The organism is Afipia birgiae 34632 (assembly GCF_000308295.2).
Classification (GTDB): domain Bacteria; phylum Pseudomonadota; class Alphaproteobacteria; order Rhizobiales; family Xanthobacteraceae; genus Afipia; species Afipia birgiae.
Genome location: NZ_HG326653.1, coordinates 1 through 56,900, shown reverse-complemented (window position 1 = coordinate 56,900; position 56,900 = coordinate 1). Strand labels below are relative to the sequence as shown.

Genomic DNA, 56,900 nt, shown 5'->3' with positions numbered 1-56,900 from the left:
CACCAGCACCGCATATTCCGGCACTTCGCCGATGAACGTCTCGCCAGTCTCTCGGTCGACGATCTTGGTCGATGCGCCGAGGAACACGCCCATCGCCAGCACCGCGCCCTTGCGCACGATAACGCCTTCGGCGACTTCCGAGCGCGCGCCGATGAAGCAGTCATCCTCGATGATGACCGGACCGGCCTGCAATGGTTCGAGCACGCCGCCGATGCCGACGCCGCCCGAGATATGGACGCGCTTGCCGATCTGGGCGCAGGAGCCGACCGTGGACCAGGTGTCGATCATGGTGGCTTCGTCGACATAGGCGCCGAGATTGACGAACGACGGCATCAGCACGACGTTCTTGGCGATATAGGCCGAGCGGCGCACGATAGCGCCGGGCACGGCGCGGAAGCCGGCGTCGCGGAAACGGTTCTCGCCCCAGTCTTCGAACTTCGACGGCACCTTGTCCCACCACTGCGCGCCGCCGGGACCGCCGGTGATCGGCGCCATGTCATTGAGCCGGAAGGACAGCAGCACAGCCTTCTTCAGCCACTGATTAACGTGCCATTTCCCGTCGGCCTGCCGCTCCGCCACCCGCGCCTCGCCCTTGTCGAGCAGGTTGAGCGCCAGCTCCACGGCGTCGCGCACCTCGCCTTTGGTGTTGGCGTTGACGGTGTCGCGGGCCTCGAAGGCGGCATTCAGCGTGGTTTCAAGCGCGGAGAGAGACATCGGTGTTCCTTGGGGAGTGCGGTCGGATTTGTTGATTGTCGGTATGTATGTTGACAATCTGCATACGTCTTTTGTCGGTTTTGCGGGTATCGAGTCAAGCTGAGCTGGCGCGCCTTACGCATAGGATATGTGCGGGAATTTACCCCCACCCCGGCGCCTTGCGCCGACCCTCCCCACAAGGGGGAGGGAGAAGGAAGATATGATGCTGCCCTTGGTTATCCCTCCCCTTGATGGGGAGGGTGGCCGGCCGAAGGCCGGTCGGGTGGGGTGATGTCTATCGAGCCCCTATCGCCGCCAAAAAACCCGTCAGATCGTCGGTGATGTGATCGACATAGGCGGCGTCACGGCCTTCCAGCTCCCAGTCCTCACGGACCACGTTCTTGGTGCCGTCGGGCACCACAAGGACCGTGGTCATGCCGAGATCGTGCGGCGTCACCAGATTGCGCGCCAAGTCCTCGAACATTGCTGCTTTCGCGGGGTCGACGCCGTGCAGCTTGAGAAACTTCATGTAGGTCTGCCGCGCCGGTTTCGGCTCCAGTTCCGCGGCGACGATGTCGAACACGTCCTCGAAATGGCTGCCGATACCGAGGCGCTCCAGAACTGCGCCGGCATGGGCGCGCGAGCCGTTGGTGAGAATCAGTTTTCGGCCGGGAAGTTTTTCGATCGCAGCGCCCATCGTGGGGTTGGGCTCGAGCGGCGAGTGATCGATTTCATGAACGTAGGCAAGAAAATCGTCTGCACGCAGGCCGTGCTCGGTCATCATGCCGCGCATGGTGGTGCCGTAGCGTCGGTAATAGTCCTTCTGAATCTTGAACGCTTCTTCCTTGGGGACATTCAGATACTGCGCGACGAAATCACGAATCCGCACATCGACCTGCTGCCACAGATTGACGTGATGCGGATAAAGCGTGTTGTCGAGATCGAACACCCAGGTCTCGACATGGGCGAAGGTGCGGTTTTGTTTCTGGGTCATGTTCTTTTGGGTCATGGCATTCCGAACCGGATGGTTTTTCCCGTGCCTGCGGTCATCTCAATGCGCTCATAACCATTCGCATTCAGCCCGCGCGGACCGCAATCGCCCTGTTCGGTGAATTCGAACTGCGCCTCGCGGGTGCAGAGCGTGGTCGTGCCGCCCCAGTTCAGCGGCCGGCTGTTGATCTTGATGGTGCGGCCGGTGCCGTCGACCGCTTCGGCGAAACTGAAAATCCGGCGCGGTTGTCCGCTCACGTCGGGATGTAAGCACTTGCCCGGCTCGATGCGATACCAGCCTCGGCTGGTGACGGCCTTGCCGTCGTCCGTCGCGATGGAGGCCATCACGCGATACTGCGTGTCGTTGCACCAGGTAAGGCCGGTCGCAGACGGGGCTTCCACTGCTGCGATCATGGTTTCGAAGAAATTGGGCGCCTGTGCGGCATTGGCGCCGAGACCTCGCGCCTTCAGGAACGCGGCCAGCGCGTTTTGCGTCTTCGGTCCATCGACGCCGTCGATCGGCGCCGCGTCATAGCCCGCGATCACCAGTAGCCGCTGGATCGCGGCGAGCCGCGCCTGCTCGTCGTCATACTCCGCGCCCTCGGCCAGATATGCCACCTGATGGCCGTCCTCGCCGGTGCTCGGTTTGATCTCGGTAAAGGCCACTGCGGTCTGGCCGCCGCGGCATTGCCGTCCGGCAATCACGAAATCCTTCGGCGCGATGCAGAGATTATCGGTGCCGTTCTGCGGCGCTGGCGATGCGCCGTAAACCGGCAGCGATCGCGCGTGGAGAAGAATGCGCTCCGCTGTGATGCTTCCCTGCGCCACCACGCGACAAGCTGCCGGATCGATCCGGAACCAGCCGCGTGTCGCGGTGGCGGATTTGTCATCGATGCCGATGGCGGCCTCGACCACGTAGCTCATACGGTTGCAGATTTTCAGGTCGGCGCGGGCTTCGCTTGCGAGTGCGACGCACGATGTCAGCAGCGCCGCTGCAAGCGAGGCCTTGCTCCGAAGACCGAAGCGACCGGCGAATGCAGCGTGTCGCGAGCGTCGCATCACTTGTGGATCAGCGTTCCCGTGCCCTGATTGGTGAACAGTTCGAGCAGCACCGCGTGCGGCGTCTTGCCGTCGATGATGACCACGCCTTCGACGCCGGCTTCCAGCGAGTAGATGCAGGTCTCGACCTTCGGGATCATACCGCCCGAAATGGTGCCGTCGGCGATCAGCTTGCGCGCGTCCTTGATCGACAGTTCCGGAATGAGCTTCTTCGATTTGTCGAGCACGCCGGGAACGTCGGTCAACAACAAGAGACGTTTAGCCTTCAGCGCGCCGGCGACGGCCCCTGCAAAGGTGTCGGCGTTGACGTTGAAAGTCTGGCCATTGGCGGATGATGCCAGCGGCGCCAGCACCGGGATCAGTTCATAGCCGATGAGCTGGTTCAGCAGCGTGAGATCGACCTTGTCAGGCTCGCCGACGAAGCCGAGATCCACCACCTTCTCGATGTTGGAGCCGGGATCGACCATGGTGCGGGTCGCCTTGGTGGCGGTGACCATGTTGCCGTCCTTGCCGCACAGGCCCACGGCCTTGCCGCCGGCTTCGTTGATGTGGCTGACGATCTGCTTGTTGATCGACCCCGCCAGCACCATCTCGACGATCTCGATGGTCGCCGCGTCAGTGATGCGCAGGCCGGAGGCGAATTCCGACTTGATGCCGAGCCGGGTCAGCATCGCCGCGATTTGCGGTCCGCCGCCGTGCACGACCACCGGATTGATCGCGGTCTGCTCCAAAAGAACGATGTCGCGGGCGAACTGCCGGGCAAGGTTTTCCTCGCCCATGGCATGACCGCCGTATTTGATGACGATGGTTTCTTCATCGTACTGCTGCATGTGCGGCAGTGCTTCCGACAGGATGCGGGCCTGATCCTGCGGGCTGATATTCGTCGGCAGATCCATCATGGGGGAAATCTCGTTCACGCGCGGGTGGCAGGGGTTTAACCGATTGGCGCGAGGCGTGCAAAGCTCCCGCGCAGCGGATCAGCCTGCGCGGCGCGGCCACGCTGTGGCAGCCGCCAGTACCAGCCAGCTCAGGATCAGCAGCGTGCCGCCGGTCGGCGCGGCCATTGTGAACAATCCGTGACCGGCATACTGGCGCATCGCCAGATCGCCCGCGAACAGCGCAGCGCCGGCAACAAAGCCAAAGGTCGCGGTGAGGCCGAGGGGGCGCTGGGCGATGCCGTGCCCGGTCAGCAGTGCCGCGCCGATGACTGCGCTGGCGTGGAACAGCAGCATCGATGAGGCGGAAGCCAGCCGCGATGCATCGGGCTGGTGCGCGGAAGCTGCCGCCAGCGCAACACCGGCCGCGCCCATCAGCCCGGCGAGGATCCCTGCGATACGGAGCGCGCCATTTTGAGTCATCAAATTCGCTCCCTGAGCAGACGGATCATGGCGGCGCGCAATTCGGGCATGCCGCCGCCGGTCCGTGACGATGTCACCAGCACCTCCGGAAACGCCGCCGGATGCTTCGAGAGCGCGGCGATGGTTGCCGCGAGCGTTTCTTCAAGCTCGGCTTTTTTCACCTGATCGGATTTGGTCAGCACCACCTGATAGCTCACCGCAGATCTGTCGAGCGTCTTCAGCACGTCGTGGTCGGCGTCCTTGAAGCCGTGGCGCGAGTCGATCAGCACATAGACGCGGGCGAGATTGGCGCGGCCCTGCAGGAATTTATGAATCAGGGTGGTCCACGAGGCGACCTTGGTTTTCGGGGCGGAGGCGTAGCCGTAGCCCGGCATATCCACCAGCCGAAGCCCTGCGTCCTTGCCGTCCGCAGGCGTCGGGCCTTCGAAGAAGATCAGTTCCTGGGTGCGCCCCGGCGTGTGCGAGGTGCGCGCCAGCCCGTTGCGGCCCGTCAGTGCGTTGATGAGGCTGGATTTGCCGACGTTGGAACGGCCCGCGAACGCGACCTCGACGCCCTTCATCGGCGGCAGCGCTTCGATCGATGGCGACGCCCAGAAGAATTGCCAGTCGCCGGCGAAGATCTTTCGCCCGGCTTCGATCAGCTCCGCATCGGTTTTATCGGTCATGCGAAGGCACTCGGATGTAGAAACGCCCGGCGGTCCGCCGGGCGCAGGAGTTGCAGAGACTTCAGGTGGTTTTCTTCGAGCCGGCGAAGACGGCCTTCACGTTGTCGAACAGCTCCACCTTCGCGCCGTTCTTGCGCATGATGTAGCTCTGCTGCAGCACCGACAGCAGGTTGTTCCAGGCCCAGTAGATCACGAGACCGGCCGGGAAGCCCGCCAGCATGAAGGTGAAGATCAGCGGCATCCAGTCGAAGATCATTTTTTGCGTCGGATCCGGCGGCGTCGGATTCAGCTTCATCTGGAACCACATCGTGATGCCCATGATGATCGGCCAGATGCCGAGATGCAGGTAATAGCCGAGAACCGGAAGCTGCGTCGGATCGAACGCCAGCAGGCCGAACAGGTTGAACAGGTTGGTCGGATCGGGCGCCGACAGGTCCTTGATCCATCCGAAGAACGGCGCATGCCGCATTTCGATGGTGACGAACAGAACCTTGTAGAGCGAGAAGAACACCGGAATCTGGATCAGAATCGGAAGACAGCCCGCGATCGGGTTGATCTTCTCCTTCTTGTAGATCTCCATCATCTCCTGCTGCTGCTTCACCTTGTCGTCAGGATACTTGTCCTTGAGCGCGGCGAGCTGCGGCTGCACGGCCTTCATCTTTGCCATCGAGGCGTAGGACTTGCTGGCGAGCGGGAAGAAGACCAGCTTGACCAGCACGGTCACCAGCAGGATCGCGACGCCGAAGTTGCCGACGATGTGGAAGAACCAGTCGATCAGGAAGAACATCGGCTTGGTGATGAAGTAGAACCAGCCCCAGTCGATCAGACGGTCGAACTTGTTGAGACCGAGTTGCCTGTCGTAGGTATCGACCACGGCGTTTTCCTTGGCGCCGGCAAACAGGTGGGTCGTGGTCGTGGCAGTGCCGCCGATCGCAACCGTCATCGGGTCGAGCAGGTAATCGGTCTGATAGGTGCGCAGCGTGCCGACCAGGTTCGACGAGAACCGCGCCTGCACGTTGGCCGTCGGGCTCGGCAGCAGTGTGCCTGCCCAGTACTTGTCGGTGATGCCGAGCCACGCATTGGTGACCTTGAATTCGACCGCCTTGGCTTCGTCGATGGCCTTGTAGCCGTACTCCTGCAGGCCCTTTTCGCCGAGAACGCCGATCAGGCCTTCATGCAGAATGTAGTAGCCCGACACCGGCGGAGCGCCGTGACGCGAAATCAGGCCGAACGGATACAGCGTGACCGGTGTGTCGCCGACGTTCGAAACGTCGTCCTTGATCGTGAACAGATACTTGTCGTCGATCGAGATGGTGCGCTTGAAGGTGAGACCCTGACCGTTGTTCCAGGTCAGGGTGACCGGCTTCGCCGGTGTCAGCGCGCCCGTGCCTTCCTGTGCCCAGACGGTATCCTTGGTCGGCATCTTGATTGTCGAGCCTGCCGACGGCACGAAACCGAACTCGGCGTAGAACGGCTCCTTGGTGCCCGAAGGCGAGAACAGTTCGATGGCAGGCGACTTCGGGTCGACGGTTTCCCGGAATTTCACCAGCGCGACGTCGTCGATGCGAGCGCCGGTCAGCGCGATGCTGCCGCTGATGCTGGGCGTTTCGATCTTCACGCGCGGCGAGGCTGCGATGACGGTGGGGCGGGGCTGCACAGGCGCGGCCGCCGCCGGTGTCGCCGGTGCGCCGGTCTGCTGCGCGGGAGCCGCTGGCGTGGTTCCGGCGGGCTGGTTCGCGCCCGGCGTTGTTGTCGCTGGATTGGCAGCCTGCTTCTGCGCCAGTTCAGCCTGCTGCGCCGCGCGCTGCTTTTCCATGGTGGGGATATTGTAGAAATATTGCCACGCGATCAGCACAAGGCCCGACAGGATGACGGCGAGGATGGTGTTGCGATTGTCAGTCATTATCTAGGGCTCGCATCGTTCAGGTCGCGTCATTCGACCGTGCGGGTTCGGGGATCGGCATGTGGCTTTAGGTCGCTGGGCTGTCTTGGCGTCTGGCGCTCGAGGCGGCTGAGCGCCGAGCGCAGATCGTTGAACATGGTTTCAAAGCCGCGGTCCAGCGCGGCTCGACGGCCCACTATCACATAATCATGGTGCGGTCGCATGGATATGACATCCAGCCGCTTCACCAATTCGCGAAGCCGGCGGCGGACGCGGTTGCGCTCCGTGGCGGTGCCGACCTTTTTCGTAACGGTAAAACCGACACGCACCGGGCCATTGTCGTTGCGCGGGCGGCTTTGCACCACAAAGGCGGGGCTGGCCATGCGCGGTCCACTGGCCGCGGCGACAAAGTCCGCGCGCTGCCTTAACCGGTCCATGATCTCAACCGGCGCATGGGAAGGGGTCTCGGGTGAGGTCCGCTCAGGCGCTCAGACGCTTGCGGCCACGCGCGCGGCGGGCGGCGAGAACCTTGCGGCCGCCGGCGGTCGCGAGACGGGCACGGAAGCCGTGACGGCGCTTGCGCACCAGTTTGCTGGGTTGATAGGTCCGCTTCACGGTCGTTCTCCGCTGCCGAAAAGCTCATCCGACGGGCTCGTCGAAGGCAATTCGCCGATAAATGAGATGAAATCCTGCGATGTCGGCCCTGAAGTGGACCTATTTCGGTCCAAAATGAACCGGCCCGGTCGAGCCGGGCCATCGAGGACAGTTGGCGCGGCTTATACGGGAGTGGTCTGTTTTCGTCAATCTTGGGGTTTGGTTTGGCGCTTCAGCCGCACGGCGCCGCTGCGGGCTTAAACCATAACAGTTCCGGGGGTTTGACCCCGGTCGCTGGCGGGCGCATCCTGCGGCGGCAAATCACTATAACGGGCAGGCGATCAATTGATGGCGGTATCCGGCCAGGAACCTGATCGGACGATGGCAAAGCCCCGGCCCGGGCTGCGGTTCGGGCTGTCCGGAAAGCTGTTGTTGCTGACGATTCCGCTGATCCTGATCGTCGAAGTCCTGATTTACGTTCCCTCCATCGCCAATTTCAGGGTGAATCGCCTCAACGACCGCCTGGCGGCTGCGAGTACTGCGGCCCTGGTGCTGGATGCCGCGCCGAGCGGCATGGTTCCGGACGCGCTGGCACGGCAGATTCTCGCCAGCATCGGGGCGCGGGCCGTCGCCATCAAGAGCGGTCAGCAGCGAAGGTTGCTGGCGGCGGCGGACATGCCAAAGAAAATCGACCATGACGTTGATATGCGCGAGATCGGCGTCGGATCGGCCATCTTCGATGCTTTCCGGGTGATGCTCGACAGCGGCGACGAGGTCATGCGCATTCTTGGTCCGGCGCCCGGCAGCGGTCAGTTCATCGAGGTGGTGGCCGACGAGAAGCCGCTGCGCGACGCGATGTTCCGCTTCTCGCGCAACGTGTTGCTGTTGTCGCTGGTCATGACGAGCATTACCGCAGGCCTGATCTATTATGCCCTGCATCACCTGTTCGTGCGGCCGATGCGGCGGGTCACCGCCAATCTCGTCGCCTTCCACGAGAATCCGGAAAGCACCGCGCGCATCATCGAGCCGTCGAAGCGTGCCGACGAGATCGGCGTTGCAGAGCGCGAACTCTCGGACATGCAGCGCGATCTGGTGTCGATGCTGCATCAGAAAAGCCATCTTGCAGCGCTTGGCCTCGCGGTCTCGAAAATCAACCACGATCTGCGCAATCTGCTGGCGTCGTCGCAACTTCTGTCCGACCAGCTCGCCAGTGTGCCCGATCCGCGCGTGCAGCGGTTTGCGCCGAAGCTGATGCGCTCGCTGGAGCGCGCCATCGCGTTCTGCCAGTCGACTCTTTCCTATGGCAAGGCGCAGGAAGCCGCGCCCGACCGGCGCATGGTCCTGATCGAACCGGTGGTGAACGAGGTGCGCGAATCGGCCGGACTTGCATCCGACACCTCGATCGAATGGATCAACGCCATCGAGCGCGGGCTTACCGTTGATGCTGATCCGGATCAGTTGTTCCGGGTGCTGCTCAATCTGGTCCGCAACGCCGCGCAGGCGCTCGAGAGCGAGAAATCCGGCGCCGGGGTTGCGCGGCAGATCCGTGTCACCGGACGGCGCGAGGGCGCAGTAACGATTCTGGAAATCTCCGATACGGGGCCCGGCATCCCGGAAAAGGCAAAGGCGCATCTGTTCGAGGCTTTTCAGGGCTCATCGCGGGACGGCGGTACCGGGCTCGGCCTTGCCATCGCCGCGGAACTGGTGCGGGCCCACGGCGGCGAACTGAATCTGGTGGACGGCACTCTCGGCGCCACCTTCCGAATCATGATTCCGGATCGCGCCGTGGAGCTTCACCGGGTGCGGGATGCACGGGTCCGGGCCTGAAAAACTGCCATTTTGGCCTGAAATCGATGTCGCATCGATCTTGCAAAGCCGTTCCGGAGCCGGTAGCTATGGCGCTCTTTCGCGGCATGGCCTCCGGCCTTTATATGTCTCGCGAAACGCGCGCCCGTAGCTCAGCTGGATAGAGCACCAGACTACGAATCTGGGGGTCAGGAGTTCGAATCTCTTCGGGCGCGCCACTCAGTACTCATCTGCGAACCCGGATTGGACCCATTCCGGCTGGCCAAGACCGCTCTTTCGAGCACGTCCTTGCTGCCTTTGATCCGAACTTGGGCATCGTCGACCTCGACCACGTCGATGAGGGACTGCAGATAGGCCTTGCGGAACGGAATCGATCCGGAGGTGATGTTCTCACGCATGCTGCGACCGAACTGTTCCAGCAACGCTGGGTCGATCCGGATGGCATGTGATGATTGCGATTTGGCGCGTTCAAGCGCGGCCTTGGCGCGATCCCGATCGGCCTTCAGGGAGTTGAGGCGATCCTTCAGGACGTCGTCCATTTCGGTCATGCCGTCCTCGACCAGTCGATAGAGCCGCTTGAGCTTGTCGTCGGCGTCGGTGGCCTCTCGCTGCAAAGCGATCACGCGGGCATTCACGGCGTCGGCCTTTTCCGAGCGCCGTGACGAGAGCGAGGACAAGATCATGGCCAGACGTTCCGGCTGAAACAGCCGTTCGGTCATGTGGGCGGTGACGAGATTGTCGAGCTTGTCCATCGGTATCGACCGGCCCTTGCAGACTGTCTTGCCCTTTCGGGCGCAGGTCGAGCACGTATAATACCGATGGACGGCGCCGGTCTTCGAGGTGCCGGTCCGCAGCGTCATTCCGCCGTTGCAGGTTGCGCATACGGCGAGACCGGTGAGCAGGATAGGTCCCGTCGTCACGCGCGGCGCAGCGACCTTGGGACTGCGGGCATGAAGCTGGCGTTGGACCTGTTCAAACAGGTGAGGTTCGATGATCGCCGGAACTGCTGACGTGACGACCTCTTCATCAGGCTTCCATTTGCCGGTGCGGGACGACATCCGGTTGAATTTCCACTCACCCTTATAGGTCGTGTTGGTGAGGATCTTGTAGATGGTACCGACGCCAAACGTTTTGCCCTTGCGCGTGCGATAGCCGCGGCTGTTGAGCCATTTGACGACTTCTTTGACGCCAAGCGCCCCCGACGTGCCGTCACCATGGAGATAGAGCTTGAAGATGAGCTGCACGGTTTCGGCATCGACGGGGTCGATGGCCAGGGTTTTCTTGATCTTGGTGCCGCGCTTCTCGACCTCGACAAGCACATAGCCAAGAGGGACGGGGGAACCGTTCCAGAAGCCCTGCTGGGCGTTCAGCTTCATGTTGCGTAGAACGTGTTTTGCATTCTCTTTGGACTGATATTCATCGAACAGCGCAATGACTTTGCGCATCATCGCCTGCGCCGGATCATCGTCGTCGCCAAGCGGTTGAGTGATCGAGACGAGCTTGACGCCCTGTTTGGCCAGTTTACGAAGATAGAATTCCTGGCCGAACGCGTCGCGAAAGAAACGGCTATAGCTGTGCACGGCGATGACATCGAATGCATGGTCGCCATCGCAAGCCCGTTCGATCATTTGCTGGAATACCGGTCGCTTGTCGTCAGTCCCTGTCGCTCCTCCTTCGACAAACTCCGTCACGGTCTGATGGCCTTGGGTTTCGCACCAAGACAAAATTTGCGTCCTCTGATCCGGGATCGACAAATCGTGCTGCCGCTGTCGATCCGTTGAGACGCGCAGATACAGAGCCACGCGGGTCCTATTGGTCCCAACGACGGGTTTTGCTTGACGCTTACGGTTGCTCATACGCTTTCCAGTTTGAAAGAATTGGGACGAGTCTTGCAGGTCAGGAAGCCGCCGCAAAGCCTTATTTTCCGGGTAGTTCACTGCTTTTCGTTGTCGCTTGAGGATTTTTCCTGAGCGTTGCTACGCGCACCTCCGCCCCGAATAGACGTCACCGTTTCAGCGCAGCGCTACGGGGCGTTCTCGACGTGACGGACTTTGCGAATCCTGAGCAAGAGCCGGGCCAGCCATGCGCAGAGGCTGCGCTGAGTGGCGGCGTTGCGACCAAAAAACACAAATTCCGGATTGGCGGCTGCCAATTCTATGGCCTCTCGCACGCGGCTAGTCGTAGTCGCCCTATCTACCAGTTCGGCAATGGCCGGATCAGTGATAACGAGTCTCGCGGCGTTCAGCGAATTTGGTGTTGCCGGTCGCTGCTGGATAAGGTCGACTATTTCGTGGAGCTCGGGGCGAGCGGCAACGCCGACGATCAGGGCGGGCAAGTCCTCGTTAGCCAGCAGCAATTCGAGAGCCTGGTGCGACACCTCGTCTTTGATCGCGATTGCCGCGCCCCGCATGGTGGCGCGCGAACGGTCATTATTGGGAACGTCGAGGTTAATTTGACGTGTGCCGTTGGCGTGCTGCTTTTTTCGCTGCTTTTCCTTCCGAAGTGCCTCCTTCGACCGTTTTGTTCGAATGAAGGCCACAATGCGATCCATGCCGCCGACCTGCAGCTCCTCGTCCGTCAGTGGGCCCACGACGTTATTCTTCTCTTGGGCAGCGTTAGTGCTGTTGCCAGCTCCCTCGCTGGCGTCACACTCGTCGGGTTCTTCGTTTGCGCGGTCAGGCGGGCACATGGCGTGACTAGTCGCGATCTAGGGCGGGGAACCCAGTGGAGGTAGAAGCGTCGGAGGCGGCGTCCAGAAGAAACTGGTCGATGAGGTTGCCGAGGTAGGTTTCGATGACATCCAACTCTGGCCCGGTAACTGGAATCAACTCGGGCAGATCGTCGAGCACGCTCGGTTCATCGATTGTGCCGCCCGTGATCGGGCCGTACTCGGGCTGAGCCAGGTCGGGCGCGCAAGGCTTGCGTCGCTGGTGGGTGCTTTTTGCCCTGGCCACGGCCAAGCTCTGTTGAGCTGACCCGGTGCGCTGACGCCGTGACGATGGTAAAGCGGATCTCACAGCCCAACCTCCGCCTCGGCTTGGAGGCCGCGTGCGCGTCGGCTGGTGAACGCTCGTTCGTCTTGAAGGTGCTCCTTGCTCTCCAAGGCAGAGCAATCGGATACAAAGTCGAGCGTCGAAGTTTTCGTGCGCCAACGTGACATCTGCCGCACCAGATGCTCGCGCCGTTCTTCGACCGTGATTTCGTCTGCGGACCGATCGAAACCGGTTTCCGCGCGGATAGCAAAATTCAGGGCGCGCGAATCGACGCAAAGGGTCGATTGCTGTTTTGCCCGGCTGAGGGCTACATAGATGTCTCTACGGTCGAAAGCGGCGTCGGTGACGATGGTCGCGGAATGGCTGGTAAGTCCTTGGGACGACCAGATGGTGCTGGCGTAATCGGTCGCGAGGCGGACTCGCCCGCGGTCATCCACAATTTCGCGCGACGAGAAAAGCAGTTCGTGTCCATCGACGTCTGCCGCGATCAGCGCGTGGCCGTCCTCCTCCGCGACGATATCGCTGATCTTTCCGATAGTGCCGTTGATCACACGATGATCGGAGATGTCGCAACGGATGCCGAAACGGATTCGGTCACCTTTGGCGAGCGACAGGCGGTAGGCCCGTCCGGAGGGGGTTACGGCATCAATTCTAACGTCTTCTCCGGTTAAGAGGCCTTCGGCGCGCAGGCGACGGCGAACCTCGGAGTCGAGTGCTAGACGCGTGGCGTTGGATTTGCAGATCAACAGGTGCGATTTTTCAGGGGCGGCGGCACGCTGTGCGAAGAGATTGTCGACCGCTGTTTTGACGGTCGCAGCCTGACCGTCTGCCTCGATGATGCAGTCGCGGTCGGCCATCGTTTCCAACGCGGTGACGACATCACCCCTCGCCAGCTGTTCGACTACCAGGCGCAGTTGCGGGTCGCTCTGGCGAACGACTTTCGAGATTTCCGCAGCCTCAACGGTGCGGGCGACAAGCTCGATGCCTGACCCGGCCGACACAGCTAATGTTTGAGCGCGGTCGCCCAAAAATAAAGCGCAAGCTCCCGAGCGTTCGACCTCGGTCAGCAGGTTGTGCATGGCGCGAACGCCAATCTGCGAACTTTCGTCCACCAGGAGGAGCGTGCGTCCATCGCAGAAGTGGCCGCCGGCTTTGTCTAACGCCAGCCAGGAATCGAGAGCCCTGGCCTCAACATGTGAACGTGGGTCAGGACCGGACAGTTCATCTTCAAGCATGCGCGCCGTGCGCCAACTTACCCCCGTTGCGATAATTCGGAAATTTTTCTCAAGTGCGCGGCATAGTGGCTGCAGGGTTGTGGTCTTGCCGGTCCCGGCTCGGCCTTCGATGAAGTCGATCGAACGGCGGTTGGCGACGCCGAGCACGGCCGCCGTCTGCTCGTCCGAAAGGTTTGCCGACAAACAGAAATCCATCAGACGATTGCGATCGATGGGATGCCATGGTTTTTCCGCAAGGCGGGCGGACGCCTTGACCACTTCCCGCTCCAAGCGGATCATCTCCTGCGTGGAGAAGATGCGTTCTCGTTCGGTCCGTCCGATCTCAACAATCGCACCGCTCTCGGAGAGTTTCGCGATTTCTTCGTCGAGCCGTGAGACTCCCACACCGGTGCCGACCAGCACGGATGCCACCTCGCGAACCAAATCGTGATGGTCAAAGGTAGTCTCAAACTCGGTGAGGCGGGCTGGGAGCCCGACCATCCGCGAAGCGATCTCCGCGTCGCGGATTTCCGGCGTCGGCATCTCGAAGCCGAGGCGATTATCGATATAATGCTCGATGTCGATCCCGAGCGCGACAGCTTCATTACGCCAGCGCGCGAAAGCATCTTCCGAGGTTGCGATCTTGGCTCTACGCGTGGCGACTGCAACCTTGGCAGCGAGTGCGGGCGCCTCACCAGTTGTCAGGCCCGTTTCACGAAGTTTCTCGACAATTTCAGCCCTACGTGAACTCCAGTGCTCTCGCAGTCGCCGATCTGCCTCCTGCTCATGAGCTGGCGGAAGCACCTCGAACGTACCGTTTTTGCCGATCTCACCGATGTGATAGCCAAGCTTTTGCAGCTCAGACGAGAATGCCAGATGCTGCACAGCCCCCCAGCTTTTGGCGCCGTGATACAACGGCTGGCCGTCCAGCGAGCGAGTGAGATAGCGCAGCGGAATCTCACCCGATGTGCTCTGAGCGTATGGCGCGCGATTTCGCTCCGATAGGGTCAGTTCGCGGGGCTGAATTGCAACCAGATTTGGAATTACCAAATGTGCATGCAGCTGGGGCTGTATTCCCACGGTGCCGTTGGGTTGCAAAACGGGGCGCGTGTCCGGTTGAATGAAGCACGAGATATTTGGCTGAACCGACAGGAAGACGTTCCCGTTGGCTCCAAGCCGCGTAAACGCGTTGCGCTCGACGTGGTGGGCCACAGCTTCGAGAGATTTAGCAAAAGCTCGCTCGATCGCTTTACGGTCTTGCGGGGATGCCAACGCCCACGCCGCCGAGACCGACTTGCTCACGCCGACCGATAGTTCGTAGGCGCTTACGCGCTTCTTGAGACCAGTGTTCTGCAGCAGCAGTGACTGACCGTTTTCGTCCCGGCCTTCGAACAGCCGTTCGAAATGAGCAGGATCGAGTGCGGCGCCTGCTTGCACACCAAACCGCGCATCGCCCGTCAGCCAGAAGGCACTGACGTTGGAATCCGCCAGAAAATACCGCGCGGACTCCAGCTCCTGGGTAAAGTACGTCGCGGAGAAGACCTTGTTCGGGCGCGTGACCATGAAAACCTCGGTGATGAGGCCTTCCAACTACGCCCGAACTGACTTGCAAATTTCAGGAATGAAGATTTTTGCCGGAACACCCCGCGAATGTCTCCGTTTATCTGCCTTGAGGCTTGCCGATTGTAAGATTACGGCGGCGCGGCCAGATGGTCAGGGGCCATTCGACTTCGACGGGGTCTTCCATGCCTGCGATAATCGCCCTTACCCGGTCGCCGTGCACTCCGAGATCGTAGGCAAGGCGTTCTCCGCGAATGCTCGGAACTTCCTTGTTGGTTTCGTTGCGGGTGACCGCGGTCGTCGTAACGCCTTTGACTGTCGTGGTGGATTTTGTTTCGGTCGTCTCGATGATGGTTCGCTTGCCGATATGAGCCATCGAAAAGTCGTCAGTGTCTGCATCCAGGACCTGCTGACAGACGATTTTCGTTCGGAAGCGTTTGAGGATGGTCTTCGCTTCCTCGTTACCGTAGTGAATCGTGAGCTGCTCCGGTTCTTGAACGGATGCGAATACGCCAATGCCTTTGTTTCTGCCGGTGTCCAGCAAGGTGCTGAGATTTTTCAATTTGCCGAGCGTCGCAAGTTCCTCAAGAGCGAGGAAAACGCGCCGATCTTGTGAGTTCGGGAAGGAGGCGTCATTGACGTGCCCCGCGATGGTGTCGACGACGGCACCAATCCAGGCGGCCGACATTTGCGGATATTTTCCCGCACGCTGTAGCACAACCACCGCGGGATACGCCGCATTGGAGCCCTCCAGCCATTCAATGAAGGAGAACTGTCTTTCGAGTGGAATGTCTCGCCAGTTTTCGGCAAGTGGCCGCAGGTAGCGCAAAACCGCCGCTCGAAACGTGAGCAAGAACGACACCGTCGTTTTCGACAGTGCGCCGGTGGCCGGATCGATTTCGATCAGCGAGGCGGCGACCGGGTAAATCTTTTCATACAGTGGTTTCAGCGTAATCGGGTCTTCCAACAGATTGTCGTAGAATTCCGCTATTCCCCAGGACGTGCTGTGCTCGTATTGGCATTTGACTTGCGCGGCAGCCAGAAAGATCGAAGCGCCGGCGCCCCACATGTCGCTGGTTTTCGGCGCCATCGCATCTGCCACTGACTCGGCATCAGAAGCAGTCAAGACATCACGGCCGATCGCCCAGGCCCAACCGCCGGGGCGTGCGCCATGCATGGCCGCGAATTGGTTGTCTTCAAGCGGCAATCCGTCCAGTAACTCGCCTGTGGTGTCGTGGACCAACAGGCGAATTCGCCGCTCAGGCTTAGTCTTGATCGCATCGAGAATACGATCCAAAATATAAAGGAGGATGCGGGTTTTGCCGCTGCCGATCGCACCCAAAATCAACGTGCCGCGAATCTCGCGCAGCTTCGCCAACGGAATGTTCGGCGCGATCTCAAGTCCCGCTGGCTGCCCGGCGGTTTCCCTTGCCATGACAGCGCGCAGATGACCAAGACCCTCTTTGCCCCGTAATAGACGCAGGCCGTCGACATGCTCTCTGATATCGATGATCGGTGCGCCTGCGATCATCATGGCGTAGGAAATCGATGCGGCGGTGACAACAGCCATCAGCACAAGCGCTATCGTTCGCCCCAGGGCCATCATCACGGCGCCATTCCAGATCCATTCAGCCGTGGCTACAAGCGATGCGACAAAGGTCGAGCTCATCGTGGCGACAACGTCGTCAGACCTCAACACCGCCCTGAAGGCGATCTCGAAGTGATGCTGCCATGCTTGCGTCAACCAGGCTGCAGTCACGAACTGCGCATGGTCGTCGACCCAGATCACAAGAGGAGAGAGTTCCAGCGCGACAATGCACGCGATCGTTCCGACTAGGATGCTCACCAACAGCGAGATACGCGTTGCCGCGTGGGTCGAACGCTGTTCATATTTTGCCAGGTTCATTGAATGCGTTCCCCCTGCAGCGGAAATCGCTCGCGCCAGACAATCAGGTCGGATTCGGCGGGAATAGATTGCGATGGAATATGGTGGTTCAGCTTTCGCAAATAGCTCTCGGGAAGCGCGAGATCGTGGGCGGCGTCGCTCCAATCCAGGCCTTTGACAACGCGATAGACGCAGCCGTCTGTCCATCTCGTTAGGCTCGGACAACGCGGCCATCCTGCGATTGAGGCCGCGCGGACCAGCGGCTTGCCATACGACAACCATTCAAACGTTGGCCCTGCGCCGACACCAGCGATCAGAACCAGAAGACCCGCCACGATTGCAAGGCTCGCTGCAATCACCGGCCGTGGGATCCAATTGCTGAACAAATTGCGTTTCGTGCCTGGTCGGCTGGAGCGGGTCAGCGCCGGCTCCCGTTTTAGGGTGACGGTAGGCGCAATCGAGTGAACGATCTCCTGATATTGCCGGCCGGAGAGATTGTTCAGGAGTGACCGTGGCAGGCGAGCAAAATCTTCCGCCGAGAGTGTCTTCAGTTTCCCGACCATTTCAGCGTCGGCGGCGTTCGCCTTGGCCGTCGCGCTTTCGACATCCTTCAAGAATTCATCGAGCTTACTCATCGCGGTCATTGCCTCCCAGGAACGGCAGCAGGCCGACGAGTTCGGCACGCACACTTTCCGACCATGCCGCGATGTCTTTGACCAGTCGCTTGGCTTCAAGCAGTGGCCGGCCCGTCCGGGCGATGGCCTCACGATAGTGGTCGCGGTGCCAGGCGATGATGGCCGACGGCGGTAGTCCCAACTTTTCATAAATCCGGCGCGACTTCAGGCGCAGCCTGGGCATGCGGATCGAGGGATAGAGCTTAAGTGCCTGCTCCAGAGCTTTGCGCAAATCCGCCGGTAGTTCCTTGGCCTCGGTAGCTGGACAGCCATCTCGCTCGTTACGGACGATGACGAGTTTTGCCGAAGGCAATGTGCGGCGCAGCTCTTTGATCTGGCCCAGGACCTGGCGCGCCGATTCCTCGCTCGCGATCAGCACCAGAAAAACAACGAGGGGGATGGCCACGGCCACCAGATCTTCCTCAAGATCGGCCTCGCGAATAAAACTGTTCCAGACACCGGTCAATGCGCCCCCGACCTCCAGCAGTGCAGAGCGCTTGGTGGTGGACATGGCAATGAGGGCACGATGAAGCGGCGCGAAGACCGGCACCAAGTCGCGTTCACCGTCCGCATCGGCATTAAGAATCGCGCCATGAAGACTGACGACATTGTCATTCCCTAAGAAGCGCGCGAGCTTGCCCTGCTCATCGAGCTCGAAAACGTCGAGTTCCACATCGACAAGCGCACAGCACATGGCGATGAGGGTGGCGAGAGTCGACTTTCCGACCCCGCCAACGTCACCATCGACCACCATCAAGAGCGGAGCGTGCGAAACAGAAGCTAGAGGAACAGGTTTTGCCATACTGAACTCCTTTGATCCCGACAGTGCATCTGTCGGGATTGCTGCGGAGCCGTCTCAATAAGCCGAAGGTGCCCTGAAAATTTCAGGAACGAAGATTTATTCGTGCGGGGCCGTCGTTACAGCGCTTTGGTTACCCACGGCGACCCGCCGTCATTCGCCGCAAATAACTCATCCCATCCCGCCTGCAGCTTCACGCGCAACGCCTGCTCTCGCAGGACCCTTGCCGCTTGAACTTCCGCATTGGCATTGGCTCGTTCGCCGGTGGCTTCGCCCAATGCCATGAACCGCTTGAGCCTCGCAATCTGCTCCGGCTCAAATGTCGCGCCGATGCCGCGCTCCGCACACCCAAGCAACATAGCGCAATCGAATTCGCTTGTGTAAGCACGCACGTTCAGGAAAACCCATGCCGGATTGAAGTTCATACCATTCGCGGCACGCATCAACTGGATAAGCGAAGGGCTGCGCTGCTCGTCATGTGCGAGCGTCTGGTGCTGGGCTGGGCCCTTCTCGCGCAGCAGTCCGGCCATCATGACGTGCTGCTCCTCGCCCGTAGCATTCTTAAACTCGGCGCTTTCTTCCAGTTCGCGCAGCATGTCCGACATTTCATGTTGAGCAGCGAGGAAGGCAAGCGTTTTGCTATAGATAGAGCCCGCAGTGCGAACGAGGTCGACCTGCTCGTCTTCGATATCGACAAGATTCACCCGTCCCAATTTGGCGCCCGGCAAGGTTGCGACGCTCATATAGGCCGATTTCATCGTTCGGTACGACGTCTTGCCGGGATACCATTTCTTGATGAGTTCCTGGCCCTCGCGAAAAGTGTTGATCGCCGTGAACCCAGCTAAATATGGTTCGAGGCGCGTAAAAATCTCACCACGACGCGTCTCTGTGTTAAGTTTGCGATGCTCCCGTAAATCAAGGCACGCTCGTAGCCTCTCCGTCGCCAACGTCATGGTCACCCACAGGCCATCGCGGGCGCGCTCCTCCAAGTCCCCGACGGTCTGGCCGCCGTGCGCGCGTTCCTGGATTTTATGCAGCACGTCGGCAAAGACCAGGACAAATTCACCTGCGAGAAACTGCTCTCGATGGCGTCCGAGGGGTATCCCGACGCCGTGGAGCCCTCCCAGAGTTGTCGGCACCACGAGGAGGTCGCCGGTAAATCCGTCGGGCAGCATTGCAAATATCTGAGATGGAAATTCGATATATTCAGTGGTGTGGCATCCGGTGTTGACGACAACGAAGGGGCGAGGGTGCTCGTTAACATCCTCGATCGCGCATTGCAGGGTAACCAGTCTGATGGTCGGGAAATTGCTCATGAAGGGCCTCGCATTTCATCCACGCATGGTGGCCTAAGGTCCCCGTTGAAATTTCAGGAACGAAGAATTTCTGTAAAAGACGGAAAGACAAATGGCCTATCGAGGCGCGTTCACCTCGGCCAAGGTTGGAGCGGCGATCTCAATGAGATGCGACTCCAGCAGAAATTTTGCGGCGACGTCGCCCTCCGCATCTTTCTGCTGAAGAAACTCCGGGCTACGCCCGAGCCGGATCAGGATATCTGCGGGCTGGTTGATGGTGGCAAGGTTCTGTTCGATCTGGCGATGGGCAGGAATCTCGATCTGGTTCAATATCCAGTTCGCACCGTAGAGCGCTACGATTTCCTCGGCGTGATAGGCGAGTTCGTTTGTCGGCTGTGGGGTTTGCGGATGGCGTCCGAGCAGGTTGACCGTTGCGTGAATCGCTTCATGCGCGACGGTGTCGACAAGCTCCATCGAATCTGAATGCTTCAATAGGTTAAGCCAGATCAGCGGCGGTCGCCCAGGAATAACCAGCGTCAGCCCGAATCTAGGGAGAGCTTGCGCAGCGTCGGCTGGCAAAAGCGCATCAGCACCGACGATAATATTCAGATCGTCAAGCCGCTCTAGCAACTCTCGGAAGCCAGCATTATCAATAGTGGAAAGCTGAATGCGTGCACCCCTGACATCCAGGTGCTGCTGGATGTGATTGTATCGCCTCTGAAGCTCCCGCTGGCCGAGGAAGTTTTGAAAAGCTAATTCTACCGCGTCAATTAAATGTTCAAACACCGAATTTTCCTTCGTAGTGGTTGTTGATTGCATCCGTATGACGACAGTCGTTGTTTCTCTTTCTCGAAATATTGGCTTGGACACCCCCCACTATCGTTAAGTATTGGCTTACACGTCCGGCCGGCGACGTTCCGCCGTGATTTTCGTGACAAGCCTGTCAGCCTGTTCTCCGCCGTCGTGCGCCGTCTGATCCCGCGGACCTTCGTTATTCGCCGCTAGACTAGTCTGGACTTGTCCGCAAACTTCTTCTTGCAACATAGGGTTCGTCTCGATGCCGTTCGTGACTGAGGTTGAGAGGAGTTGGCCAGCGGCACAGTGGCCAACTCCCGCCTCGCTTAGCGATCGTTATTCGCGAAGCGCTGGTTGAGCGCGCGATCCAAGTATGCCGCCGTCTCCAAGGCGTCCTTGACCTCGATGGGGGCACCATCGAACTCTGTTACCCAGCCGTAAGTCTTCACGCTGCCGTTGGCGAGGCGGCGGACGACGTAGCGAGTGCGGTGGATGATGACATCGTGAGCGTCGTCATCCCGCAGACGGCTTGTGACCGCATCCAGGATCGTGGGCGCCACCTCGGCAAAAGCAGCGTCGCCGAGGGCATGGCCGATGGCCACGCTGGAGATCGGGAAGCCGCCGACTTCGGCCTCGCCCCAAGTGGCCGGGACGAACTTCACGTACGGACCGAAGAGGCCCAGCGCTGCATCCCGCGCCTCACTGGAGGCATAGGCTTCGGGAAAGCCGGGGGCGACACCGCAGATGCGTTCGTGCAGCTGGTCCTCCTCATCGGAGAGGACGGCCGAGTTGGCCAATTTGGCCATCAGCGAGTCGGGAACGTGCGGGACAGAGCGGGCAAAGGCGAAGTGGTCCATGGGAGGTCTATCCTTCTGGGAGCCAAGGAGCGGAATGCTGCCTGGGGTGCTGCTATGCACAGGCGGATAGTGCCTCGCTGACGGCCGAATCGAGGTTTCATTCGCTGAAGTATTTTTGAAACCTGCAGTGTCGGATACGGACGAGTCGTTGATTCTGTGCCACTCCTGACGAAGTCAGGTCATCCCAATCTTTGTCCGCGGTCACGCAGAATTGCCGTTGAGCCGAAAATAACGAGCGCGCGTGTTCTAAGAGGAGAGCTCATGCTTCAGCGCCAGTCGAGGTCGATCTGCTGGCTTCTGGGAATGTCAAATATGCCCGATGTAAAGTTGCGATAGTATCGAGCCTTGTTAATGACGATCATGATCATGCCTGGATCATTGAAAAGCGTCTCGAACGGAAGATCCAGATAAGTCATCTCATCGCCTGCGTTGAAAATGGATTGCAGAGCCAGGCAAAGATGCAAAACGGGCTTGCTTGGCGTCCAGCATCGTTCTGTAATATTTCCCTTATTTGCAGTGGTATCTTTCTTGCGGAGCCTATCCAGATCCATCGAAACCTCCGCTATCCACTCAGCGCTGGTTGGCGCAAAATACCCGTACTCTGCAAGCTTGCCGCCAGCACCTCGGCTGTCTCGTCCCTTTTCAAACGCGAAGAAGCAGCAATCCGTTGGTGCTGCCATCTTCGCGGCGATCATCCGGGAGTATCGAATGAGTCGGATTCCGCGTTTGTATTCGGTCTCGGCCATCTTTCTGTCCAATAGGAGGTAGTCCGGCCGAAGCCATTGGTTGGAATTCTTCCACCCCGGATGTTTTGACAAGTGTTCGATGATCTTGAAATACGCCGCGTGCTCGAACCTGGTGCGCGCTTTCTTGTCGTCAGGATAGGCCAGGACAGCGAGCAATTTGGCAGCTGCCTCATAGCTGGTGATATCTAGTACTGGAATGCGGACAAATTCCGCGCATTCGTCGCCGACGTTAGGACGTTGATCAATTTGCATCGTCAAGCGGTTACGCCTTTTAGTTTATGGGTAATTGCCGATGAGCAGGTGCTCTCAATTCTGTTAAGGACTTCCGCTCACGATAATTCGAAAACTGATTGCAATATTAAGGGTTGATTGATCAGGAAAGGTTTCAAAAATTTCTCTATATTTGAAACCCGGAGATAAGAGGTCGAGACGTATATTGCATGAGATCTGAGCCGCGGACCATTCCGGAGCGCACGGCCCCTTAAGTGATCACAGAGGAGATGACATGGAGAAGAAGGACGAGACAAAGGAACATGCCAAGCCGAAGTTTCGAATTGGTGAGCCGGATGAGTTGCTCGCTTTGTTGTGGGCGCGAGGCGACGATCCAGAGGATATCGCGAAGAAATTCAAATTGAGCCTGACCGAGGTTGAAGAAGCCATCCGACGACACGGGCACAACTACAAGAGGTGACGACCGCGCCGTCCCCATCGCGTCTAGCCGTATCATCGAGACCTCGCGACGCAGCACATTTGATTTTTTGAATTCGCTTGACTGGAGATATTAGCCTTCGCCTGAAAGGCGCTCTCTTTGTCTTTTTGTCACGGAGGGCGAGGGCCTTCCCAACGATTTCTGATGCCGCGCGAACGGGGTCACTGCCTCGCACGACGATTGCGAAGGCGTGGCTTATCTTCGCCGTTAGGCGGAGGCATGGGTTCAGAACGTGGGCAAGCTGGTGCAAAATCATTCGGTGTCCCTCGCCGGAGGCACTCGGTCCCGGGTCCCGCCGCCGTTGGCACGCCGGCGGCGCTATGCTGACCCTCCTGCGGGTGCCTTTTTGACCGGTCTCGCAACTGCCGACTGACCTTCGCTTCGTTACGGCACAGGCGGCATTCTCTGTTTGAGAGCTAATGGCTCCGCCCTCGCGCGGGCAAGGGTGAAGCCCGGAAGATCCGGGACCGACCGGGGCGGTCTCCCCGACCTTCCGCGCGGACCCGCTGCGAAAATTCTCACGACCCAAATCGCTTGTGCAGGCCGGGTGATCCCCCTCCGCCCCGGCCGCCCTTGCCCTTGCTACCCCGGTCTCGCCGACGGGCAGGGCGCAGGCGCGAGGTGCGCTCTGCGCCCATAATGTCTATACGCCAAAGCGCTAATTATACGCAGGTGAGGCCCGACCGGCCCTTCGAGTTTTGATGGCCGCCGGGGAGGCCGGCGACGCGGCAGCCGGCCGCTTGCGCCATACGGTTGACGAGAGGTGGAGGCGCACTTGACGCACATTTCAGTGGAACGCAACTAGACGTTTCAACTGGTGCTGGCCAACTAAGCGATTGAACAGCTTCCTTATGGACTAAGTTAGACCCGATCACTGTAACCGGTTTATTCTGGAGGGCCCCGATCGTGCATTCGCCGATCTGTGTTGGGCGGATTTAGTCGTCGCTTTAGTGCATCAGTTTCTATTGCAGTCAGTTGCCAGATTTCAATCAGGAACAGATCTACGTTATCGAGCGGTGACGCAGTGAACACTCTTGGATCGTCAGGGCTGAAAACTAACGCGTCCCTTTGCGCGAGAGTGACGATATGTTTCTCAGCCTGGATGTTGATACCGTTTCCGATGGCGACGACGATGCCTGCATCTCCCTGCCATTCGAGTTGGGTCGGCGAGGCAAGCGGGTATCGCAAGACGCGATGCCTGTAGCGGTGCCGGCGGGTCATGACATTGAGATCATGGATTGGCCCATCAACGAGTGTGCTTTCGACCTTTAGATCGCCTGAAAATTCGAATGGTTCAGATTGCCGATTGATAGATATGAGCTCTTCACCATGAAGCGTGAGCGAAAGGCCATGTCCATCGATCACACTCAAGGTGCGATCGATGTTCGGGAATAGCGAGAAAGGCCCTGGCTCGCCGACATAGGCCATGCTGACGCGCCAGTCGAACGTGTCGAAGGACGCGCCTGCGGGCGAAACCATCATTTCGATGGTCTCGCCGCCGCCATTCTTCCACGGCATTCGCCGATAGTTGGCCTCGCGCTGTGTGCGCATCGATTACGCCACGCTTGGAAGCTTTAGGTTGTTGTCCTTGGCGCATTGGATCGCGATGTCGTAGCCGGCATCCGCATGGCGCATGACGCCGGATGCAGGATCGTTCCAGAGAACGCGCTCCAGCCGCTTGGCTGCCTCGGGGGTGCCGTCGGCGACGATCACCATGCCGGCGTGCTGGGAATAGCCGATGCCGACGCCGCCGCCGTGGTGAAGCGAGACCCATGTCGCGCCGCTGGCGCAATTGATCAGCGCGTTGAGGAGCGGCCAGTCCGAAACGGCGTCCGAGCCGTCCTTCATTGCTTCGGTTTCGCGGTTCGGACTCGCGACGCTTCCCGAGTCGAGATGATCGCGCCCGATGACGATCGGCGCCTTCAATTCTCCGCGCGCTACCATTTCGTTGAAGGCAACGCCGATACGGTGGCGGTCGCCGAGCCCGACCCAGCAGATCCGCGCCGGCAGTCCCTGAAACTGAATGCGCTCGCGTGCCATGTCCAACCAGTTGTGCAAATGCGTGTTGTCGGGCAGCAGTTCCTTCACTTTCGCATCGGTCTTGTAAATATCTTCCGGATCGCCGGAGAGTGCAGCCCAGCGGAACGGGCCAATGCCGCGGCAGAACAGCGGACGGATATAGGCCGGCACGAATCCGGGAAAATCGAAGGCGTTGTGCAGGCCCTCTTCCTTGGCCATCTGGCGGATGTTGTTTCCGTAATCGAGCGTGGGTACGCCCATCTTGTGAAAATCGAGCATCGCGCGCACGTGGTCGACCATGGAGCGCTTTGCGGCGCCCTCGACGACCTTCGGATCGGATTCACGCTTCGATTCCCAGTCCGAGAGGCTCCAGCCTTTCGGCAAGTAGCCGTTGACGGGATCGTGTGCTGATGTCTGGTCGGTGACCACGTCAGGCCGCACGCCCAGGCGAACCAGCTCCGGAAAGATGTCGGCGGCGTTGCCAAGCAGACCCACGGAAACCGGCTTCTTCTCCTTGCAGGACGTCTCGATGATCTTGAGCGCGTCCTTGATGTCCTTCGCCTGAACATCGAGATAGCCCGTGCGCAGCCGCATCTCGATGCGGCTCGGCTGGCATTCGACGGCGAGGCACGAAGCGCCGGCCATGGTCGCGGCCAGTGGCTGAGCGCCGCCCATGCCACCGAGTCCGGCGGTCAGGATCCATTTTCCTGCAAGGCTGCCTCCGTAATGCTGGCGGCCAATTTCCACGAAGGTCTCGTAAGTTCCTTGCACGATCCCTTGAGAGCCGATGTAAATCCACGAACCGGCCGTCATTTGGCCGTACATCATCAGGCCTTTGCGATCGAGCTCATGGAAATGATCCCAGTTGCCCCAGTGCGGCACGAGGTTTGAGTTCGCGATAAGTACGCGCGGCGCGTCCGCATGCGTGCGGAAAACACCGACCGGCTTTCCGGATTGCACGATCAGCGTTTCGTCATCGCCGAGCTCGCGTAGCGCCGCGACAATGCGGTCGAAGCTTTCCCAGTTGCGCGCCGCGCGGCCGATGCCGCCATACACCACAAGTTCGCTAGGCTTTTCGGCGACATCCGGATCAAGATTGTTCATCAGCATGCGCAGCGGCGCCTCAGTCAGCCAGCTCTTGGCGGAGATTTCGGATCCGCGCGGCGAACGGATGACGCGGGTGTTGTCGATACGGGTCATAAGATATTCCTCGATTACGCCGACGGACTGGCGAAGCTTAGGCAGGATTTCAGGATGCGGATGAGCGCGTCGCGCATCGGCAGGGCATAGGCGGGGTCATAGGGGGCCGGCCACGTGTGATCGGTCACGGGTCCGGGCTGTTCATGCATGTAACCGCGGCAGGCAAGCTCCATCTGGATGGCATGCAGACCGTTGCGCGGATTGCCGAGCCGGCGCGTTATCCAGCCGCCGGTAAAGCGACCGTTGGTGGTGCGCGTGAAAGCAGTCTCTGCGCAAATTGCTTCCACCGCCGCCGTCAGGGACGGATCGCAACTTATGCCGGAATTGGTCCCGATGTTGAAGTTCGGAAGCTCACCTTCGAACAGGCGGGGTATCACCGTGCGGATCGAATGACAGTCGTAGAGAACCACCGTGGGATGGGTCTTGCGAAGATGCGCGATCTCGTCATCCAGCGCGGCATGGTAGGGATCGAAAAATTGCGCGCGCCGACCTGGAATCTCCTCGGCCATCAGCTCCGAACCGTTCTTGTAAAGAGGCTCGCCGTCGAATGTGGTGGTCGGACAAAGTCCTGTGGTTTGCTGGCCGGGATAAAGCGTCACTCCGGATGGATCGCGATTGACGTCGATCACCGTGCGCGAAATCGCGGTGTGAACCACTGTCGCTCCGAGATCCGAGGCGAAGTCGTAAAGTTTGTCGATCCACCAGTCGGCATCCTTGCGGGCCATCCATGGCGAAACCAGACGGTCTTCGAACTCCGCCGGAATATGGGTGCCGGTGTGAGGAAAGGAAACGACCAGCGGCGCGTTCCCCCGGTGAACCGTCAGCCAAGACGTCATGCTCCCCTCCAAACGCGCTGAAACAGCGGGTTGAACCCGATGCGATAGACCAGTTCGGCGGGGCGCTCGACATCCCAGATGGCGAGATCACACCACTTGCCCGTTTCTAGCGTTCCGACCTCGTGCAAGCGACCGAGGGCGCGTGCAGCTTCCCGCGTGACGCCTGCGATCAACTCGTCCACAGTCAGCCGAAACAGCGTGGCTCCCATATTCATGGTCAGCAACAGCGAGGTCAGCGGCGACGTGCCCGGATTGCAATCGGTTGCGACCGCGATTTTCACGCCATGTCGGCGAAAGGCGTCCAGCGGCGGCATCTGCTTTTCGCGCAGCATGTAAAATGCGCCCGGCAGCAGCACGGCGGTGGTTCCGGCCTTCGCCATGGCGATAGCGCCATCCTCATCGGTGTATTCGAGATGATCCGCGGACAACGCGCCGTATTCCGCCGCCAGCCGCGCGCCGTGCAGGTTCGACAATTGATCCGCATGCAACTTGACCGCGAGCCCGGCCGTCTTCGCGGCTTTAAACACCCGCGCCGTTTGTTCGGGCGAGAAAGCGATCCCTTCGCAAAACGCATCTACTGCATCGGCCAGATGATCGCGCGCGATGGCGGGGATCATGTCGCAGACGTAGTCGATGTAGCGATCACGATCGGCATATTCCGGAGGCAGCGCGTGCGCACCAAGGAACGTCGTCGCGACCTCGATCGGGCGCTCGCGTGCCAGTCGTCGTGCGGCCCGGAGCACGCGAAATTCGCTGTCGCGATCAAGGCCGTAGCCGGATTTGATCTCGATCGTGGTGACGCCTTCAGCGATCAAATGATCGAGTCTTGGCAGCGAGGCGTTGACCAAGTCGTCCTCGCTGGCCGCTCGCGTCGCCTTGACTGTTGACAGGATGCCGCCGCCAGATCGCGCGATCTCTTCATAGCTTGCACCGGCGAGGCGCAATTCAAACTCGTGGGCCCGGTTGCCGCCGTAGACGAGATGCGTATGGCAATCGACCAATCCGGGAGTCACCCAGCGACCGTCGAGCCGCACCGTTTCCCGCGCGCTCCAGTTTCCCGGTAATTCAGATAACAGGCCTGCAAAGGCGATCCGGCCATCCTTTGTGGCGATGGCACCATTTTCGATGATGCCGAGCCCAGTCTCTGCTGGCTTGAGGGTCACCAGTCGCGCGTCGAGCCAAATTTTATCGAACTGCATCGTCTCTCCGCAGGATATCGATCCTGCTTCCCCGGCATGGCGATTAATTGTCTATACATAATTGCCTGCAAGCTTTCAATTGTCTATACAAAAGAAATCGGAGCGGAGACAGGTTCGAATGACATCGCGAATCCCCGGCGCAACGGATGCGAAGCGAGAGATGGGCGTGAGCTCTCTGTTTTTTGATCATGCGTTTCTGCCCGACGGCTGGGCGCGCGATGTCAGACTCTCGATCGAGGGTGGTGTCATCGCGCAGGTCGAGGTCGGAGTTAGCTGTGGCGGCAGCGGGCATGTGAAGGGCATCGCACTGCCGGGCCTTCCCAATCTTCACTGTCATACGTTTCAGCGCGGAATGGCCGGACTCGCCGAGCGTCGCGGAGTGGGCGACGACAGCTTCTGGACCTGGCGCGATGTGATGTATCGCTTTCTCGGTCGTCTTTCGCCTGACGATGTGGAGGCGATCGCGGCTTTTGCCTACGCCGAAATGCTTGAGCGCGGTTTCACCTCGGTCGGCGAGTTTCATTATCTACATCATGATGCAAACGGCTCACCCTATGACGATCTGGGCGAGATGGCGGCGCGTATCGTGGCGGCAGCTGCCGAGAGCGAGATCGGATTGACGCTGCTTCCTGCGTTGTATGTGAACGGCGGTTTTGGGGGCGCGGCGCCGGGCGCTGCTCAACGTCGTTTTCTGAACGATCCCGAACGCTTCCTGAAGCTTGTTGAGCGGACTCGCGCCGTGACGGCTTCGCTGCCTTCAGCGCAGGTTGGAATAGCGCCACATTCGCTGCGTGCAGTCACGCCTGAATCGCTGCGTATGGTGATAGGTCAGGCGGGAGCAGGGCCTGTCCACATTCATGTCGCCGAGCAGGTCAAGGAGGTCGCCGATTGCATCGCGTGGTCGGCGCGCAGGCCGGTGCAATGGCTGCTAGACAATGTGATCGTCGATGAGCGCTGGTGTCTCATTCACGCCACCCATATGACGTCCGACGAGGCGCGCCGGGTTGCCGTATCGGGCGCAGTGGTGGGGCTTTGTCCCATCACTGAGGCATCGCTGGGCGACGGCATCTTTAACGGCCCGGACTTTCTGATTGCCGGCGGACGCTACGGCGTGGGGTCGGACTCCAACGTCGAGATCGATGCGGCGGGCGAGCTCAGGCTTCTTGAATACAGTCAGCGTCTCGGCCAGCGCGCTCGCAATGTGATGACCACGGAGCCGGGGGAGTCGACCGGTCAGCGGCTTTTCACGTCCGCTCTTGCCGGTGGCGCGCAGGCGCTGGCGCGGCCGGTGGGCGCCATCGCAGTCGGTCGCCGCGCGGATATCGTGGTGCTCGATGCCGAGCATACGAGTTTTGCAACGACCGACAGCCGTCATTGGCTGGATGCGTGGATTTTTGTTCCGGGGTGTCCGGCCATACAGTCGGTGTTCGTCGGCGGCGCGAAGGTCGTGGATGAGGGACGTCATATCCGGCGTGATAAGATTGCCGCGCGATATCGCTCCGTTCTCAGGAGGTTGGTCGATGTCTGAACTTCGGGTGTCCCAGCGCACGGGGCCGACGGGAGTTGCGCGCTACGCCGAGATCCAGCGCGCGCTTGAGGCGGCGATCTTTTCCGGCGACTGGCCGCCGGGCGCTCGTGTGCCTTCCGAGCAGGAACTGTTGAAGCGCTATGCATGCTCGCGCATGACGGTCAACAAGGCGTTGAGCGCGCTCGCGGCCTCGGGGCTGATCGTGCGCCGCCGGCGTTCGGGCAGCTTTGTCGCCAAGCCCGAAGCCGAGAAGAACGTCCTTCAGATCCATGACACCGAGGAAGAAATTCGCCGCGAGGGCAAATCCTATCGCATCAAGGTGCTGTCCAGGACGGAACGTAACGCTACGAAACACGATGCAGCTCGCCTGAATATGCCGCTGCCGACGCGGGTGCTTGCGGTGAAATGCGTGCATTTCGCGGACGAGGAACCGGTGGTGGCGGAGGATCGCCTGATCAATCTCGATGCCGTGCCTTCGGTAACGCAAGTTGATTTCAACGTGACGTCGCCGGGAAGCTGGCTGCTAAGGAAAGTGCCGTGGAGCCAGGCCGAGCATCACATCCGGGCGGCGAACGCGAATAAGGACGTCGCGGCGCAGCTCAAGATTATTGAGGGCGATGCCTGCCTGGTCGTAGAGCGGCGAACGCAATACGCGGGTCAGGCCATCACTCACGTCACGCTCTCGTACCCTGGCAACGGATACAAACTCGTTGCCCGCTTTAGCCCATCGCCAACGTGAAGATCCGGTCAACTGGCAGTGACATGCGCAGCACTTGATGCGTACGCAGCAAAATCATTTCGCGATCTCGTTCAGAGGCAAGAAAGTATGACCATTTACTCCGGTCCAGTCTTCGATATGTGCAAACGGCAGTTCGATATCACCGCCGACTATCTGTCGATTCCCGAGGATGAACGTCGCCGCCTTCTTTATCCCAAAAGGGCAATTGCGGTCTCCTGTCCTATTCATAGGGATGACGGATCGATCGCGGTATTCGAAGGCTATCGGGTCCAGCATCATTTGACGCTGGGCCCGACGAAGGGTGGCACGCGCTTCTCGCAGCATGTCGATATTGGTGAAGTCGCAGCCCTTGCGGTGTGGATGAGCTGGAAGTGCGCGCTTGCAGGCCTGCCTTATGGCGGGGCAAAGGGAGGCGTCACTGTGGATGCTGCATCGCTTTCGGCGCGTGAGCTCGAAGCTCTGTCGCGCCGGTACATGGTCGAGATGATTCCGTTTGTCGGACCGCGAACGGACATCATGGCGCCGGATATGGGTACGAATGAACAGGTCATGGCCTGGTTCATGGATACATATTCGATGTACCAGGGCCATACGGTCAACGAGATTGTGACCGGCAAGCCGGTTGCGTCCGGTGGGACTGAAGGGCGCCGGGAGGCAACGGGTCTCGGCGTCGCGCATCTCGTTGGTCGCGCGCTTGATCGGCTGGGGATCGCCGCGAGCGGCTCGACCGCCATCATTCAAGGCTTTGGCAACGTTGGCTCCGTTGCGGCGGTGGCCTTGTGCGAGCGTGGCCTGAAGATCATCGGAATCGGCGATCACTCGGCGGCCTATTTCGATCCTCGCGGTCTCGATATCGCGTCGGCGCTGAAACACGCCGTGCAGCATGGCCGGCTATCGGGCTTCTCGAGCGAACTGGAGATCGCGCCCGATCAGCTTCTTCTCCAGACCTGTGACGTGCTCGTTCCCGCCGCACTCGAGCGCGTGATTACAGAGAACAATGTCGCAAAACTCAAATGCCGGATTCTCGCCGAGGGTGCGAATGGTCCGACCACGCCCGAAGCGGACGCGCTGCTCGATCTGCGCCGCGACGAGGTGTTCGTCATACCCGACATTCTCTGCAATTCAGGTGGCGTCATCGTGAGTTATTTCGAGTGGCTCCAGGGCCAGCAGCAATTCCTCTGGGGCAAGGAGCAAGTTTTGCAACAGCTTTACGACATTCTCGATCGCACATTCTCCCGCGTCGTCACGCGCGCGGCTTCAGAGAAAATCTCGTTTCGCGCTGCGGCGCTGGCGATCGGGGTGGAGAAGGTGCGGTCGGCCAAGCTGACGCGAGGGTTGTTCCCTTGAAAGAGCCGAGCCGCCGCAGCGTCGACCGTCAAATAAGTCCCGGGCCGCGTGTTGACCTGAATACCATATACTAATAGAAATCGAGAGAGAGACCCAAATGTTACCGAGCGGAAGTTCGCCTGTGTGCAAAGCGGCGCAAGAGTTCTTCGCGGCAACGAGGCCATTATGCTTGTTCAGGTTCTAGTCTCCGGAATCGCGATCGGCTGCGTCTATGGATTGATCGCGCTGGCGCTCGTGCTCATCAACAAGTCGACCGATGTTGTCAATTTCGCGCAAGGCGAAATGGCGATGTTCGGCGCTTTCGTGGCTCTCGCGCTGAATCGTGATCTCGGGCTTCCGATGATCGTTGTTCTGGCGCTTGCCTTTCCCATCGGAGGACTGATCGGCGCAGTCACTGAACGAATTGCGATACGTCCGCTTGCGGGTGGCGCTCCGATCAACGCGCTGATCGCGACGATCGGTCTGTGGATGGTCTTTCACTATGGCGCGGGCTGGATCTGGGGCTTCGATCCGTTCCGCTTTCCGTCGCTTGTTAGCGACGTGCCGATCGATATCGCGGGCATTCGCGTCGCGCCGTACAGCATCGTGATCGCGCTGGTGGCCGGCGCACTGCTAGTCGGCTTCTATCTCTTCTTCGAATTTTCCCGCGAAGGCATTGCCATGCGCGCAGCGAGCATGAATGCGCGCGCCGCCCGCTTGATGGGAATTCGCACCGGGCGCGTGTCGGCATGGGCGTGGGGCTTGGGAGGCGGAATCAGCATGGTTGCCGGAATCCTGGTCGCGCCGATGACCTTCGTCGACGTCGACATGATGTTTCTCGTGCTTCTGAAGGCCATCGCAGGCGCGGTCCTCGGAGGGTTCACGTCCTTGCCGGGCGCTATCGTCGGCGGCATCCTCGTCGGCGTCACGGAAACTCTCGGAGGATACTACATTTCGTCGGAGTTCAAGGATGTCTTTGCGTTCCTGATTATCGTGGCGGTCTTGATGGTGCGGCCGGAAGGTCTCTTCGGGATGCCGGCGATCAAGAAGGTTTGAGATCATGCGCAACACGTTCCTTGCAGCTTTCGTTTTCATCGTCTGCGCGGCGCTCGTTCCCTTCCTCGGGCAGGGATATCTTTGGTTCTTGCTGTGTAGCGCTGCGGTGTATTTCATCGTGGCGCTTTCGCTCAATATCCTGATCGGGATTGCCGGCCAGATTTCGATCGGGCACGCCGCATTCTGGGCATTGGGGGCCTATAGCTCGGCTGTGGTCGTCACCAAGCTTGGCCTGCCGTTCCTGGCCGGGATCCCGGTCGCTGGAATCGTCGCGGGGCTCGTTGGTTTGCTGGTCGCGTTGCCCGCTCTGCGAATACAGGGACACTATCTGGCGATCGCCACGCTGGCCTTTGCGCTGTTCGTGCAGCAGGTGCTTCACGAATGGGAAAGCCTGACCGGAGGCCGCGCGGGGATTTTCGTGCCGCGTCCGCAGATCCTGGGCTTTGAGATTAGTGATGATCGTCAGTATTTCTATCTGCTGCTGGCGATATGTGTCGGGCTTGCGTGGATCACCTGGAATCTTGCGCGGTCACGAACCGGGCGCGCGCTGATGGCCCTGCGCATGAGCCCGACCGCCGCGCAGTGCTGCGGTGTCGATCGCCGCACCAGCATCGTAATTGCGTTTGGGTTGAGCGCCGCGTTGACCGGCGTCTCGGGCGGCCTTTATGCGCATCTCGTCGGTTATCTCAGCGTATCGAGCTTTTCGCTTGGAACCTCGCTGTCCTTCCTGACGATGGTCGTGATCGGTGGAACGTCGCGCATCGCCGGGGCCGTGCTCGGGGCGTTGTTCCTGACGTTGGCGCCCGAAATTCTAAGAGGACTCGGTGACGGCCAGATGGTGATCTACGGGGTCATTCTGATTTTGGTTGTGATGTTCTTGCCTTCGGGCCTTGTCGGCGTGCCGGCTCAACTGGGTCGCCTTCTGCGCCGCTCGAAGAAGCTGCCCTCCTCGGAGGTCTCGTCATGAGCGTGTTGAGCATTCAGGGGCTAACTCGGCGCTTTGGCGGTCTTGTGGCGCTGAATGACATTGATCTGACGGTGCCGGAACGATCCATCGTTGGGCTGATCGGACCCAATGGAGCTGGCAAGAGCACGCTTCTCAATTGTCTTTCAGGAATCTATCGGCCTAGCGCCGGCAAGATTTCCTTTGGAGGTCTAGATCTCGTCCAGACTCCTACCCATCGGCTTGCCTCGCTGGGCGTGGCGCGAACATTTCAGAATCTCGAACTGTTTGGCGATGCGACAGTTCGCGAGAATGTCCTGGTCGGATGTGACTACCGCTTTCGCTCCAGCTTGCTGTCCGATCTCTTCGCCGGTCCTTCGGCGCGACGGGCCGCGCGGGAAGCGAACAAGGAAGTCGACCGCGAACTGGCCGCTCTAGGCTTGCTGGATGTGGCGGACACCGTGGTGAAAGACCTGTCATACGGCCTTCAGAAGCGCACCGAACTGGCGCGGGCACTGGTGGGCAAGCCCAAGCTGATGCTACTCGACGAGCCTGCTGCCGGCGCGAACCCGACGGAAAGCCACGAGCTTGGCGAACTGATCCGCCGTTTGCGCGACGAGCGCGGCGTCTCGGTTCTGCTTATTGAGCATGACATGCCATTGGTGATGGGAATCTGCGATCACGTCGTGGTTCTTGATCATGGCGCAAAAATTTGTGAAGGCGAACCGGCGGCGGTCGCCAACGATCCGCGCGTTGTTGAAGCGTATCTCGGCGAGGAGGGTGGCGATGCTCTCCATTGAGCGCATGACGGCACGGTACGGTGGCGTGGTCGCGCTCGCTGACGTGAGTCTTACAATCGAGCGTGGCAGTGTCGCTTGCCTTTTGGGAGCCAATGGCGCCGGGAAATCGACGCTTCTCAACGCGCTTATGGGGCAGGTCGCGGATGTCGAAGGTCGGATCAGCTTCGACGGGCGCGAAACTCTTGGGCTTCCCACCGATCAGATTGTTTCAGCAGGCATGGTTCTCTCCCCGGAAGGTCGTCAACTTTTTGGCGACCTCACCGTCGAGGAAAACCTCCGGATAGGAGCGTACCTCCGTCGCGACGACTGGAGCAAAGACCTCGTCGAAATCCTCGCGCTGTTCCCGCGGCTCGCCGAACGCCGCCGCCAGCTTGCGAAGACATTGTCGGGGGGCGAACAACAGATGGTAGCCATTGGCCGGGCATTGATGTCGCGACCGAAGCTGCTCCTGCTCGACGAGCCTTCGCTCGGCCTCGCGCCGATCTTTGTGCGAGAGGTCATGAAGCTGATCTCGACGATTCATGCCAGTGGCACGACGATATTCCTGGTCGAGCAGAACGCCAGACAGGCGCTACGGATTGCGACGCAGGCCTTCGTTCTCGAGAAGGGGCGCCTGACGACGGCGGGCCCAGCCGCCACGCTTATCGATGATCCAAAAATAACGGCCGCCTATCTGGGCGGTTCGGGGAAACCAACCAACCAAGGGGAGAAATAGATGACCATGCTGAGGAATATCGCTATTGCCTGCGGACTGGCTGTTGCCATGTCCGGGACAGCACTTTATGCGCAGGATTCGGGCGTCACGAAAACCGAGGTTCTGATTGGCGCGTTTCTGCCGCTCCAGAGCGGGCTGGCGGGGGGCGCTGCCCAGGTGAGGGACGGCGCGCTGGCGTATGTCCAGCACATCAACGAAAATGGCGGCGTCAACGGCCGCAAGCTGCGCTGGCTCTTTGAGAACGATTCATACAACCCGCAGCAGGCCGTCGCGGTTACCAAGAAGCTGGTTGAGCGCGACGGGATCTTCGCGATTGTCTCCCCGCTCGGCACGGCGACGGGACTTGCCGTTCTACCGTATGTTGCACAGAAGAAAATTCCGATGATCGGCCCCGTTGCCGGCAGTCCCAGGCTTCTTGAGCCGAAAGAGCGGGAAGTGTTCGGGGTGTTGCCGAGCGGCATTCGCCGGGGCCAGGCTGTCGCGAAGCATGCCGTGGAAGGAATGGCCGGCAAGAAGATCGCGGTCTTCTTTCAGAATGATGATTTTGGAAAAGACCTTCGCGACGGCGTCAAGGAGCAGTTGAAAGCCGTTGGCCAGTCCATCGTCGGCGAAACGTCCTATGAGCCGAACGATATCGACATGAGCAGTCAGGTCGCCAAGTTGCGCGCGGCCGATCCTGATGTGGTCGTGCTGGCGGGCATTCCGAAGCCGGTTTCGCTGTTCGTCAACGAGGCCGCCAAGCAGGGCTGGCAGCCGAAGTATGTCGGATCGTCGCCGATTTCGGATCCTCTGATGGCCGAACTCGCGGCGAAGAACGCAGACGACATCAACATCGTCTTCGATGTGGCGCTGCCCAACATGCCGGAATCAGCGAAGGCCAACGAGATCCTGGCGAAGTACACGTCGCAGACCCGTCCGGGATATTTTGTCTATAACGGAATGATCGGTATGATGTTGTTCGTCGAGGCGCTGAAGCGTTCCGGCCCCGAGCCGACCCGCGCGGCGATCATCGCGGAACTCGAAAAGCTGAAGGATTTCCGCAGCGACATCTTCCCTCCGATCTCGTACAGCGCTGACAATCATGCCGGCATCAGCTCGTATGGACTTGCGAAGTGGAAGAATGGAAAGCTCGAAGTTCTGAAAAGCTGGAAGTAGAAGGCTGATCAACGACAATGTCGGTTCACTCAACAATGGAGAGCGGCCGCGCGCCGCTCTTCTCGACAGGGTTCTTCCCGACGCCCGGTGCTGCGCTTCGCGCGCAGGCCGAGGCGATCGGCGAATCCGAGGCTTTGGCCTTTCCGGAAAGCGGTGGCCGGTTGACTTTTGCCGGATGGTATGAGCAGTCAACCGCCGTCGCTCGCGGTCTCGTCGATCTGGGCGTGCGGCCCGGCTCTCACGTCGCGCTGCTTGCGGAAAGCCGCGTCGAATGGCCGGTCGCGCAGGTCGGTATTGCGCTCGCTGGTGCAACTTTCGTTCCTCTGAATACACATTATCGGATCGACGATCTGCGCTATGCGCTGGTGCAGTCGCGTTCCGAAGTGATCATTCTTTCCGAGCGATTCAGGTCGAATGCCTACCTAGAGATGGTTCGCAAGCTTCGCGACGAGCTGCCTCTGCTGCGCGAGATAATCGTGCTGGACGGTAGCGGGCCGGAGCACTCCTTCGACGATCTGCTCGCGGCCGGAAAGGCATCCACGACAATTCTGCCCGACGTCGAATCCCTAGCGATCGCCTCACTTCAATACACCTCTGGCACCACCGGGTTTCCGAAGGGCGCGTTACTGACGCATGCAGGCATGATGCGCAACGCCTGGGAGACCAGCGGACGCCTCGGTATTCGACAGGGAGATCGCTGGACCTCGATCATCCCGCTCTTTCATTGCGCCGGATGCATTATGTGTATCCTCGGAGCGTTGCAGCGTGGAGCGGCGTATATAGGTGTCTCCGCGTTCGACGCGGAAGCGATGCTCCGCCTCATCGAGGCGGAGCAATGCACCGCGATGTCCGGCGTTCCGACGTCGTACCTTGCCATGTTGCAGCATCCGGCCCGCTCTCGTTACGATATTTCTTCCCTGCGGACGGGAACGTGCGGCGGAGCGGACTGCAATCCGGACGTGCTGAAGGAATGCGCGGCGGCCTTTCCCCAGCCGCATCTGGTGCAGCTCTACGGGCAAACGGAAGCGAGCACGATTATCTCATGCCCGGCGTTCGACGATCCCGAACGCTTCGATACGGCGGGCCAGCCGTTGCCCGGATATGACGTTCGCGTCACCGACCCGGATACGCGCGCCCCGCTGCCGGACGGCGAGGTCGGGCAGATCGAAGTGCGTGGCGATATGGTCATGCACGGCTATTTCGAGAGGCCTGATGAAACGGAGGCAACCATCGATGCCGACGGATGGCTGCAAACCGGCGATCTCGGTCTCCTGACGACGGGCGGCCGTGTTGTCATGGCGGGCGGTCGTTTGCGTGACATGATCATCCGGGGTGGGGAGAATATCTATCCCGTGGAAATAGAGAACGTGCTGATCCAGCATCCCGCGGTGGGCGAAGTGGCGGTGTTCGCGGCGAAGGACTCCTATTACGGAGAAGTTCCGGTAGCGGCGATCCGTCTCGATGCGCCGGTGACGTCCGCCGAACTGGCGGAGTTCTGTCACGCCAGGATTGCGCGCTTCAAGGTGCCGGCAACCTTTTGCAGCGTGGAGCAATTCCCGCTGACCGCGAGTGGAAAGATTCGCAAAAGAGAATTGCAGGAGCAGTTCGCCGGAAAATCCATGGACGTGATGTCATGACGGTTATCCCGCCCGGTGCCCAGGCGCGGTTCAGCATCATGCCGGGCCCCAATGATCTTGCCGCCGCGATCGGCAATCCTGGGGTCAATGTGGTGTCGACGCCCGCTGTGATTGGGTTGCTCGAGCATGCGAGCCATCTGGCTATCCGTCCCTATTTTGAACAGGGGAAAATGTCGGTCGGCACCCGGGTGGATGTGGCGCATGTCGACGCCGCGGTGCAGGGCCGTTCTCTCGAAGCCGCGTCCCGTGTGATCGCGGTGCGGGGCAGGCATATCGTGTTCGATGTCCTCGCCAGGCAAGATGGGCGAACGGTCATGGAAGGGCGTCATGAGCGCGCGATCGTCGATCTCGCACGCTTCAACAATCGCTTTGCGGATCTTTCGGCGACGACGGCAGCCACGAAGCGCGATCTGAGTTTCTGGTACGACTTCCATAGTCCATGGAGCTATCTCGCCGCCACGCGGATCGAGGATCTGGCGCAGCGCCATGGCGTCAGGGTGGTCTGGCGGCCTCTGCATTTGGCCAATCTCATTGACCGGATCGATGGCCGTCGTGTTCTGGATGAAAATCCTGCCTTCCTGAACTGGTACAAGCAGGACATGCAGGACTGGGCAGATTTGTACGGTATCAGGATCGCTTACCATCCGAACTTTCCCTTGCGTCCTTCGCGCGCCCTCCGCGCCAGCCTGTATGCGGAACGCGCAGGCAAGGCGTCGGCGTTCGTCGTGCGCGTGATGCAGGCCTATTGGGGCGAAGGCGCCGATATTTCGGACGTCGATGTTCTCGCCCGCCTTGGCGAAGAGGTTGGTCTCGCGCCTCAGGACATTGTGGCGGCCACCAACGATGCAAATTTGAAGGAAGAGATCGAGCGCAATACCAACGAGGCTGTCGCCAGCGGACTGTTTGGCGTTCCGGCGGCTATCATCGATGGGAAGATCTTTTTCGGCAATGACCGGTTTGTCATGCTGGATCGATATCTCGGTGGCGATGCGATCAATCGGTTCGCCGTCGGTCTTCGATAACGCGCCTGCTAGATTTTTGGTGGCTTGAAACGGCCGATCAGCTTGTGGCGATCGCCTGCATGCGATAGCCGGGCATACGTGATTGGAACGTTTTCGTTCCAGGTTCGTCGCTCGACCACAAGGCAGGCGGCTCCAGGCCGAATGCCAAGGAGCTTGGCGATTTTCTCCCGTGCGGCATTGGCGGAGATCATGTGCTCGGCCTCGGTCCACGGAATATTGTCGAGCAGCCAGCGACTCGGAGGTATCTTGCGGAACAAGGTTGGCTTGACCGATACGGCGGCGCGGTTGATCAGGCGTTCCTCGACCTGAAACACCACTTCGCCGGAGTAATGAAGGCAGACCACCGTGAGCAATGGCGCTCCCACCTCTGTTTGCATCAGCGCGGCATCGTCCGGACTGGCCGCGTGCGTCGTGAAGGATTCCGGCTTGTAGGTGTAGATGCCCCCCGCCTGACGGATATGCGCGGCCACATCCCAGATTTCGAAAACGGGTCGTTCTGAAGCGCGCAGCGCGACAATGGTCCCGAGCTTGGGTTTTCGCTCGACCAGGCCATCATTAGCGAGGCTGCGGATGGCCTTGTGCACCGTCATTTTGGCGGTGCCGGTCAACTTCATCATATCTTCTTCGGAAGGAATTCGCGTCCCGGGCGGCAGTGTGCCGCGTAGAATAGGCCGCGCGATCGCACGTCTGATCTGCTGCCAGAGCGGCCCTTCGCCGTCGAGCTCCAATTCAAGCTTAGGCTTGTTGGGCATTCTCACCATCTTCTTGGTTCGCGCAGAGTACAAAGTACGCGACATTCTTGTTGAATCATTACGGGAACATTATCGCATGCTTGTAAGCTTCAAGGGCTAACTTTCTATATTCCAATCTAGTGCTCCGATGTAGGGCGGCGCGGCCGAAAAGGGTTGTTCGAGTGGAGATTTATCGCAACCCATCATCGTATGCAGATAGTTGACAAGGCTCAGGACTCATTGATCAGAGCCAGAAGATGAGGACGGCTGCGATATAGATGGCGGACATGAACGTGTGGGTACATCAATCGTAGCGGGTATGGATGCGCCGCCAGTCGTCGCGCTCACGTCCGCATGATCGCTGCGGATCGGCGCATGTCGCTATGAACAACGGTGCGACACGGCGAGAACGACTGTGGGCCGTTGCAACGGCCAAGATGCCGCGGATCACCAGCTCAGGCGCTGTGCGCTATCATCAAGATGCAGTTGCATCGCTCTGGCCAAGCTCGTCAGGCGCAAGGCTCTGAATTCCGGCCGTCCATTTTGCATGGGTTTATCAGGGCGGCGCGTCGCGATTGCCAGCGAGGCAAAGTCATCGTGATCTTGATCCTTTGCGGCTCGGTCAGCTTGCTTGACAGTCTCAGCGCTCGACGTCCGGCCCACAAGAATTCGCCGTCGTGAAACCGATGGTCGGGATCGGTCGTCCGTTTGCAGGATGTGGTCGCGCAGGTGTTCGGCCTCTGACGATGGACGGTGTCGCCGAGCGGTAAAGGGCCTTTTGGCCCCGATCGTTTCCCTGCAACGGCGCGTCCGGCTTTTTTCCCCGCCACGCTACGCGTGTCTCCTCGCGCAAGACAAAAAAAGCCGTCCTATCCGCCGTCCTCCGCTTCGCTCTGGCCTCCGGTGCAGGTCGATCGCCGCCCGGCGCAAGGACCGTCATCGAGGCCGCAATCACGCGAGCCCGAGAGCAAACGGAGAGACGATCATGGCAACCATCGGAACATTCACCAAGAGCGACAACGGCTTTGCGGGCGCAGTCAGAACGCTCAGCCTCAACATCGAGGCAAAATTCATCTCGACCGAGAAGGAAAGCGACAAGGCCCCTGACTATCGCATCCTCGCAGGCTCTGTCGAGCTCGGTGCCGCTTGGAAAAAGCCCGCTCAAAAAGACGGTGGCAAGATTTTCTACAGCGTGAAGCTGGATGACCCAAGCTTCTCCAGCCCGATCTACGCAAATCTGATCGAAGGTGAAGACGGCGTGCACTCGCTGATCTGGTCGCGCCGCAGCGCCGACTGAGCCGCATCCGGCGCGGCCGTTCCCGGCCGCGCTGGTCCTCGTCACCTCACATCGAAGGCGTCACCGATGAGCAAGCATCTCAGTGCGAACCCGCGCGCCGACATTTATCAGCGCGTCACCGACATCATCATCCGCGATCTGGAGCAGGGCACCCGCTCGTGGACCAAGCCCTGGACCACAACGTCCAAAGACTCGGATTCAATCCGACCGCTTCGCCACGATGGCACACCCTATCGCGGCATCAATGTTCTGATTCTCTGGTCCGAGGCGATCGAGCACGGCTACACGTCCTCGACATGGATGACCTACCGCCAGGCCCAAGCCCTCGGTGCGCAGGTCCGCAAGGGCGAGCACGGCGCAACCGTGGTCTACGCCAAGACCATCGAGCGGATCGATGGCGACCTCACGACCGGCGACGAGGCGGTGACGCGCATTCCCATGCTGCGTGCCTACACTGTCTTCAACACCGATCAGATCGATGGCCTGCCGGTGGCGACACCGGCTCAGCCGTCTGCGATCACAGAGTCCGTGTCCACCCGGATCGAGCGCGCCGATGCTTTCATCGCAGCGACCAGGGCAACCATCGTGCATAGGGGGAACCGCGCCTGCTATATTCCGTCCGCCGATCGCATCGAAATGCCGCCTTATGGGCAATTCATCGACACACCTACGGCGAGTGCCGCCGAAGGCTACTACGCGACAGTACTACACGAACTGGTTCACTGGACGTCGCCCTCGCATCGTTGCGACCGCGATCTTGGCAAGCGCTTTGGCGACCACGCCTATGCGCGCGAGGAACTGGTTGCAGAAATCGGTGCCGCGTTCCTCTGTGCCGATCTCTCCATCACGCTCGAGCCGCGACCCGACCACGCCGCCTACCTTGGCAACTGGCTGGCTGTGCTCAAATCAGATAAGCGCGCGATCTTTACTGCAGCTGCATTGGCCCAAAAGGCGGTCGATTGGCTCACCGGTATCCGGTGAGCTCCGTCAACGCGCCTAATTTATTCCCGACCTGACCATCGTCTGCGACGAATCGACGAGGACTCTGACCGCATAGGTCTCCGCGCTGCGCCCTGATGGCTTCCGGCGATCGCATACTACTCGAACCCGCGCAGTTATTTCTCTATACGCCAAGCCGTTTATTAAACGCTATAGCGTGTGGCGAGATAGTCGTCAGGATGGTTCATCCTGATGAATGGCGAAGCGGGAAATTCTATCGGCCAAAAGGGTTCTGGCCCGCAATCTGCGGCGGCTGAGACTCGAACGGGCGCTGTCGCAGGATGACCTCGCGACCGAGGCCGGTCTTCGGCAGGCGCTCATTAGCGCGATCGAGGTTGGAACCGCAAATCCCACGCTGGAATCGCTGGACCGGTTGGCATCTGCGCTTGGGATCGATCTAGCCGCCCTCTTTGATCGAACGGCGCGCTAACTGATCACTGCCTTGGCGGTACTGCCGGCTATGCGTGCCTCCGCCGTGCACCGGCTGGGCTACTGGAATTAATGGCGAAGCCTGACGGAGCGTCCGCTTTCAATCGGACCGGCCGCGTCTGATAGATGCCGCCCGCTTCATGAAGGCAAGCGTCTGAGCTTTCGACGTCGTCTCATCGCTCGGCGCAGTCCGAGACGCCGGCTTTACTGGTTGCGCGGTTCGCTGCTTTGCCTTTGACGCGCGCTGGCTTTTGGTTCGCGCTACCGAGTTCTGGTCGCCGACGTGGTTCGTCGGCTTGCTCGGAATAACGTGGGTACGCTCCGCTTGGCCCATTCGAGGGGAGGCCCGACCGGCCGCGCGAGTTTTGCTGGAGGCCGGGGAGGCCGGCGACGCGGCATCCAACCGCTTGCGCCAGACGGTTGACGAGAGCGTCCCGACCGGGATTGCGCGGCCGTCACTGCCGTAGGCGCCAGCTACAAACAGCAGCCGGGACATGTCGCCCCACGTTAGGCCGCGGGCTTCCACGGCCTCGAACCAGTCAAGATGGTCGCTAACAAGCCGGGCCAGCTTCTTTCGACCGCCGCCGGGAAGCATCATGTCCTCGGCAATCGCTTTGGCACCAGCCTCGATTTGCTTGTTCGACAGCACCTGGACGACCCCTGTTACATCATGATTCACATAGGGACTCACTTCGACTTCTGCAAATCTATGCAAAATAATGCATCAATCTTGAATGGAAATGCAGAAGAAAGAAGAAATTTGCATAACTCGCACCTGTGCATCAATGGATGACACCCACATGGCAAGAACTATTTTGACGTTACAGCATTTGGTCGTTGCGGTCATCTGTCCGGCCTCATAGTGCGGATCATATGAGGCGCGGGCCTTAATGGCTGTCCGCTGATCTGGTCCCAATCATCGTTGACGGATTCGAAGTCCGTGCACAGGTTCGGGTTGTCCTGATCCTTGGTTTGTCGACCGGATTGGCCCCAATTTGCTCGTCGGTAAGGATCGGACCAAATCCGGGCATGTCACTCTCGTGTCCCGGTACGACCGCAGACATGCCGTATTTGGTGATGCCAAACAATTTTGCATCGGAATGATGCCAAGTGTGGCCTGTGGCGTCGTGAGGCGGCGCGGGCAATCGGCCGTTTTCCTTCGGTGTCTGCCAGTCCGGCTGTCCTTGTAGCGTTTCGCCGTGACAGGAGGCGCAATGCTCAACGTACAATTTCCGGCCAGCGCCGTGGTCTGCGCGATCCCGAACGAAAAGCCAAAAGGCCACCACAAGCAAGGGCGGTTAGCGCCGCCAACCCCGCAACACGGATCATGTCAGCGCCAAAACAAATATTTGATGAGGGCTGCGGTGGCGAGAATAAGCACTACGCCAAGCAACAGCCAAATGGCAGCCATGCCACATGCCTCTCACGCCATCATCACATGCGTCACCCTTCGTTAGAGTCGCACTCTTCGAAGGCGTAGTGAATTCGCTACGACGCTGACCGAAGACAGCGCCATCGCGGCGGCGGCTATAATTGGGGACAGGAGAATACCGAAAAACGGATAGAGCACTCCTGCCGCCACGGGCACGCCCAGCGCATTGTAGATGAAAGCGAAAAAAAGGTTCTGGCGAATATTGCGCATTACTACTTGAGAGAGCCGGCGTGCCCGAACAATGCCCGTTAGGTCTCCCTTGAGGAGCGTAACGCCGGCACTCTCCATGGCAACGTCCGTCCCGGTACCCATGGCTATGCCGACGTCTGACGCAGCGAGCGCAGGCGCATCGTTCACGCCGTCCCCCGCCATCGCCACCACCTTCCCCGCCGCCTTATAGCGCTGAATGACAGCGCTCTTCTGATGGGGAAGCACCTCGGCTTCCACATCGTCGATCCCCAACCGGCGAGCCACGGCCTTTGCGGTTGTCCAATTGTCGCCGGTTAACATGACTATGCGAATCCCCTCCGCCTTGAGGCCTCTGAGCGCCTCAGGCGTGCTCGATTTGACTGGATCGGCGATGGCGAGTGCTCCTGCCACGACGCCATCCACAGCCATGAAGATCGCCGTCGCGCCTTCTTTCCGAAGATCCTCCGCCTGAGCCGCGAGCGCTGCTACGTTCACGCCGAGCTCAGCAAGGAACTTGGCATTTCCAAGCGCGATGCTTTTACCCTCGACCTTGCCCAGCGCACCCTTGCCGGTTGGCGAGTCGAAATCCGTCACCTGTGCGGTCGAGATGCCCCGCTCTTCGGCAGCGCGAACGATGGCGACGGCTAGTGGATGTTCGCTCGCCCGCTCTACGCTTGCCGCAATCCGCAGCACCTCCGCCTCCGTGTAGTTCGGCGCCGGCACGATAGCTGTGACTGCGGGCTTGCCTTCCGTCAGAGTGCCTGTCTTGTCAACCACAAGGGTGTCGACCTTTTCCATGTGTTCTAGCGCTTCCGCGTTCTTGATCAGCACGCCTGATTGCGCTCCACGACCGACACCGACCATAATGGACATGGGGGTGGCAAGGCCGAGAGCACACGGACACGCAATGATGAGCACTGCAACCGCAGCGACCAATCCGTAGGAGAACTGCGGCGCGGGTCCCCAGATGGACCAAGCCGCGAATGCAAGCAGGGCAATCACGATCACGGCAGGCACGAACCATCCCGAGACTTTATCGGCCATGCGCTGGATCGGAGCACGGCTCCGTTGTGCCTGGGCGACGAGCTGCACGATCTGTGACAGCATCGTATCGCGCCCGACCTTTTTGGCTTCGATGATCAGTGCACCGGACTGATTCATCGTTCCGCCGATGACGTTGCCGCCGACTTCCTTCGTGACTGGCATGGACTCGCCGGTAACCATCGACTCGTCGACGGCGCTATGGCCTTCCAACACCACCCCGTCGACCGGCACCTTTTCGCCCGGGCGAACGCGCAGGCGATCGCCGACATGCACCTGATCGAGCTGCACCTCCTCTTCCAAACCGGCATTACTGATCCGGCGCGCGGTCTTAGGAGCGAGGTCGAGCAGCGCTCGGATCGCCCCCGAGGTTTGCTCCCGGGCCCGCAACTCGAGAACCTGCCCGAGCAGCACAAGCACCGTGATCACCGCGGCGGCTTCAAAATAGACTGCCACGGTGCCTTCTGCGCCGCGAAATGCTGGAGGGAAAATGTGGGGGGCAAACACCGCTACAACGCTGTAGAGCCACGCCATACCGACGCCGATGGCAATGAGCGTGAACATATTCAGATTGCGTGTGACAACCGATTGCCAACCGCGGACAAAGAAAGGCCAACCCGCCCACAACACCACCGGAGTGCCAAGGATAAGCTGCAGCCAGTTGGAAAAGGCTGGAGTGATGACACGGCGCAGATCAGGGAAGTGACCACCCATCTCGAGCGCGACAACGGGAATGGTGAGTGCAAGTCCGGTCCAGAATCTGCGCCTCATGTCGATCAGTTCGACATTAGGACCGGCTTCGGCGGTCACGATCTCAGGCTCGAGCGCCATCCCGCATATTGGGCAAACCCCGGGCCCTACTTGACGGATTTGCGGGTGCATTGGGCAGGTATAAATCGTACCTTCGGGTGCACCTTCCTTCGATCGTGTGTTGCCGGAAAGGTATCGCTGGGGATCGCCAACGAACTTTTTCTGGCAGCCGCTCGAACAGAAATGATATCGCTTGCCGTTGTGTTCCGCGCTGTGTTGAGACGTCCCGGGGTCGATGTACATCCCGCAGACGGGATCCGTTTCGGCGTCGCCTTGCTTGTGCGAACGCGGCTCGCGGTGCATGTGTTCCGTAGCGCCGGCCATGACTATCCTCCGTTCGAAAAAACTCAAGATTGTTCTCGACCTTCCAGCCGTCGCAAGGTCAAGAGCGTGTTGGATTTGCACTTAATGAACATAGATCGAGCAGCCGAGCGATCCGGCGTATCCGCAAAGATGATCCGTTACTATGAGTCCTTCGGTCTTATTCCGAAACCAAGCCGGCGAAGGAGCGGATGTCCGCCACGTTTCCAAAACGGGCTCACCAGCGAAGTAGCTTCTGGCCTAAAAGGGCGCCAGCGACCGTGCACAAGACGATCGTGCCTCCGTACCACACCGCAACAAAAGGCAAGGAATCATCGGTACAATGAAGCGCGTATGCTACTGCGCTGATCCCGCCAGCGACCAAGCCTGCGAGAGCTCCCGTTCTTGCCAGGTTCGTGGGGGCCGCCATTCGAACGGCCCACATGATCACTGCAAAAGGTACCACTGCGATAACGGGAATGGATAGCAGGCATTCGATCCAACGGTCTCCCATCAGCATATGGTCCCAATGGGAGGCGGGCGCAGAGATCAAACTTACACCGGCTAAAGCCATCACCGCTACGAAAGGGATCGTGGTGACAAATATCCACGAGCGCATCTCGCCGCCAGGCCGTGCGTGTTTGAGCAGATAGTGCGATCCGAGTAGAATCACCGCGACGCCAAAGCCGACCTTGAGAACCAAAAACCCGAAGGCGCTTGGGTTTCTCAAGTCACATCGGACGCCCAAAACAGCCAGGCCTGTGATCAACGCAAGGATTAAGCCGCCGACGATCGCAAGCTGAAGGTTTCGGCTTACCTTGCCGGTGTCGACGCGCTCGACATTCGTGCTGAGCACATCAATAAGTTCATCGGTTTTCATTTCGCTTTGTCCTGAGCGATGGCGGCACTTAATGCTTTAAGGCCGCGATGCACGTTTATCTTAACGGCCGACTCCGAGATTCCGCATCGAGCCGCGGCCTCGACCACGCTAAGACCTTCAATCTTCACGTAACGAATGGCCAACCGGACTTTTTCGGGCAGCTTCGCCAGCAACTTTGTCAGATCGAGACTGCTCTCCGTGGCCGCTCGATCGTCGGCCGCCATCACGTCCAACGCATCTTCGATCGGCACGTTCGCTTGCTTGGACCGACTATGACGAAGATGATCGATTAGTTTATACCGAGCGATAGCGTACACCCATGGCGTTAGAAGTTCAGCAGGATCATATGTGTCGCGCCGAGTGTGGATCGCCATCAAAGCTTCCTGAACCAGATCTTCGGCCTCTTCAGGGCCGCGGCCCGACCGGACGAGTTTGTTTCGATAGTACGCACGTAAGTGCCCGCTCAGCGCCGACAACAACGCGCGATGCGCCGCGGCGTCGCCGTTGAGGCCCGCGATCATCAAGGCCCGAAGTTCACGCTCCTTGGCATGCTCCGTGTTCATGAGTTCGTAGCTCGCTGGCTTCCGGTTACAGGGTGCGCCCTTTTTTTGGCCGCGGCGCTTGACTGCATCAACAAGTGCGGTGCAGGCGAAACCACGCCTGTGATCTGTAACCGATTTTCGTGCCGGACCGAACTCCTTCATTGAGACGCATTGAGCATCTCAAAAAAGGAGCCGGGTCATGAAATGGAAACTTACGCTTGCAGGGTCAATTATCCTCCTCGCTGCGTCGTTGGGACAAGCGGCAGCAGGTCCAACAATTACCGACAAGCGCTATTGGCCGAACGAAGTCGGGCCTTCTGCCTATCAGCAGGGCGGTCCCTACGCAGCCGCAAATCAAGTGCCGCCACGCAGAACCTCGCAACGAGCCCCTCGTGAAAAGAGCTGCACCTACCAGGGTGGTCCAAAAAGCAATCTGTGGACCTGCCGCTAGTTGCGGGCCGCAGTTCACGGATCCGTGAACCTGTAACCGCTCTTGCGGCACCGCCGAATTCACCGTTATGGCCCTGCCGGGAACCTTGGCAGTGGCAGGAGGACTGACATGACGACACTTCCGGTGCCCAGGCGTCCGGCGTTCAATGGAGCCGCGTGTTCCTCGACGTTCCGGCTGTGGTGGCAAAAGCCCATCGTCTGGGTCGGTCTCGCAGCGCTGATAGTCCTGGGCCTCGTGCTCAATTGGCACTGGCTCGTCGCGGCAGGTGCCCTGCCGATCCTGTTTGGCGTCTTGCCTTGTCTCGCGATGTGCGCGCTGCACCTTTGTTCCATGGGCAAGGGGAATAACTCGAGCCCGCCCTCGCAGCCCAACAGCCAGCCATAAACGCTTCAAAAAGAAGGAGAGTTCACATGAGAAAACTTCTTGCCGCCTCTCTCGTATTCGCCACGCTCGGCAGCGGAGTAACGTCCATGGCGCTGGCCCAAGACGCTCGACCGGCACAACCTGCGGCACCCGCCCAACCGGCGGCGCCTGGGGATCACGGAATGATGATGGGCGGCGACATGTCCGCGATGATGGGCCGCATGACCAAGATGATGGATGCCTGTGAAAAGATGATGCAGAGCACCGATCGCCAGGACCGAAAGGGACGACGATAGCCCGTCTGCAGCCGGTCTGCAGCCTTTTTGAATGCGGCTTGTAACCGGACCGCCGCCCTACACGAACTACCCTATTGTGAGAGCTCGGCTGCCTCGGCGGCCCGTAGATATCTTGAGGCTAGCCTGGCAATGATGAAATCCCACATAGTGTCGTTCTGCGCGACCGTTGCTCTGGCGACGGTCATATCCGCCCAGAATGTTTCCGCGTCGCCCCAAGACTATGAATTTCAACTCGTTCAAGACGCGCTGCCGCTGGCGCAGGACACAATTATTTCCGTGCGGCTGATGCACAAGCCGACCGGCAAGCCTGTGGGCGACGCTGTTATCTTCGCTACCCGACTGGATATGGCCCCGGATGGCATGCCGACCATGATGGCTGATCTAGAGGCGCTGCCATCGGAAGAGACCGGTATTTACCGATATCGGACTACCTTGGGAATGGAGGGAAGCTGGCGCCTTTCTCTCGCAGCGAAGGTCCAAGGAGAGAAGGATACCGTTCAAAGCCGCCTCGTTTTGAAGGCCAAGAACTGATGGATCAGATAACATCTCTCGATGCCTATGAAAGTGTTAAGAAACGGCACACGAGCGTGGGCAGATCGCCATTGAAACGCATCTTTTTGATTCTCTTTTTTGCCTTCCTGATGCTCGGTGTCCTGGCGGTCGGGTTTCGATTAGGACGTAGCGAAGGGGCTTTCCCCGGATGGGTGCCTTCGCAACTAACGGCTGTGCTCGGTGGGGGTCAAGCTGTCCGTGCCCCCGCCGGTTCCGTGATTTACTACCGCGATCCCGACGGAAAACCTTCCTACTCCGCGCAACCCAAGAAAACGGCGGATGGTCGCGAATTTGTGCCGGTTCTCGCCAGCGAGGACGTGACGTTCGATGATCCGCCGGCGACGCAAACGGCTGCCGCGACCGGGGAGAAGCGAATTCTCTATTACCGCAATCCAATGGGATTGCCGGACACATCACCCGTCCCGAAAAAAGATTCCATGGGGATGGACTATCTGCCCGTTTATGAGGGGGAGGAGCAGGACAGTTCCACTGTCAAGGTTTCCCCTGGGCGGCTGCAACGCACCGGAGTGCGCTCTGAACCGGTAGAACGGCGGGTCTTGACCCGAACTCTCCGAGTGCCCGGCACGATTCAACTCGATGAACGCCGCATCGCGGTTGTCGCCACTCGCTCGGATGCCTTCATCGATCGCGTGGAGAATGTCACCACTGGCGACATGGTGCGAACGGGTCAGCCACTTCTTCAGCTTTATTCGCCGGACATTGTTGCCGCCGGCGCACAGCTTGTGGCGGCCCCTGACTTCGAAGGGTCTCGTCGACGCCTCGAAAATCTCAATGTACCGGCCGACGTGATTGCCGAAATCGAGCGCACCAGAAAAGTACCTCTTTCGATTACGTGGTCTGCTCCAAGCAATGGCCTGGTTTTGGAGCGCGACGCCGTCCCCGGTATGAAAGCTCCCGCCGGTCAGGTGTTGTTTCGCATTGCAGATCACTCGGTGGTCTGGGCGCTGGCGGACGTCCCTGAGCGAGAACTCGCTCTGGTCGCAGAAGGACAATCAGCCGCTGTCCGGGTTCGTGGCTATCCCGATCGTGTGTTCACAGGAAAAGTCTCCCGTATCTATCCACGCATCAACACCGAAACACGCACGGCGCGTCTACGTGTCGAGCTCGCGAACCCTGACGGCCTCCTGCGACCGGACATGTATGCAGACATGGAGCTCACGACGGGTGGTGGCGCCGCAGTCTTAGCTGTGCCCGAGAGCGCGGTGATCGATAGTGGCACACGCCAAGTCGTTATCATCGACAAGGGGGAAGGACGGTTTGAGCCCCGGCCGGTGAAGGTCGGAATCCGCGGCAACGGATTTGCGGAGATTCGAGAGGGCGTATCCGAGACCGAGCGGGTCGTCACCGCGGCCAATTTCCTGATTGATGCGGAAAGCAATCTCAAGGCGGCATTAAGCGGGTTGTCTTCGGGAGATGCGCCCAAATGATCGCCCGGCTGATCGCCTGGTCGGCGCATAATCTGCTGCTCGTTTTCGTCGGTACCGTCTTTGCCGTAGCGGCGGGCGTGTATGCAATTCGCACTCTGCCACTGGACGCTATTCCGGATCTCTCCGACGTTCAGGTGATCGTCTACACGGAATACCCCGGACAAGCGCCGCAGGTCATAGAAGATCAAGTGACCTATCCGCTGACGACCGCCATGCTGACCGTGCCGAAGTCAAAGGTCGTGCGGGGGTTCTCGTTCTTTGGCGTGTCCTTCGTCTATGTGATTTTCGAAGATGGCACCGACCCCTATTGGGCGAGGAGTCGCGTGCTGGAGTACTTGAACGCAGCAACGCGCAGGCTCCCGGCCGGCGTAACACCTAGTCTAGGGCCGGACGCCACCGGCGTCGGTTGGGTCTATCAATACGCCATCCTCGCCAAAGATATGAACCTGGCCGAACTGCGTTCCCTGCAGGACTGGACGATCCGCTATGGCATTTCGAAGGCCGAAGGCGTGGCGGAGGTGGCTAGCGTCGGTGGGTTCGTCAAGCAATACAATGTTGTGGTCGATCCTCGACGACTCCGGTCGCAGGGCATTTCCCTTCAAACGCTCCGGGACGCTATTCGCGCCAGCAACATCGACGTCGGCGGGCGGACAGTCGAGCTATCGGAATTTGAGTTTGTTGTGCGCGGCAGAGGCTATCTGCGAAGCATTGAGGACATTGAAAATATTGTTCTAAAGACCAGCGCGGGCACGCCGCTTCGGCTGCGCGATATCGCAAGCGTTGAACTGGGGCCGGACGAGCGCCGGGGCATTACAGAACTCAATGGCGACGGAGAGGTCGCGAGCGGTATCGCGCTTCAGCGATTTGGAGCTAACGCCCTCACAGTTATCGACAATGTAAAGGCGCGCCTGTCGGAGATTGCCTCGAGCCTCCCAAAAGGCGTTGAAATCGTACCTGTTTATGATCGTTCGGAGTTAATTAAGGCGGCGATTGAAACTCTCAAGACCACCCTGATCGAGGAAAGCATTATCGTCGCCCTGGTGTGCATCGTATTTCTGCTTCACTTGCGCAGTGCCTTGGTTGCCATCCTTATGCTGCCCGTTGGCATCTTGATTGCGTTTGCAGGAATGAAATACATCGGCCTCGGCTCGAACATCATGAGCCTTGGCGGTATTGCCATCGCTGTCGGAGCGATGATCGATGCCGCGATCGTCATGATCGAAAATGCCCACAAGCATCTCGAACGAGCAAAGCCCGGCAAGCCTCGAATACGAATCCTCGTCGACGCGGCCGCTGAGGTAGGCCCAGCGCTGTTTTTCAGCCTGCTCGTGATTACCGTCTCCTTCCTCCCGATCTTTACGCTGGAGTCGCAGGAAGGTCGGCTATTTGGACCCCTGGCGTTTACTAAAACATTCGCCATGGGCGCGGCCGCCTTCCTTTCTATCACGTTGGTCCCCGCTCTAATGGTGATCTTCGTCCGGGGCCGGATCATTCCTGAACATAAAAACCCGGTGAACCGCTTTCTCATCTGGATCTATCGCCCTGTCATTCGCGGCGTTCTACGAGCAAAGGGAGTGACGATCCTCCTCGCACTGGTGGCTCTAGCGATTTCGATCGTGCCTGCGCGTCAACTCGGCAGCGAGTTCATGCCGACGCTGAACGAAGGCACCTTGATGTATATGCCCACGACACTACCGGGTATATCGGTCACCAAGGCTGCAGAACTGTTGCAAATGCAGGATCGGATCATCAAGGCATTCCCTGAGGTTGCATCGGTCTACGGAAAAGCAGGACGGGCAAACACAGCAACCGATCCGGCCCCAACTGAAATGTTCGAGACCATCATTAACTTGAAGCCGAAGTCGGAGTGGAGGCCAGGTGTCACGATCGACAGTTTGCGGGCAGAAATGGACAAGGCGCTTCAATTTCCGGGCGTATCGAATGCGTGGACCATGCCAATACGGGCACGGATCGACATGCTCTCTACCGGCATCCGCACGCCGGTCGGAATCAAGGTATACGGTACCGACCTGGCGGAAATGGACAGGTTAGCGCGACAGGTTGAAGCCGTTGTTAGAAACGTGGCCGGCACTTCAAGTGCTTACGCCGAACGCGTGATCGGGGGCTATTACTTGGAAGTGGTTCCCGATCGCATCGCGCTCGGGCGCTACGGCCTGATGGTTGCGGACCTGCAAAACGTGATATCGACCGCGCTCGGCGGCGAGGCCGTAACGACTACTGTCGAAGGTCGCGAGCGATACACGGTTAATGTACGTTACCCACGCGAGCTTCGATCGAGCCCGCAGGCCATTGCGACCGATGTGCAGGTTCCGTTGGCCTCTGGCGGAAGCGTGCCGCTCGGTGAGGTAGCCAGCGTTAAACTCACGCGCGGTGCCACGTCAATTCGGACTGAAAACGGCCAGCTTGCGGTTTACATTTTTGTCGACATCACCGGTCGCGATCTTGGCGGATACGTCGCAGATGCGCGCGAGGCCGTGGCAAAGGAGGTCAAATTCCCACCCGGATATTACGTTTCCTGGAGCGGCCAGTTCGAATACATGGAGAGAGCGGAGGCTCGTCTGAAAATCGTCGTGCCGATCACCCTGCTCATCATCTTCCTGCTGCTCTATCTCAACTTCCGCAAGCTTGCTGAAACACTCATCGTGATGCTTTCGTTGCCATTTTCACTTGTCGGCGGAGTTTGGCTGATGTGGTGGCTGGGCTTCAACATGAGCGTGGCAGTGGCGGTCGGCTTCATAGCGCTTGCTGGCGTGGCGGCCGAGACAGGCGTTGTGATGCTGATCTATCTCGAACAGGCGCTTGATGAGCTGAAAGCTGAATGCGCGGCTGCCGGACGTCCATTTACAAGAAACGATCTCTATCAAGCCATTATGCTGGGAGCGGTGGACAGAGTTCGGCCGAAGATGATGACCGTGGTTGCCATCATGGCTGGTCTGGTGCCGATCTTGTGGAGTAGTGGGGCCGGCTCCGAAGTTATGCAGCGGATTGCAGTGCCGATGATCGGTGGAATGATCTCGTCCACGATACTGACGCTCGTGGTCATCCCCGCAATCTATGCGATCATCAAAGGCTACCGGTTGCCGACATCGCATTCAGAACCGGATCACAGCACTGTTTCTGGGCCCCCACAGACTGCTCGGCACATAGCCCCCGAGGTGGCGAAGTGAAGTCGTGTTTTGAATACCCAACGGCGCGGAGCCGTGCAGGGACCTATCCCTCAGCTGACCAAATTGCAGGCGAGGTCAGCGTGAGGTCATCGTCTCTCGTCCTGCAATCACAGGAGAAGAGATCCATGTTGTCCCGTAGTTCTCTCAAACCCCAGCGCTCTTTCGTTGCCGCGGCGCTGCTTGCCGGGCTTATCGGGTTTGTTGGCTCGATCGGCCATGCGCAGGCGCAATCGATGAACAGCATGCCAGGCATGGGAAAGACTGACCAAAAGGCTGAGCAAAAGACCGCATCGAGCACCGGCACCGTCACCGCACTTAATGCGGCTGGCAAGAAAATCACGCTCGATCATGCTCCGATCGCCGCAGTCAATTGGCCGGCAATGAAGATGGAGTTTCCGACGGCGGCTTCAGTCGATCTTTCGAAGGTGAAGGTCGGGGACAAGGTCCGGTTTACGGTGACGGGATCGGGCAACAACTACACGGTCCAATCGGTCAGTCCCGGGCAATAACAGCGGCTTCCGGCCCAGGTGGTGCAAGCTCCCCAATCCTGACGGAGATGCACCGCCTGCCGGGACCAAAGCGTACCTGTAGGCCTCATGCTAACGCATAGCAAAGCCGGCCTCTTTATCGGCCAGTCCCGCCGCAACGGGCCGGTGATGGACTCTTGGGATTTAAAGAAATGGCGCAGGCTTTTGCGAGTATCGCAATTTGGTGCTGCGGGATTACTCGGTGTGAGCCGTGGCACCATCCAACATTGGGAGAGCGGACGTAACCCGATCCCAAGGACGACCGAACTAGCGTGTAGAGAACTTGCACGCATTTGGAGGCAACGTGATGAGTTTGGTCCTGTGACTCTGGTCTATTCAGATGACGTTGACTGGTATCGGCCGGAAGGCATTTGCGGCGTTCTGCTTCAAAGCGAGTGTCATCCCACGAACCAAGCGGCGATCCTGCGCGCATGTGCGCTGCGGGAAGTTCAGGACTTTCGGAGCGGATTTATCGTCGACTCTGATGGTGAGATCGTATGGTCCAATCTTGAACTGACAAAAGAGTGCGAGCGCGGACTCACCGATCTCGCGCTCAGAGCTTAGGACGAGTGAGTGGGAATGGCGTATTCGAAATCATCTCCATCGATTACACGTCGGGATGTTCTCCGTAGGGGAGCAGGTCTTGCTCTACTGGCGAGCAGTTCAAGGCTAGCCGAAGCCGCCCCTGATATACGAACTCTCAAATTACTCGTCCGTCCGACCACTTGGGACCTTGGTACCCGATCTCGCGCTTTTACTACAGACGTGTGGGCGTACGACGGGACCATTCCCGGGCCGCAAATACGAGTCCGGCAGGGAGTGCCGGTGCGAATCTTGGTGGAGAATCGCTTGGCCGAAGGTACGACCGTTCATTGGCACGGTATCCGGCTTCCGATTTCGATGGATGGAGTGCCCGGGCTGACTCAAGCGCCCATCGCACCCGGCGAGACATTCACTTATGAATTTACGCCGCCCGACGCTGGCACGTTTTGGTACCACCCCCATGCAAATACGCTACAACAACTCGGACGAGGTCTTGCCGGTGCGCTGATTGTCGAAGAGCCGGAAACGCCCGGGATCGAGCGCGACGTTGCGTGGGTGATTTCCGATTGGCGGCTGACGTCGGAGGGTCAACTCGTTGGTGGCTTCGGCAACGCAATGGAAGCTGCAATGTCCGGTCGGGTGGGCAACACGGTCACCGTCAATGGCGCCCTTCACACGAAAGAGCGTGTTCAAGCGGGAGAACGCTTACGGCTCCGCCTGATCAACGCTGCTCTCGCTCGGATCATGGCCCTGCGTTTTGAAGGGCACAGGCCAATCATCATCGCGGTGGATGGACAACCGTGCGAACCTCACGAACCGGAAAACGGTCGCGTTCTGCTGGGACCTGCAATGCGAGCCGACGTTCTTCTCGAGTTGAATGGTGAACCTGGGCGGGCGTACGAAGTGATCGACGATTTCTACCAAGGTCTGAGCTATGCCGTCGCGGTCCTCTCCTACGGCGACGAGTATACGCCCAGAAAGAGTCCAAACGCACTTGTTCCCTTGCCGCGCAATCCGCTCGCCGAACCAGACCTCGGCCGGGCCGAAACACATGTCCTGAAGCTGCAGGGTGGCATGATGGGTGGTGGCAACATGGCCGGAATGGGCGGCATGCATGGGATGTCCCACGGGGCGACTTGGGCCATCAACGGAACGTCGATGACGGGTGATGGACATGAGGGCATGCCGCCTTCACTTACGCTGCAGCGAGGACAACCATACGTTCTGAGGCTGCAAAACGAAACCGCGTGGTGGCATCCGATGCATCTCCACGGCCACAGCTTTCGTATTCTGTCTCGAAATGGCGCGGCAGTCCCATACCGTCAGTGGGCGGATACTGTACTTCTGGAGCCTCGCGACACTGTCGATGTGGCTTTCGTCGCGGACAACCCTGGTGACTGGATGTTCCACTGCCACGTCACTGATCACCAAGTCGCGGGGATGATGACATTGCTGCGAGTCGCGTAGCGCGTTTAGCAAAGGAGAATCCCATGCAACGGCGCACGTTCTGTGTCGGTTTGATCTCAATCTTAGCCGCGACACCGATTCGCGCGGCGGACGCGCCGCGTGCGGTGCTCTACAAAAATCCTCAATGTAGTTGTTGCGAAGGTTACGCCGCGTATCTTCGACGAAATGGATTCATAGTCGACGTCAAAGCGACCAACGACCTGAGTGAAATCAGTCGCAAGGCAGGCGTCCCTGATAATCTGCAAGGCTGCCACACGATGTTCATCGAGGGATACGTGGTAGATGGGCATGTCCCGATAAGCATCGTGCGGAAGATGCTTTCGGAGCGGCCGGCAATCGCCGGTATTACACTTCCGGGCATGCCTGAGGGCTCCCCGGGGATGACGGGACGCAAGAGCGGAGCGTTCACGGTTTACGCGGTCTTCAAAGACAGCTCACAACCCAAAATCTATGCGGTCGAATGATGTCGGTCCATTTCCGTGCTGCACGAGCCGTCTGCGCCGGGACGGCTCTCCTGTTCCTTTGGAGCAGCGGCTCACGCAGTCAAGAATTTCGCGCGGCCTCGCTGGTTGTTGGAAGCCCCGTGGGCTCGCGCAACACCGCGTGCCGCGATAGTCGGAGGTGGATATCCAACGATCAGCAATGTCGGGACCACCTAATCTAATA

The 56,900-nt window shown here is 59.6% G+C and carries 54 protein-coding genes, 1 tRNA gene and 2 pseudogenes (1 of these 57 running past the window's edge); 26 read left to right on the top strand and 31 right to left on the bottom strand.

Annotation, left to right across the window (positions count from 1 at the left end):
• From dapD to rpmH, 9 genes are all read right to left on the bottom strand, one after another.
• Positions 1-714: the 5' portion of a 2,3,4,5-tetrahydropyridine-2,6-dicarboxylate N-succinyltransferase gene (gene dapD, locus BN32_RS14155; RefSeq protein WP_019199685.1), read on the bottom strand. Its footprint begins 132 nt before the window's first position; 714 of the gene's 846 nt are visible here — the first part of the coding sequence; the start codon lies at positions 712-714; its stop codon lies off the left edge, out of view.
• 274 nt (positions 715-988) lie between these two features.
• Positions 989-1,702: a pyrimidine 5'-nucleotidase gene (locus tag BN32_RS14150; protein WP_019199686.1), complete on the bottom strand. Its 714-nt coding sequence runs from the start codon at positions 1,700-1,702 to the stop codon at positions 989-991.
• Positions 1,699-2,742, bottom strand: coding sequence for a DUF1036 domain-containing protein (locus BN32_RS14145; RefSeq protein ID WP_019199687.1), 1,044 nt, complete (start codon positions 2,740-2,742; stop codon positions 1,699-1,701). The genes BN32_RS14150 and BN32_RS14145 overlap by 4 nt, the downstream gene beginning before the upstream one ends.
• Positions 2,742-3,641, bottom strand: coding sequence for an acetylglutamate kinase (gene argB / locus BN32_RS14140; RefSeq protein WP_019199688.1), 900 nt, complete (start codon positions 3,639-3,641; stop codon positions 2,742-2,744). Before argB ends, BN32_RS14145 begins: the two co-directional genes overlap by 1 nt.
• Positions 3,642-3,719: 78 nt before the next feature.
• Positions 3,720-4,100 (bottom strand): DUF423 domain-containing protein, encoded by a 381-nt coding sequence (locus BN32_RS14135; protein WP_019199689.1) that lies wholly within the window; start codon positions 4,098-4,100, stop codon positions 3,720-3,722.
• Entirely contained in the window at positions 4,100-4,765 is a 666-nt protein-coding gene (yihA, locus tag BN32_RS14130; RefSeq protein WP_019199690.1) for a ribosome biogenesis GTP-binding protein YihA/YsxC, read from the bottom strand. Before yihA ends, BN32_RS14135 begins: the two co-directional genes overlap by 1 nt.
• 61 nt (positions 4,766-4,826) lie before the next feature.
• A complete protein-coding gene (gene yidC / locus BN32_RS14125; protein ID WP_019199691.1) occupies positions 4,827-6,668 on the bottom strand; it encodes a membrane protein insertase YidC in 1,842 nt (613 codons plus the stop codon).
• Between the two features lie 29 nt (positions 6,669-6,697).
• The gene (gene rnpA / locus BN32_RS14120) at positions 6,698-7,084 is read right to left on the bottom strand and encodes a ribonuclease P protein component (protein WP_019199692.1); all 387 of its coding nucleotides are present in this window, start codon (positions 7,082-7,084) and stop codon (positions 6,698-6,700) included.
• A 43-nt stretch (positions 7,085-7,127) separates the two neighbouring features.
• Complete coding sequence (rpmH, locus tag BN32_RS14115) at positions 7,128-7,262, bottom strand: 50S ribosomal protein L34 (RefSeq protein WP_008542748.1); 135 nt, start codon at positions 7,260-7,262, stop codon at positions 7,128-7,130.
• 327 nt (positions 7,263-7,589) lie between these two features.
• Between rpmH and BN32_RS14110 the strand changes: the two genes are divergently transcribed.
• Together BN32_RS14110 and BN32_RS14105 are read left to right on the top strand one after the other, a co-directional pair.
• Complete coding sequence (locus BN32_RS14110) at positions 7,590-9,068, top strand: sensor histidine kinase (protein ID WP_019199693.1); 1,479 nt, start codon at positions 7,590-7,592, stop codon at positions 9,066-9,068.
• 120 nt (positions 9,069-9,188) lie between these two features.
• Positions 9,189-9,265 (top strand) — tRNA-Arg (locus BN32_RS14105).
• Here the strand turns inward: BN32_RS14105 and BN32_RS26225 are convergent.
• The 12 genes and pseudogenes from BN32_RS26225 to BN32_RS14040 form a co-directional block, all read right to left on the bottom strand.
• Positions 9,236-10,903 carry a recombinase family protein gene (locus BN32_RS26225; RefSeq protein ID WP_084494580.1) on the bottom strand — a complete coding sequence of 556 codons (1,668 nt, stop codon included), beginning with the start codon at positions 10,901-10,903 and terminating at the stop codon, positions 9,236-9,238. The genes BN32_RS14105 and BN32_RS26225 overlap by 30 nt on opposite strands.
• A gap of 167 nt (positions 10,904-11,070) precedes the next feature.
• The gene (locus BN32_RS14085; RefSeq protein WP_244438177.1) at positions 11,071-11,637 is read right to left on the bottom strand and encodes a hypothetical protein; all 567 of its coding nucleotides are present in this window, start codon (positions 11,635-11,637) and stop codon (positions 11,071-11,073) included.
• Between the two features lie 106 nt (positions 11,638-11,743).
• Entirely contained in the window at positions 11,744-12,001 is a 258-nt protein-coding gene (locus tag BN32_RS14080; protein WP_040426552.1) for a hypothetical protein, read from the bottom strand.
• Positions 12,002-12,060: 59 nt separating this feature from the next.
• A complete protein-coding gene (locus BN32_RS27745; protein ID WP_244438197.1) occupies positions 12,061-13,797 on the bottom strand; it encodes an ATP-dependent DNA helicase in 1,737 nt (578 codons plus the stop codon).
• Between the two features lie 54 nt (positions 13,798-13,851).
• Positions 13,852-14,817 (bottom strand): annotated as a pseudogene (gene mobF, locus BN32_RS27740) (MobF family relaxase); the annotation flags it as partial.
• Between the two features lie 97 nt (positions 14,818-14,914).
• Positions 14,915-16,720: a type IV secretion system DNA-binding domain-containing protein gene (locus tag BN32_RS14070; RefSeq protein WP_019199697.1), complete on the bottom strand. Its 1,806-nt coding sequence runs from the start codon at positions 16,718-16,720 to the stop codon at positions 14,915-14,917.
• Complete coding sequence (locus tag BN32_RS14065) at positions 16,717-17,334, bottom strand: hypothetical protein (RefSeq protein ID WP_040426698.1); 618 nt, start codon at positions 17,332-17,334, stop codon at positions 16,717-16,719. The genes BN32_RS14070 and BN32_RS14065 overlap by 4 nt, the downstream gene beginning before the upstream one ends.
• Positions 17,327-18,175, bottom strand: coding sequence for a hypothetical protein (locus BN32_RS14060; protein ID WP_040426551.1), 849 nt, complete (start codon positions 18,173-18,175; stop codon positions 17,327-17,329). The genes BN32_RS14065 and BN32_RS14060 overlap by 8 nt, the downstream gene beginning before the upstream one ends.
• A gap of 116 nt (positions 18,176-18,291) precedes the next feature.
• Positions 18,292-19,488 (bottom strand): hypothetical protein, encoded by a 1,197-nt coding sequence (locus BN32_RS14055; RefSeq protein ID WP_019199700.1) that lies wholly within the window; start codon positions 19,486-19,488, stop codon positions 18,292-18,294.
• 96 nt (positions 19,489-19,584) lie between these two features.
• Positions 19,585-20,253 (bottom strand): hypothetical protein, encoded by a 669-nt coding sequence (locus BN32_RS14050; protein ID WP_019199701.1) that lies wholly within the window; start codon positions 20,251-20,253, stop codon positions 19,585-19,587.
• 335 nt (positions 20,254-20,588) lie between these two features.
• Positions 20,589-21,119, bottom strand: a complete 531-nt coding sequence (locus BN32_RS14045; protein WP_019199702.1) for a hypothetical protein — start codon at positions 21,117-21,119, stop codon at positions 20,589-20,591.
• Between the two features lie 266 nt (positions 21,120-21,385).
• Complete coding sequence (locus BN32_RS14040; RefSeq protein WP_156449445.1) at positions 21,386-22,123, bottom strand: hypothetical protein; 738 nt, start codon at positions 22,121-22,123, stop codon at positions 21,386-21,388.
• A 247-nt stretch (positions 22,124-22,370) separates the two neighbouring features.
• Here BN32_RS14040 and BN32_RS14035 point away from each other — a divergent pair, with 247 nt between their 5' ends.
• Positions 22,371-22,556, top strand: a complete 186-nt coding sequence (locus BN32_RS14035) for a hypothetical protein (RefSeq protein ID WP_019199704.1) — start codon at positions 22,371-22,373, stop codon at positions 22,554-22,556.
• 903 nt (positions 22,557-23,459) lie between these two features.
• Here the strand turns inward: BN32_RS14035 and BN32_RS14030 are convergent.
• The 4 genes from BN32_RS14030 to hutI are packed head-to-tail and all read right to left on the bottom strand — an operon-like array spanning position 23,460 to position 27,828.
• A complete protein-coding gene (locus BN32_RS14030; RefSeq protein ID WP_019199705.1) occupies positions 23,460-24,125 on the bottom strand; it encodes a HutD/Ves family protein in 666 nt (221 codons plus the stop codon).
• Positions 24,126-24,128: 3 nt separating this feature from the next.
• Positions 24,129-25,793, bottom strand: coding sequence for a urocanate hydratase (gene hutU, locus BN32_RS14025; protein ID WP_019199706.1), 1,665 nt, complete (start codon positions 25,791-25,793; stop codon positions 24,129-24,131).
• A gap of 14 nt (positions 25,794-25,807) precedes the next feature.
• Positions 25,808-26,629, bottom strand: coding sequence for an N-formylglutamate deformylase (hutG, locus tag BN32_RS14020; protein ID WP_019199707.1), 822 nt, complete (start codon positions 26,627-26,629; stop codon positions 25,808-25,810).
• Entirely contained in the window at positions 26,626-27,828 is a 1,203-nt protein-coding gene (hutI, locus tag BN32_RS14015) for an imidazolonepropionase (protein WP_019199708.1), read from the bottom strand. The genes hutG and hutI overlap by 4 nt, the downstream gene beginning before the upstream one ends.
• Positions 27,829-27,994: 166 nt before the next feature.
• Here hutI and BN32_RS14010 point away from each other — a divergent pair, with 166 nt between their 5' ends.
• The 10 genes from BN32_RS14010 (at position 27,995) to BN32_RS13965 (ending at position 38,749) form a co-directional block, all read left to right on the top strand.
• On the top strand, positions 27,995-29,356 hold the full coding sequence (locus tag BN32_RS14010) for a formimidoylglutamate deiminase (protein WP_040426695.1): 1,362 nt from the start codon (positions 27,995-27,997) through the stop codon (positions 29,354-29,356).
• Positions 29,349-30,095: a histidine utilization transcriptional repressor HutC gene (hutC, locus tag BN32_RS14005; protein ID WP_019199710.1), complete on the top strand. Its 747-nt coding sequence runs from the start codon at positions 29,349-29,351 to the stop codon at positions 30,093-30,095. Before BN32_RS14010 ends, hutC (BN32_RS14005) begins: the two co-directional genes overlap by 8 nt.
• Before the next feature lie 87 nt (positions 30,096-30,182).
• The gene (locus BN32_RS14000) at positions 30,183-31,442 is read left to right on the top strand and encodes a Glu/Leu/Phe/Val family dehydrogenase (protein WP_019199711.1); all 1,260 of its coding nucleotides are present in this window, start codon (positions 30,183-30,185) and stop codon (positions 31,440-31,442) included.
• Positions 31,443-31,607: 165 nt separating this feature from the next.
• On the top strand, positions 31,608-32,477 hold the full coding sequence (locus BN32_RS13995) for a branched-chain amino acid ABC transporter permease (protein WP_019199712.1): 870 nt from the start codon (positions 31,608-31,610) through the stop codon (positions 32,475-32,477).
• A gap of 4 nt (positions 32,478-32,481) precedes the next feature.
• The gene (locus tag BN32_RS13990; protein WP_019199713.1) at positions 32,482-33,444 is read left to right on the top strand and encodes a branched-chain amino acid ABC transporter permease; all 963 of its coding nucleotides are present in this window, start codon (positions 32,482-32,484) and stop codon (positions 33,442-33,444) included.
• Positions 33,441-34,220, top strand: coding sequence for an ABC transporter ATP-binding protein (locus BN32_RS13985; protein ID WP_040426550.1), 780 nt, complete (start codon positions 33,441-33,443; stop codon positions 34,218-34,220). The genes BN32_RS13990 and BN32_RS13985 overlap by 4 nt, the downstream gene beginning before the upstream one ends.
• Positions 34,207-34,935 (top strand): ABC transporter ATP-binding protein, encoded by a 729-nt coding sequence (locus BN32_RS13980; protein WP_040426692.1) that lies wholly within the window; start codon positions 34,207-34,209, stop codon positions 34,933-34,935. Before BN32_RS13985 ends, BN32_RS13980 begins: the two co-directional genes overlap by 14 nt.
• Positions 34,936-36,090, top strand: a complete 1,155-nt coding sequence (locus BN32_RS13975; protein ID WP_019199716.1) for an ABC transporter substrate-binding protein — start codon at positions 34,936-34,938, stop codon at positions 36,088-36,090.
• A gap of 17 nt (positions 36,091-36,107) precedes the next feature.
• Positions 36,108-37,727, top strand: a complete 1,620-nt coding sequence (locus BN32_RS26220) for a class I adenylate-forming enzyme family protein (protein ID WP_197430928.1) — start codon at positions 36,108-36,110, stop codon at positions 37,725-37,727.
• Complete coding sequence (locus BN32_RS13965) at positions 37,724-38,749, top strand: thioesterase, FlK family (RefSeq protein WP_019199718.1); 1,026 nt, start codon at positions 37,724-37,726, stop codon at positions 38,747-38,749. The genes BN32_RS26220 and BN32_RS13965 overlap by 4 nt, the downstream gene beginning before the upstream one ends.
• A gap of 8 nt (positions 38,750-38,757) precedes the next feature.
• On the opposite strand, the gene hutC (BN32_RS13960) is transcribed toward BN32_RS13965, so the two are convergent.
• A complete protein-coding gene (hutC, locus tag BN32_RS13960; protein ID WP_019199719.1) occupies positions 38,758-39,501 on the bottom strand; it encodes a histidine utilization transcriptional repressor HutC in 744 nt (247 codons plus the stop codon).
• Positions 39,502-40,465: 964 nt separating this feature from the next.
• Here hutC (BN32_RS13960) and BN32_RS13955 point away from each other — a divergent pair.
• The 3 genes from BN32_RS13955 to BN32_RS13945 all read left to right on the top strand — a co-directional run bounded on the left by BN32_RS13955 (position 40,466) and on the right by BN32_RS13945 (position 42,206).
• Positions 40,466-40,777, top strand: coding sequence for a DUF736 domain-containing protein (locus BN32_RS13955; RefSeq protein WP_019199721.1), 312 nt, complete (start codon positions 40,466-40,468; stop codon positions 40,775-40,777).
• A gap of 66 nt (positions 40,778-40,843) precedes the next feature.
• Positions 40,844-41,758 (top strand): ArdC family protein, encoded by a 915-nt coding sequence (locus BN32_RS13950; protein WP_019199722.1) that lies wholly within the window; start codon positions 40,844-40,846, stop codon positions 41,756-41,758.
• A gap of 214 nt (positions 41,759-41,972) precedes the next feature.
• Positions 41,973-42,206, top strand: a complete 234-nt coding sequence (locus BN32_RS13945) for a helix-turn-helix domain-containing protein (RefSeq protein WP_019199723.1) — start codon at positions 41,973-41,975, stop codon at positions 42,204-42,206.
• A gap of 99 nt (positions 42,207-42,305) precedes the next feature.
• Here BN32_RS13945 and BN32_RS13940 read toward each other — a convergent pair whose 3' ends face one another.
• From BN32_RS13940 to BN32_RS13935, 3 genes are all read right to left on the bottom strand, one after another.
• On the bottom strand, positions 42,306-42,884 hold the full coding sequence (locus tag BN32_RS13940) for a hypothetical protein (protein WP_040426687.1): 579 nt from the start codon (positions 42,882-42,884) through the stop codon (positions 42,306-42,308).
• A 208-nt stretch (positions 42,885-43,092) separates the two neighbouring features.
• Positions 43,093-43,488, bottom strand: a complete 396-nt coding sequence (locus BN32_RS28135; protein WP_347335102.1) for a c-type cytochrome — start codon at positions 43,486-43,488, stop codon at positions 43,093-43,095.
• 170 nt (positions 43,489-43,658) lie between these two features.
• Positions 43,659-45,980, bottom strand: coding sequence for a heavy metal translocating P-type ATPase (locus BN32_RS13935; RefSeq protein ID WP_051488532.1), 2,322 nt, complete (start codon positions 45,978-45,980; stop codon positions 43,659-43,661).
• A gap of 105 nt (positions 45,981-46,085) precedes the next feature.
• On the opposite strand from BN32_RS13935, the pseudogene BN32_RS26210 reads away from it, so the two are divergent.
• Positions 46,086-46,190 (top strand): annotated as a pseudogene (locus tag BN32_RS26210) (MerR family DNA-binding transcriptional regulator); the annotation flags it as partial.
• Between the two features lie 25 nt (positions 46,191-46,215).
• Here the strand turns inward: BN32_RS26210 and BN32_RS13930 are convergent.
• Positions 46,216-46,857, bottom strand: a complete 642-nt coding sequence (locus BN32_RS13930) for an NrsF family protein (protein ID WP_019199726.1) — start codon at positions 46,855-46,857, stop codon at positions 46,216-46,218.
• Positions 46,854-47,420, bottom strand: coding sequence for a sigma-70 family RNA polymerase sigma factor (locus BN32_RS13925; RefSeq protein WP_040426683.1), 567 nt, complete (start codon positions 47,418-47,420; stop codon positions 46,854-46,856). Before BN32_RS13925 ends, BN32_RS13930 begins: the two co-directional genes overlap by 4 nt.
• 538 nt (positions 47,421-47,958) lie before the next feature.
• Here BN32_RS13925 and BN32_RS13920 point away from each other — a divergent pair.
• The 9 genes from BN32_RS13920 (at position 47,959) to BN32_RS13880 (ending at position 56,698) form a co-directional block, all read left to right on the top strand.
• On the top strand, positions 47,959-48,234 hold the full coding sequence (locus tag BN32_RS13920) for a hypothetical protein (protein WP_019199728.1): 276 nt from the start codon (positions 47,959-47,961) through the stop codon (positions 48,232-48,234).
• Between the two features lie 26 nt (positions 48,235-48,260).
• Positions 48,261-48,509 carry a hypothetical protein gene (locus tag BN32_RS13915; protein ID WP_040426548.1) on the top strand — a complete coding sequence of 83 codons (249 nt, stop codon included), beginning with the start codon at positions 48,261-48,263 and terminating at the stop codon, positions 48,507-48,509.
• Between the two features lie 129 nt (positions 48,510-48,638).
• Positions 48,639-49,040, top strand: a complete 402-nt coding sequence (locus BN32_RS13910) for a FixH family protein (protein WP_019199730.1) — start codon at positions 48,639-48,641, stop codon at positions 49,038-49,040.
• Positions 49,040-50,509, top strand: coding sequence for an efflux RND transporter periplasmic adaptor subunit (locus tag BN32_RS13905; RefSeq protein ID WP_040426547.1), 1,470 nt, complete (start codon positions 49,040-49,042; stop codon positions 50,507-50,509). The genes BN32_RS13910 and BN32_RS13905 overlap by 1 nt, the downstream gene beginning before the upstream one ends.
• On the top strand, positions 50,506-53,697 hold the full coding sequence (locus tag BN32_RS13900; RefSeq protein WP_019199732.1) for an efflux RND transporter permease subunit: 3,192 nt from the start codon (positions 50,506-50,508) through the stop codon (positions 53,695-53,697). Before BN32_RS13905 ends, BN32_RS13900 begins: the two co-directional genes overlap by 4 nt.
• 125 nt (positions 53,698-53,822) lie before the next feature.
• A complete protein-coding gene (locus BN32_RS13895; protein WP_019199733.1) occupies positions 53,823-54,206 on the top strand; it encodes a copper-binding protein in 384 nt (127 codons plus the stop codon).
• Between the two features lie 87 nt (positions 54,207-54,293).
• Complete coding sequence (locus BN32_RS26825) at positions 54,294-54,788, top strand: helix-turn-helix domain-containing protein (protein WP_019199734.1); 495 nt, start codon at positions 54,294-54,296, stop codon at positions 54,786-54,788.
• A 15-nt stretch (positions 54,789-54,803) separates the two neighbouring features.
• Positions 54,804-56,234, top strand: coding sequence for a multicopper oxidase family protein (locus tag BN32_RS13885; protein WP_040426544.1), 1,431 nt, complete (start codon positions 54,804-54,806; stop codon positions 56,232-56,234).
• A 23-nt stretch (positions 56,235-56,257) separates the two neighbouring features.
• Entirely contained in the window at positions 56,258-56,698 is a 441-nt protein-coding gene (locus BN32_RS13880; RefSeq protein WP_019199736.1) for a DUF411 domain-containing protein, read from the top strand.
• Positions 56,699-56,900 lie beyond the last annotated feature (202 nt).

Bases quoted from the DNA above. Each gene is read 5' to 3' on its own strand.
- BN32_RS13895 (WP_019199733.1), top strand. From the start codon at position 53,823: ATGTTGTCCCGTAGTTCTCTCAAACCCCAGCGCTCTTTCGTTGCCGCG.
- hutC (WP_019199719.1), bottom strand. From the start codon at position 39,501: ATGCCCAACAAGCCTAAGCTTGAATTGGAGCTCGACGGCGAAGGGCCG.
- BN32_RS13915 (WP_040426548.1), top strand. From the start codon at position 48,261: ATGAGAAAACTTCTTGCCGCCTCTCTCGTATTCGCCACGCTCGGCAGC.
- BN32_RS14055 (WP_019199700.1), bottom strand. From the start codon at position 19,488: ATGAGCAATTTCCCGACCATCAGACTGGTTACCCTGCAATGCGCGATC.
- BN32_RS14000 (WP_019199711.1), top strand. From the start codon at position 30,183: ATGACCATTTACTCCGGTCCAGTCTTCGATATGTGCAAACGGCAGTTC.
- BN32_RS13900 (WP_019199732.1), top strand. From the start codon at position 50,506: ATGATCGCCCGGCTGATCGCCTGGTCGGCGCATAATCTGCTGCTCGTT.
- BN32_RS13955 (WP_019199721.1), top strand. From the start codon at position 40,466: ATGGCAACCATCGGAACATTCACCAAGAGCGACAACGGCTTTGCGGGC.
- BN32_RS13990 (WP_019199713.1), top strand. From the start codon at position 32,482: ATGCGCAACACGTTCCTTGCAGCTTTCGTTTTCATCGTCTGCGCGGCG.
- yidC (WP_019199691.1), bottom strand. From the start codon at position 6,668: ATGACTGACAATCGCAACACCATCCTCGCCGTCATCCTGTCGGGCCTT.
- BN32_RS13925 (WP_040426683.1), bottom strand. From the start codon at position 47,420: ATGAACACGGAGCATGCCAAGGAGCGTGAACTTCGGGCCTTGATGATC.
- BN32_RS13880 (WP_019199736.1), top strand. From the start codon at position 56,258: ATGCAACGGCGCACGTTCTGTGTCGGTTTGATCTCAATCTTAGCCGCG.
- BN32_RS14070 (WP_019199697.1), bottom strand. From the start codon at position 16,720: ATGAACCTGGCAAAATATGAACAGCGTTCGACCCACGCGGCAACGCGT.
- BN32_RS14145 (WP_019199687.1), bottom strand. From the start codon at position 2,742: ATGCGACGCTCGCGACACGCTGCATTCGCCGGTCGCTTCGGTCTTCGG.
- BN32_RS13930 (WP_019199726.1), bottom strand. From the start codon at position 46,857: ATGAAAACCGATGAACTTATTGATGTGCTCAGCACGAATGTCGAGCGC.
- BN32_RS13945 (WP_019199723.1), top strand. From the start codon at position 41,973: ATGGCGAAGCGGGAAATTCTATCGGCCAAAAGGGTTCTGGCCCGCAAT.
- BN32_RS14110 (WP_019199693.1), top strand. From the start codon at position 7,590: ATGGCGGTATCCGGCCAGGAACCTGATCGGACGATGGCAAAGCCCCGG.
- BN32_RS13975 (WP_019199716.1), top strand. From the start codon at position 34,936: ATGACCATGCTGAGGAATATCGCTATTGCCTGCGGACTGGCTGTTGCC.
- BN32_RS13905 (WP_040426547.1), top strand. From the start codon at position 49,040: ATGGATCAGATAACATCTCTCGATGCCTATGAAAGTGTTAAGAAACGG.
- BN32_RS14035 (WP_019199704.1), top strand. From the start codon at position 22,371: ATGGAGAAGAAGGACGAGACAAAGGAACATGCCAAGCCGAAGTTTCGA.
- BN32_RS13885 (WP_040426544.1), top strand. From the start codon at position 54,804: ATGGCGTATTCGAAATCATCTCCATCGATTACACGTCGGGATGTTCTC.
- hutC (WP_019199710.1), top strand. From the start codon at position 29,349: ATGTCTGAACTTCGGGTGTCCCAGCGCACGGGGCCGACGGGAGTTGCG.
- BN32_RS13965 (WP_019199718.1), top strand. From the start codon at position 37,724: ATGACGGTTATCCCGCCCGGTGCCCAGGCGCGGTTCAGCATCATGCCG.
- BN32_RS14150 (WP_019199686.1), bottom strand. From the start codon at position 1,702: ATGACCCAAAAGAACATGACCCAGAAACAAAACCGCACCTTCGCCCAT.
- hutI (WP_019199708.1), bottom strand. From the start codon at position 27,828: ATGCAGTTCGATAAAATTTGGCTCGACGCGCGACTGGTGACCCTCAAG.
- BN32_RS13995 (WP_019199712.1), top strand. From the start codon at position 31,608: ATGCTTGTTCAGGTTCTAGTCTCCGGAATCGCGATCGGCTGCGTCTAT.
- BN32_RS26225 (WP_084494580.1), bottom strand. From the start codon at position 10,903: ATGAGCAACCGTAAGCGTCAAGCAAAACCCGTCGTTGGGACCAATAGG.
- BN32_RS13980 (WP_040426692.1), top strand. From the start codon at position 34,207: ATGCTCTCCATTGAGCGCATGACGGCACGGTACGGTGGCGTGGTCGCG.
- BN32_RS13985 (WP_040426550.1), top strand. From the start codon at position 33,441: ATGAGCGTGTTGAGCATTCAGGGGCTAACTCGGCGCTTTGGCGGTCTT.
- BN32_RS13935 (WP_051488532.1), bottom strand. From the start codon at position 45,980: ATGCACCGCGAGCCGCGTTCGCACAAGCAAGGCGACGCCGAAACGGAT.
- hutG (WP_019199707.1), bottom strand. From the start codon at position 26,629: ATGACGTCTTGGCTGACGGTTCACCGGGGGAACGCGCCGCTGGTCGTT.
- BN32_RS14065 (WP_040426698.1), bottom strand. From the start codon at position 17,334: ATGAGTAAGCTCGATGAATTCTTGAAGGATGTCGAAAGCGCGACGGCC.
- BN32_RS26220 (WP_197430928.1), top strand. From the start codon at position 36,108: ATGTCGGTTCACTCAACAATGGAGAGCGGCCGCGCGCCGCTCTTCTCG.
- hutU (WP_019199706.1), bottom strand. From the start codon at position 25,793: ATGACCCGTATCGACAACACCCGCGTCATCCGTTCGCCGCGCGGATCC.
- BN32_RS13910 (WP_019199730.1), top strand. From the start codon at position 48,639: ATGATGAAATCCCACATAGTGTCGTTCTGCGCGACCGTTGCTCTGGCG.
- BN32_RS26825 (WP_019199734.1), top strand. From the start codon at position 54,294: ATGCTAACGCATAGCAAAGCCGGCCTCTTTATCGGCCAGTCCCGCCGC.
- BN32_RS14135 (WP_019199689.1), bottom strand. From the start codon at position 4,100: ATGACTCAAAATGGCGCGCTCCGTATCGCAGGGATCCTCGCCGGGCTG.
- BN32_RS27745 (WP_244438197.1), bottom strand. From the start codon at position 13,797: ATGCCGACGCCGGAAATCCGCGACGCGGAGATCGCTTCGCGGATGGTC.
- BN32_RS13950 (WP_019199722.1), top strand. From the start codon at position 40,844: ATGAGCAAGCATCTCAGTGCGAACCCGCGCGCCGACATTTATCAGCGC.
- rnpA (WP_019199692.1), bottom strand. From the start codon at position 7,084: ATGGACCGGTTAAGGCAGCGCGCGGACTTTGTCGCCGCGGCCAGTGGA.
- argB (WP_019199688.1), bottom strand. From the start codon at position 3,641: ATGATGGATCTGCCGACGAATATCAGCCCGCAGGATCAGGCCCGCATC.
- BN32_RS14030 (WP_019199705.1), bottom strand. From the start codon at position 24,125: ATGCGCACACAGCGCGAGGCCAACTATCGGCGAATGCCGTGGAAGAAT.
- BN32_RS14060 (WP_040426551.1), bottom strand. From the start codon at position 18,175: ATGGCAAAACCTGTTCCTCTAGCTTCTGTTTCGCACGCTCCGCTCTTG.
- yihA (WP_019199690.1), bottom strand. From the start codon at position 4,765: ATGACCGATAAAACCGATGCGGAGCTGATCGAAGCCGGGCGAAAGATC.
- BN32_RS13920 (WP_019199728.1), top strand. From the start codon at position 47,959: ATGACGACACTTCCGGTGCCCAGGCGTCCGGCGTTCAATGGAGCCGCG.
- BN32_RS14045 (WP_019199702.1), bottom strand. From the start codon at position 21,119: ATGGACCACTTCGCCTTTGCCCGCTCTGTCCCGCACGTTCCCGACTCG.